Genomic DNA, 57050 nt, shown 5'->3' on the forward strand with positions numbered 1-57050 from the left:
TGTCTATGGGGGAGCTCGTTACGTTACTGAAAACGGAAACCTATGTCCGCAAGTCCCAGCTTCGTTTGAAACGAATTCGGGAAGCTGATCTCGTCATCATGGATGACTTAATGTATATGGCGATGGACCATCACGAAGCGAATCTCTTTTTCCATCTCATCAATCATCTATATGAACGAAGTTCCATTATTCTAACTTCCAACAAGGGGCCGGAGAATTGGGGAGAGCTTTTGGGAGATCAAGGGATTGCGACGGCGATCCTGGATCGCCTTCTTCATCGATCAGAGGTTATTCATTTAGACGGCGGCAGCCATCGTATCAAATACCGTGAAACGTTGTTCGATGAAAAAAGTGTTCAAAATAAATGAGCAAAAACTGTTCAAATTAACTTGACGGTTACACTACATAAATAGTAAGGTTCTCAATCATCTTTTGGAAAATCCATTTCATCAACTGCATTTTTTAAATCTTCATTTCTTATATGAGTGTAGATCATTGTAGTCTGAATTGAGGAGTGCCCTAGCTGCCTTCTTAATTTTGGTACATCATTAATTTGATTATGGTACCTGGATGCAAAAGAATGACGAAGCTTGTGCACTGTTAAAGACGGTTTTCCATAGGCTTTAGCATATTTTTCAATCATTTTCTCGACAGCTCTTGCTGTCATACGCCTCGTTGTTCCTTTAGGTCCCATTGGAGCTGATATAAATAAAGCTTTAGTGTTTTGATTCACTTTATATTTAGTTTCTCTGATCTTCAGGTATTGGTCTAAATCAACCATTGCTTGCTTACTGAAGTAAACAAACTGTTCTTTATTCCCTTTTCTCATAACACGTACTAAGCACTTATTGAAATCTATGTCACTAATATTTAGATTTATTATTTCTGATAAACGTAAACCTGAGCCTAAAATAAAAGATACTATCGCAGTGTCTCTTTCCCTATTGAACAGATAAAAATTGTGGATTTTTTTGTTATCTTTATTATTCTGACCGTAATCGTAGGCAATAAAAAGCCTGAATTTTTCATAATCAACTCCAGTTAGAATATTGCCTTCCATTTTATTTGCAACCGTTTCTGGAGTATCATTAATTTCATTAAACTCTACCTTGGCCATGACATTCCTTTGAAGATAAGGAGTTAAGTTATCATTTTCTGCAATGTTTTGAAGGTAGTGAAACAGTGACTTTAGAGCAGATAGCTTTCGATTTACAGTAATCTCCTTATTACCTAATTGATAACAAAGAAAACTCAAAAACCCTTCGATTTGTTGTACAGTTAACTTTTCTAAAGATTCTAAAGGTACGTCTTTGATATTACCTTCATAAATACCTTCAGTAATAAGCCAGTTAAAAAAAATTTGTGATCATGACAATAATTCAGTAAGGAAGACGCAGATAATCTTCTTCTTTTGTAATCGATGAATTCTTCTATGTACCAGGGTAACTCTTTTAGAATTCGTTCAAGTTTCACATATTCTTGTTGTTGTTTTGAGTAGTCAGCCACGATATCACCTCTGAATTAGATTGTTCATTAAATTTTATAATTTTTAATATTATTACGTCAAATCTATATTTTACGTAATAAATATGTTTTATTTCTACTCGATATAAAAGTTAAATTACGGCCTTTTGTACAAATAAACGATTCCATCGTGTAAAAAGAGAGCTATCCAAAAAGTTAGCTCTCTTGCACACTGACATTAACTTATTAACTGTTATTCCACAGGGCTGATTTCCTCTTCAATAACCCATTTATGATTTTTAACTTTTTCACCACTCGAGATTGTGGTGAATCAACCATGTAAACCGTCGTTTCTTAGCTGAATCAATTTCAGCCGTTGCCCCTTCCATGCCTTTCATATGAGAGGCATCCAATGAACCGGTTTTAAAAGAACAAATGAAAATTAAAAAGGGTTATTCATATGGAGCTGAATGGAATTAGAAAGAAAAGCTATTTGTTATGAATTATTTTGACTTTTTCCTTCTTCAACCGTTTTTTCCCATGATTCCCCATTATCTTCTGTATAAAAAATATCTTTCTCGAACGTGGTAACCATAAGGGTCTCGGCTGATTGAGGATTTTGAGCAATGTAACTAATGGCATCTTCTGCTTTTATTTCGGGGACTGGCATTTGTTGTGTCCCTCCAGATGAATCAATCACTTGTAAGGTTGTCTCTTCTCCGGTGCCTACAGCAGCAATCATTTCATCATCATGCGTAAATGTTAAGGCTGAAACCGTATTTCCACTTAATACTTGTTCAAATGTATTTCCCGCATCTTGAGACAGGAAGACCCCCTCTTCTGTATTTACAGCTACTATTCCTTGTTGCTCAGGATGAGCTGCAATAGCTCTGACATTTCCAGACACCCCATCCATGTCTCCTTTTTCCCAATCCTGAGCTTCGTTAGTGGTAACATATAGGCCTATATCCTCCATGCTGGAGTTTGGTTGCGGGTTGAGCACGTAGATTGCACCGGAGTTATATCCTGCTGACATGAGATGAAAATCTACTTCTCCTTCTAATCCCAACACTTCAATGGACTTTCCTTCATCCGTACTTTTGATTATGCCGAGTGGATTCTCATAGTCCGTCTGCATAGAGGGGTGTCCGCTGCTATAGAAACCATCTGCCGTCATCGAGAATCCCATATAATCATGTCGAGGTCCTTCTACTCTCTTCCATATCCCATCTTCAAATACCCTTAAACCATCGTGAGCCGGAGTGTATGCTTTTTCTCCATTCTCTGTAAAAGCAAGTCCATGCATGTGAGGAAATTCGACTTCTTCTATATCCCCTTTGGATTCTGTTTGCTCTGCTTCTGGCTCTGTTTGTTCTGTTGGAGCTTCTGGTTCAGCAGATTCTGTTCCACATCCCGTAATAATTGCTACAGTGAATAAACTTATAATAGAGGTAATTAAAGGTTTCATAATACCTTTCCTTTCCGTTTTTTTATTGTCATGATGATCATGTATATAGCAAAGCCTCCGAAGATAGGGATTCCCATCCAAAAACAAACCCGAAGTAAGAGAGAAAAATAAGTGGAATCTTCCGCTGCTCCTGGCAGGAGAGTACCAGCCATGACGAGACAATGAAGGCCCAAAACAATAAAAATCGAGGCAATAATCCATTCTACTTTTCTCATTCGTCACCCTCCCTTGCTTCCGGAAAACACAACGTAAAGGTTGTTCCTTTCCCATGGCGGCTTTCTACATCGATCGTTCCATATTGAAGTTCCGTCAATTGTTTCACAATGGCAAGTCCCAAGCCTGTTCCTCCGAAGTCACGCGCCCTTGACTTTTCAACTCGATAGAAACGTTCAAAAATATATGGAAGTTCCTTAGAAGCGATTCCAGACCCCGTGTCGGAGACCATTCCCTTTACTTTACCATTTTCCTCCAGTACCTTGACTCGAACGCTGCCATGCTCTGTGTACCGGACGGCATTTTGTAGTAAATTCATAAAAATCTGTTCCAAACGAAAGCTGTCTCCCACAATGTCGGGGATATCTTCCTCTATTTCCGTGACAAGGGTTATTGCTTTCTCTCCAGCACTCGGTCTCACTTTCCTTACTGCTTTTTGTGCAATGTACCCAAGATGTACAAGCTCCAGCTCCAAAGGAAATCGTTCTTCCTCCATCCGCGATAATTCAAATAAATCATCAATCAATCGATTCATTCGGTTTGCTTCGTCATGAATGACATGGATAAATTGTTGTCTTTGATCCTCATTTTGGTGAAGACCATTCTTTAATGCATGACTGTATCCTTGTATATAGGATAGCGGGGTTCGAAATTCATGAGAAACATTAGAGAAAAATTCACGCCTGCTGTCTTGATACCTTTTTAATTCCCTTGCAAGATCATTCATGGAACGAGCGAGAAACCCCAGTTCATCTTTCGTTGTAACGGGAACTTTCGCTTCTAAATCTCCACGTGCTAACTTCTTCGCTGCTTTCTCCATCAAGTGAAGAGGGTTTGTAAGTTTTCTGGAGAATATGAATGTAAACCCTATAGCCAAAAGAAGTGCTCCAAGCCCTGATAACAATAAAGCATTTTGTACTCGAGTAGCTGAGGAACTCATTAAATTGGATGGAGAAAAAACATACACGGATCCGATAGATTCATCCGAAACGGGTTTGCCCACATAAAAGTAGCGTTCATTATTTTCTGGATTGACATAGCTTCCTATTTCTTCAGTTCCTGACATATTTTTATTGGGCGTAAAGCTTTCAATTCCAGACGTTTCTATTACTTTTTTTGTCTGATCAAACACAATAATCTCTCGCACGGTTTCTGCAGCCATTGCATCAACAAGCAAATCTATGTCCAGCCGATTTGAAGCAGCAAGCATGATCGCATATTGAGAAGCCATTTCTTCTGTCTCTTCCTTGAGATGAGTATGATTATAATTATGGAAGATCTCTAACATCACAAAACCAAGCGGTAGCAGGACGACAAGAAATAAGATTGTGATAGCGCCGCCAAGCTTATAAAAGATAGTATTCATTGTTTCGCACCATCTGGAAAGTTGAATTTATACCCGACTCCCCACACGGTTTTAATCGGGTTAAACGACAGTTGATTATTCTTTAGCTTAGTTCGGATATTTTTTATATGTGTATCAATTGTACGGGGGTCTTGCCATTCATTTATGGGCCAAACTTGCTCCATCACGTGTTCTCGAGTAAACACTCGTTTTGGACGGTTTGCCATCAACAGTAAGATGTCAAACTCTTTGGATGTAAGCTCAACGGGGATGTTTGCTACTTTCACCTCATGGCGCTCTATGTTTATGCATAATTCTTCAATTATTAAGTCCTGAGGTTTGTCATCACCAACATGAGTGCTTCTTCTAAGTAAAGCTTTTACACGGGCAACAAGTTCTTCGGGAGCAAATGGTTTTATTAAATAGTCGTCTGCTCCAAGATTAAGTCCTTTCACACGATCTGTTACTTCCGTTTTTGCGGTAAGTATCAAAATTCCTGTCTCAGTATTTCCTTTCCGTACTTGCCTACACACTTCCCATCCATCTATTCCAGGCATCATAATATCCAAAATAAGAACATTATATGATTGACTTTGCATTTTTTGAATAGCTTCTTCACCAGAACTTGCTTCATCCAAGGTATACCCTTCGTTTTGGAGATAAACGTGTACTAGTTGGCGCATCTGTTGTTCATCGTCTACTATCAGTATACGTACCACCCTTGTTCCTCCCATTCATTTCTACGTGTATAGTGTAGCGAATAATTATGGAATTTGTGTGAAGCAAATTATATTCTTTTTGAATAAGCTTCACCTATGAAAAAAGAACCCTTGAGACACAGAAGTAATCACCCCCGTCCAAGAGTCCTGATAGACACACTATGCCTTTACACAGCTCTGTCCATACATGTAATTAAACGGACCTCAATATCCTGGGCAAAGTCTTTAATAGAGGGATCGTTCACCATTTCAATCAAAGCCGTTGGTCTTGGCAGTCCAATTTTCGTTGTCCCTCCATCATCATAAACAACGATTTTACATGGCAGAAAGTAACCCACCATTTGATTCTCCGATAATACGCGTTGAGCTTCCTGCGGGTTACAAACTTCCATTACATGATAAGGTTGGTTAAATGCAAAACCCTTATTTTGCAATGTCTCTTTGATATCAAAATGCCAAAGCACCCCGAACTTTTCTTCTTTTAAGCTTTCCTCTAAGGATGACATCGCTTCTTCGATGGCTTGGTTTGTTTCTACGGTATAATGAAACATAGACTCATCTCCTTTTTTCACTATTTACTTCTGCTAGTAAGTCTACTACAGCCAATTTATTTTCCCTTTTATTCCGGCTGATTTTCTCCTCCAATTTCAAAAGGTGAGTATACTCCCTTATAATCAACGATAGTTATCATTCCAAGGTCGGCGTGATTATTATCATGACAATGAAATAGCCACTCCCCTTTATTATCGGCTTCAAAGTAAACAACATACTCTTCACCAGGTTTCACATGGATCATATCTTTTACAATCGGATTATCATACGAGGTACCGTTTTTCGAAGCCACTTGAAAGCGATGACCGTGTAGATGCATCGGATGATTCATTCGTCCTTCGTTTTTTATATTAACTTTGACAATATCCCCTTCTTCTACTTTGATAGGAGGCGTCTCTGGAAAGGATTGACCATTGATTTGAAAAGACATTCCTTCTCCCATATTCATGCCCATACTTAAATCCATGTCATAGGTGACGTCTGGATCAGGCGTTTCCTTAAATAGCAGCTCTTCACTTCCATAAGATGTTCCGTCGGCCATAGCTGAACTTACGGGGACCGTGACATCATCCTGAACGACGGCGTTTTCATTGGAAACGACCGGGATTTGCATATCCCCTGCGTTTTCCACGTTGGGATTTTCAGCAATGACTGCTGGTTCATCACTTTGTTTTATATAAGCTACATCGATTCTCTCCCCTGGTGCAATCTCAACAACTTGTGCGGAACCTTTCTCCCCTGAGACTTCTTCTGAGTCGTTGGCAATCACTTTTATCGAATCTTCTGGGAACATAAGCTGATGTTGCTGGTAGCCTGCATTCACAAACCGCAATCTGGCTGTTTCTCCTTCTTTCATCACTAAGGGTTCAATGGCATCTCCAGATTTTCCGTTTACCGTAAACGTATCGTACAGTTGCTTCGTGTCCATTTCTCCGTCCCCGGACATGTGACCTTGCATCATTCCTCCCATGTTGAAAGATCCTTGATCACCTGATCCCGTTGTCCATTCGTCGAGGATGAAAAATTCATCTTGTTCATATTCTGGTTCTTTTTCTTCAATAACAAGCGACCCATATAAGCCTCGGTCTACTTGATCCGCACTATGTTGATGCGAGTGATACCAATAAGTACCGGGGTCATTGGCAATAAATTCATACGTGAACGACTCTCCAGGTTCTACCGCATCTTGAGTGAGGCCCGGTACTCCGTCCATCTTGTTAGGCAGTATGACCCCGTGCCAGTGAATCGTCACGGGAACATCTAATTCATTTTTTAAATGGACGCGCACAAAGTCACCTTTTGTAACGCGCAACGCTTCTCCAGGTACCGTACCGTTATACGTCCACGCATTTACCTGCTTTCCATCCCCCAACTCCCACTCTGTTTCTTGTGCTGTTAATTCATACGTTTTTACCGGACGATCCCTTACTTCCTGAGCACCAACCTCTAAAATGCTAATACCACCCTGTGAGCCTGTATTATATCCCTCGTTATTATAAAACGGAGAGATAAAGTACCCTATTGCCAAAAGTATGACAATCAATATAGAACCAATCACTTTCCTGTTCATTAAACCCATCACCTTATTCTATATTTATACTCCGTGCTGTATAATAAAAAATAATAGAAGACTGAGCGAGACATAAAAGTCCCCCAGTCTTTCTTCTTTACGCTTTTAACAGCTGCGCATTAATAGCTACAATCACCGTACTTAAACTCATTAACACGGCCCCGACCGCCGGGCTTAATACTAAACCAATCGGTGCGAGGACACCGGCAGCGAGCGGGATTGCTACGATATTATATCCCGTCGCCCACCAGAGGTTCTGAACCATTTTTCGGTAGGTCTTCTTTGATAAATCCATAAGGCTGACCACGTCATTCGGATTACTCTTTACCAAGACAACATCTGCCGTTTCCATGGCGACGTCTGTTCCTGCTCCAATCGCAACCCCTAAGTCAGCTGTTGCAAGAGCCGGAGCGTCATTGACACCATCACCTGTCATCGCTACCTTCCAGCCTTTTTCTTGTATTTTCTTCACTTGATTGGCTTTGTCATCCGGTAACACTTCCGCGTACACTTCATCGATACCTAATTGTTTCGCTACCCAATTGGCTACTTTCTCATTATCACCTGTCAGCATAATAGAGTGTATCTCTTCTTTCTCCTTTAGTATCGCAACAGCTTCCTTCGCTGTTTCCCGGATCATGTCTGCCAGAGCAATCATTCCGATTAAAGTGTCATTCATTAAGACAAAAATAACGGTTTTTCCTTCTTCTGACATCTTATTAAAGAGGTCTTGGTCATAGGTTAGTTTCTGGCTTTTTACGTAACCAGGGCTAACTGCATTAATTTTATGTCCATCAACTTTCCCCTCAATGCCTTTTCCGGTGATGGACTGAAATTCCTCTATTTTTCCTAACGTTACCCCTTTTTCTTTCGCATCATTGACAATGCCAGCTGCAAGCGGATGTTCGGACTGTTGTTCGAGACTGGCGGCATAATATAAGATATCCTCTTTCGAGCAGCCTTCGCTAGGCATGATGTCGGTTACCCCAAATTCCCCTTTGGTCAAGGTCCCCGTTTTATCAAATACGACTGCATTTAACCTTCTAGCCTCTTCAAAATTTGCTCGGTTGCGGATTAAGAGACCGTGTTTTGCTGAAATCGCCGTGGAAACCGCGACAACAAGTGGGGCTGCTAATCCAAGCGCATGCGGACAGGTAATAACCATCACTGTTACCATACGCTGCAAGGCCACATCAAAAGAATAACCTAACAGTAGCCAAATAAATAAGGTGAGGAACCCGGCTGCTAATGCAAGATAAAATAACCACTTGGCTGCCCGATTGGTTAAATCCTGTGTTTTTGATTTCGACTCCTGAGCTTCTTTTACCATCGTAATAACCTTGAATAAGTACCGATTCTCCTGTAAGCATCGCTTCATCAATCGCAGAATTGCCACTTACTGCCGGTAGAAAAATCTGTTGGCGATGAGGTGATTGGCGGATCCATTAAACGATGAAGCAGAGGACGTTCCCGTATCAGATCTGCAAAATAAAGATAATAAAGAAGGATCCTTAACCGTTGAGGTGGAAAAAAAGGGAGGATCGCGTTCTGATTAAGCCCGGAGAGAAGATACCGATCGATGGAAGGTTCATTTAATCGATGGGCTTCATTTGGCATTAGTTTTACTAGCCGCTCTAAAGCGTTCGACGCCCCCATAATAGATTTCATTTCAATCCAATGCCCAAGCAACATAATGTCAACGAGGGTGGCGAGTTCCTAGAAAAGCTGGTCCCCTTCCCATCCAAATACCACCATCATACTGTAGCCGTAAGCAATGGTGATAGCTAGTCCAATCAGCGTCATCATTCCTGGATTCTTGTTTTTTAACTCACTGACGGCTCCAGTAATAAACGGCCAACCTCCATAGAAAAAGATAACCGTAGATAAAGCAAATAGGATATATAGATCACCTGAAAAGCTCCAGTCCACTCCCATAAACATTTGAATCATGGGTGACAAGGCTAAAATTGGAATAGTCAGGATAAGAGAAATATAAAAACGTTTTTTAAAGTCAGCAATCATTTCCCCATGGTCATGATGTCCGCCATGTCCATGATCATGGTGGTCCTTCCCCCCATGGTCGTGATGATTGGGGGAATGATGATGTTCCATATGACGATCATGCTTTTCATGGGTATCATTGTGACCATGATAGTTACTTTGGTTGTCGTTGTGACGGTGGTGTTCGTGGTGATGCTCTTGATGATGATTGTGATCCATATTTTGTTCGTTATTCTTTGTCATGCTGCACCCTCCTTTCTGATCCCCTTTTGTCATAGCTTTCATGTCTCCTTGCATGAAGCCCATGATTGTATATTTCCTTTTTTTTCCACCAATACTATTCCAACTTTCTTTTCAAACGATCATACTCTCCCTCAGATATTTCTCCTTTTGCCAAACGTTCCTTTAATATTTCTAAAGAACGGTTGCTGGAAGACTGCGGTGAGTTACCATCACTCCCCTTCACCATCCACACAATGATCGCAATGATAGCTAAAATAATGAGGATTCCGAAAAAACCAAAACCAAAAAATCCACCATCCATTCCAGTTCCGTTCATCATTCCATTCATCATATTTCTTTCCTCCCTTTTTGTATCCGTGCTAGAAGTTTAAAAAATACCATTCCATGCTTTATTCTTTGCTGATGATATAAAGTGAAAAGCATAACAGATATCAGAACTTTCCCCTATTCATTAGCCGTTCGATATCCTTTATTCTATAAAATAATTATCTAGAAAGCATGGAGAAAAAATGTTGAACGTATGGTCTATCAAACAATGTACCCCTTATTTATGAAGTTTTTATGGAGAAAATAAGGCTAGTCCCAACCAATGCAAGGAATCAGTTCCGATTATTCGTTACGCTATGACATCATACCCTTGCTCTTCTACTGCTTCACGCATATCATCAAGAGTAACTTTTTCCTCGTCACAGGTAACGTCTACTTTCCCATTACTTAAGTTAACGTCAACGACAGTGACACCGTCCAATTCGTCTAATGCACCTTTTACAGATTGTTCACAATGACCGCAAGTCATCCCTTTTACATCTAATGTTTTTTGTATGAGTTATTTCCCCTTTCTTTATTTCATTTATATTTTGACACGTTTCAATCGAAGAGTTTGTCACTACACTTATAGAGCTGAAGGCCATTGCAGCTCCTGCAACTTACGGTGCCAAAAATCCCGACGCAGCAATGTGTATGCCTGCGTTATTGTAAGCAAAAGCCCAGAACAAGTTTTGGCGGATATTGTTGTTAGTTTCTTAGTTGGATTGCTTTTGGAATAAGCAATAACTCCCCGCCAAGGATGGTAACATCACCTGCTTCAATCGCCACTTCTGTTCCTGTTCTAATGGCCATTCCAATATCGGCTGTCGCAAGAGCTGGTGCGTCATTGACTCCATCACCGACAATGGCTACTTTCTTCCCTTATCGCTGAACTCCTTTCACTTTTTCTGCTTTTTCTTCTGGGAGCACTTGGGCAATGACTTGGTCGATGCCTGCTCCGAATGGCTTTAGCTGTTCGTTCATTGTCACCCATCAGCATAATCACTTCAAGTTCTTGCTTCTTTAACTGCTGAATGGCGTCCTTTGGCTGTTTCTTTTAATGTATCTGCTGTGATTTTATCTTTCTGGGTCTAACGAAAGAAATAGCTTAATGAATAACAATCAAAAAACTATATGAGATATTTTCATGACATAACAAAACGGTATATCTCAGCATAACAATTAAATGTGGAGATTTTATAGAGTTCCTAAAGAAATCGATGTCCGGCTAAAATGATATGAAATGATTTTAGACACCGAGAATGGCGGTGATATGTTCCTCCTCTTGTTTACTTCCGTTCTCCTTTCATTAAATGTTTAAAAAAATCAAAAACCAGGTATGTTTTCTGATGAAAATAAATTTAAAGGAGGAATACCCAATGAGCAAGAAAATCATAAAATTAGCAGCTCTAAGTTTAGTAGCAACCGGGCTTGCCTTTTCAGCAGGACAAGTTTTTGGAGAAACAGACGACTCTAAGACGCATCCACCAAACGAAGATATACACGAGAGTTCAAAAATTGAGAAACGGTTAGAAAAAGTAGAGAAAAAAACGGAGTCCGTTCAATCTGTGTTAGAAGAGATTAAAGCTTCTCTGGAAAATTCAGACGACTTAACAGAGGAGGAGATACAAACATATCATAATGATGTTGATTCCTTCCAAAATCGCTTAGATGCTGCAGAAAATCACTTGGATGCTGTAACCAAGAAACTTGGAGAGTCCAGTCCTTCTGTTGAAGAGACAAAAGCTCTGATTGACGATGTTCGTGCTAATGTCTCACAGGTCGATGAAACACTTGAATCAAATTTAGAAGAAGAGAATAATGAGGAAAATGAAGATGCAAGAATGCATGAGCATTTGACCAGCTCAGGTGAAGTTCCTGATAACCTGAAGGAAGCAGAGAATCCAGCCTATGAAGTAGGCAGCGAAGCCATAATTGAAGCAGAGCACAGCGATGAAGGTTATTTGATGCGTGGTGCTGAAGCGACCATTGTAGGTGCTTATGATACTACAGCTTATTCTGTTTCCTTTACACCGAAAACTGGTGGAGAACCAGTAGAAAATCACAAATGGGTCATTCATGAAGAATTAGAAGAGCCAGATGAAGCACCATTACAACCAGAATCCGAAGTGACTTTGAAAGCCTCCCATATGGTAGGGATGTACAATACTAAGGCCACAATTGATTCAGCGGAAGAAACAACTGTTTATATGATTAATTTCACCTCTCCTTCCGGGGAAGAGAAAGTAGAAAATCATAAATGGGTCATTGAAAAGGAACTAGCACTTGTTGAATAAACATTCCTGTTTGAATGAAAGTATCCACAAAGAGAGCTTATTCAATATATAAATAGCTCTTTTCTTTTAGCTTGTAATGGGATAATCTTGTAAGGTGTCTTACATGATTATTCTGTTTTTTTAAATCACATATCATTTTCAATCTTTCAGCTATATCTTGGGGAATTTTGATCATAATCCTGTTCATGGTTACCCATTGGAAAAGAAGTATGAACAGGTGGTTAAGGGTGTATAGAAATTTTTCGCCTGCTGCTGTTCAACCAAGCATTTGGGTGGGTCATCCACCCCATTTGTTCAGCCAATATCCCATACTGTTTGGCAATTTGCGATTGTTGCATAGCCATGTCTGAATGGAGCTTTTTCCTTTGTAGAATAGGCGGTTATGTGATTTGGTTATATCGAGAGCAGCATTAGAAATTGACGAGCAGAGTCACTAACACGTCTGCCACTAACTTTGTATAAAATTTCAGTGTAATAGGAAAAGCAGGTAAACAGCTACCTGCTTTTCTACATTATCCTGCCATTTTGCGGCATTCTTCCGCACACTGACGGCAAAACTTTGCACACTCTTGACAATGTGCATCCTGGAATTTTTCACATTCGGTTGCGCAATCATCACATATGGTAGCACAAAGTTGACAAAACTGTTTTGCATACATACTCCCACGTGACATCCACTGGGATGCCATTGCACAAATGTCTGCACAGTCTCTCAACGTGTTTATACAATGGACCCGCGCCTGGACATCGGTTTCCTTCAAACAAGAAGTTAAGCACTCTTCACAAGCCTGCATGCATTTATTGCAAGCATCAATACACGTTTGGAATTGTTGAACAGAGGAATCAACTACATTCGCCATACCATTATTTCCTCCCTTTTATTATCGTTCGTTTGTATTGTTATCTAATTATGGAGCCATATACTTGGGGATACATGGAATAAAACAAAACTCATCTTATTTTAAACAAGAAGAAAAGACACACCTAAAAACAGTAGCGAAGATACCGCTGCAGCTGTGAAATTATATGGAGCCATAGCCTGGACGTACTTCATGTGGTCCGCCTCGGCAATGCCAGCAGACATCGCCGTCATTCCAGATACAGGAGAGGTAACATCCCCAAATGTTCCCCCAGAAAACACGGCGGCGGCAGCTAATGGGATGGAACTACCCGTCGTCACAGCTAAGGGAATGGCCACCGGCATCATTAATGCCCACGCTCCCCAAGAAGAACCAATAAAATAGGTGACGGCTGCTGTAACGATACACACAAGGAAAGGCACCCAAATCGGTGATATATTCCCTTCTAACGTTGTTTCAATCAACTGAGTTAATCCCAAATCCTGCGATACATCCGAAATAGGCCAAGCTAAAAGTAAAATAATAATAGTGGCCATGAGCTTATTTCCGCCCTTAATAAAACGATCCGTCATCTTTTTTAAAGACAAGCCCTGAACAAGATAGAGAAGAATGGACACCACGAACGTAATGATCAGCGCTTGCAGCATCATTCTAGATGGTTCCTCACTGCCAATCATAAGAAGAAAACTTAAGGCGATTAAAGTAATAATCGGGCCTAAGATATTGAGAAGGCGAGGAGGAAGTTCCGGTTCTTGGTTATCCATCCCCATTTTCATTCCCATTTCTTTCTTTTTACCTTTCATGGCATTCCCTGTTTGATCTTTGGCACTGTCTGCTTTTTCCGTATTTTCACTTTCCCCTTCTTCGAATTCTTTAGAAAACTCCGTGGCAAATGTTTTATCGCTTCTTACCCCGGCTCTTTTTGTCGTTTCCTTTTGCTTTCCTTTTATCAATTGTTTCATCGTCCCAACATTCACGGCTGGAATAATCGATAAAAGAGCAATAAGAATGGAGATATAACTAAAAAAGTGGAATGGCAGCGATTGGATAAAAAGAGCCAGTGGATCACCACTTATCCCGGCGGCCTGCATTTAACACACCAATAATATATCCAATAAACGTCGTGGCAAGGGGGATTAAAACAATAACAGGGCTGGATGAGTTATTTAACATGTATGCCAAGCGTTCTTTGGCTACATCATATCGTTTTGCCAACGGTTTAATAATCGCGCCACCTGCTACAACACGGAATCCACAATCCATAAATGTAATCGGCAATAAGCCCCATGAAGCGAGAAGGGTTTGGTTAGGGCCTTTAATAAACTTAGAGATCCACTGAGCAAAAGCTTGTACTCCTCCTGACGCCTGTATCAAAGCAACCAAACCACTAAAAATATATAAAAAAAGAAGTACATCCAGGTTGCCTATGTCTGTTAATACCCCTGTAATATATACCACGGTTTGGTTCAATGATTCGATAAAAGAACCTGTATAAAGCCAACTTCCCACCCACAAACCAATAAGCAGAGATGAAATAACTTGTTTGGTCCACATCGCAAAAATAACGGCTACAAGTGGCGGAGCGATTGATAACCATAATTCCATTTGGATAATCATGTCCTCCGTTCCATTGATAGAGAATATAATCTTATCTTGTACGTTCTTCAACAATATATGTAACACTACATATGTTCAGGTGTAGAAGTCCTGCCTTATTAGCAAAGCAAGAACTCTACACTTTAAGAATGACCTGGCTTATTTCATCATTTTTTCTTCCATTAGATGCAAATAGATGCAAACGTTCATCTATACTATGCACTTTCCGTTTGATCTCCTGTGTTAATCGCATGTGTTCCCTCGTCATACTCATCATGGAGTTCATGTTTCCATTCGACATTCCATTTGGCATCGTCATATATTGGAAGGCATGTTCTCCATCCTCATTCTTGAATCATAAGTAAAGACAACGTGAAAATGATGGCTAAATGTATTCGATTGGATCGGGAATGTGCAGACATCTGTGCTTTTGCTGCGAAAGCGATGCAAAGCAATAGTCCGTTTGCCAAACAAATCTGCGACTTATGTGTCGATATCTGCCAGGCTTGTGTAGATGAATGCGCCAAGCTCGTATTTTTCTTAGTCGTCGTTGGATCGGTGAAATGATCATAAGCCTTCAATATTTTTAAAAAAATTTCACTTTTCCCTACAGATTAATTTTCATTTCTTGCTTCCACTACAAGTAAAATATCTTTATAATGTTTTTCGATTCGTTCCACTCGAAAACCATTTTGCTTTATCAGGTCAAGCGTATGGCGGTTTAAATGACAGCCATCGCTCAGTCTTTTCCAAATTGGGGTCAGCCAGTCCTGTATACGACCTGGAAATGGGCGGTCCACTCTTACATGTTCTATAAATAAAATAGGAACTCCAGGTTTACATACACGTCGGATTTCCTGCAGGGCGCGACTCGGATTGGGAATGGTGCAGAGAACTAACGTTCCAATAGCAGTATCAAAGATATTATCATCAAAGGGTAAATGTTCACCAGAAGCATCCACCAGTTCTACAGGAACATCAGCACTTTTCACTTGGGGAAGCGATTGGTTTCTCATCGATGAGTTTGGTTCTATTGCTACGACTTTTTCTGCGTTTTTATAGTAAGAAAAATTGGCTCCTGTTCCCGATCCAACCTCCAATATAATACCTTCTTGATGGGAAACTAAACGTTCGCGAAGGTTTCCCAACCGCTTTTTTTCAAATGGTTTCATAATCGGATCGTATATTTTAGAGAACAATGTGCTCATTTGTCAGCTCTCCCCAGTGATGCTTATTTTGTAATGATAAAACCTAATACGAAAGGTTTACGTTCAAAAAGGAAGATCGTACAAGATCTCCCTTTTCATCTTATTGCTTTGCTACCTTCTGATCCTTTATTCAAATGCTAAAGGGGACAAATTGAGCGAGATAACTGGAAAGCATCTGAAAATAACCGAAAAAAAGCATCACGCCCATGATTATCATTACAACGCCGCCAGCTTTCTGAATACGAGGCATCAGTTTGTGAAAGCGTCTTAACTTATGTAGAGATTTTGAATAAAATACAGCAACTAATAAAAATGGAATCCCCATCCCAACAGAGTAAATAAAGAGCATCGCCATACCAGAGATCATCGTTTCGTTTTGACTTGCGAGCGTTAAAATAGAACCAAGTACTAACCCTACACAAGGAGACCAGCCCGCTGCAAATAGCAAACCAAACATCACGGAACCACCGAAACTATTTGTTTTCTTTGGTTTGGAAGAGATCTTTTTCTCTGACATTAAACTGCGAATAGACAATACTCCGGCCATCTGCAGGCCAAATAACACGATAATAATACCACCGATTTGTGCTACTAGATTGTTATATCGGCTGAACAATTGACCAACATAAGTAGATGAGGCTCCAAGGAGCATAAATATAATGGTAAATCCCATAATAAATCCAAGGCTTCTTAAAAGAATCAAACGTTGATCCGCCTTAATTTCATTTTGGGATACTTCGGTACCGGTTAACTGAGCCAGGTAAGCCGGAACTAATGGGAAAACGCATGGAGATAAAAAAGAAATTACTCCTGCTCCTAATGCCAGCCAAATCGTTACCTCATTCATTTCTATTCCTCCAAATATATTTTTAGGAAGGCTGGATTCGCTCCATATACCCTTGTATATCTTTTTCTGTCATTCCACCCGTTAGAATATCAATAACTTTTCCGTCTTTGTTTATGAGAAAGGTTGTTGGCAATGGACCAATCCCATAACTATCTAAAACGGCCTTGTTCTCATCCATAGGAATCGGAAAAGACAATTGATGGCGGTCCACAAAACGTTCTACTGCTAATTCTGATTCCCCCACGTTCACCGCAAGAATCTCTACCCCTGTGTCTTTATACCTGATATTGATTATCCATGTAAGGCATTTCTTCTTCACAAGGAGGGCAATATGTTCCCCAAAAATTTAGAAAAACACCCTGGCCTCGGTAATCATTTAATTCAACGGTTTCTCCTTCAAGTGTTTCCAATTGAAAGTTAGGCGCAATATCCCCCTCCGCCACTAATGTGTTTTCGTTTTGAAAAAAATTGGAGTAAAAAATATAACCAAGCAAAACGCCAATGATACTTAGAAATGACGTCCGAAAATATAGTCGTTTCCTTTTTTTAGACATATTCCTTTTCGTTCACCTCCTTGTTATGGAAATATATTAAAAAATCTAATACATACTAATGTACGAGTTGACCAAAAAACAATACTTCTATTATTTTATAAAAATAATATGAAAAAACGATGAAGTAACGAGAAAAAGAAGTGAATAATTTAAGGAAAGCATATATATAAATGAAAGGTTGTATAACATCAATTATTTCCATTTGCGTTGTAAAAGAATGGTTTTTATCCTTAAATGCAAAGAATATATTTAGAATCCAAATGCTTGTGCCAAGATACAAGAACGAGAACATACGTTTATTTTGACTGGAGAACAACCTTATATCTGCAATATTATGGATGCCGCGATTTTTTCTTGTACGTTTATGCGAAAGAACTAATGTTAAGATCATAGAATAAAAGAGGGATAAGAAAGAAAGTCATCCTTCAAATCCCTCTTTTTTTATATCATAATGGCATTCACAGCGTAATTCTCCTCATTATTTAATGAAATATATTCGACATCAAACCCATTATCCTGCATCATTTTTATTAAATCCTCGGAAGAAATACGATGGGAAAGGGGCGGCCCTGCTGCAGTTTCCTTAGCCTCCCACTCCACCACTATACATTGTCCCTGAGATTTTAAAATCCGTTTTATTTCATTCAGCGCCTTTGATACACTATTGACCTCATGTATAACAAAAGCAGCCAGTACTTTATCAACTGAATCATTATCCATCTGAATATTTTCCAGATCACTGACAACATATTGAATGTTATGAATTTGAGCGGTGTCCACCCTGTCTTTTAACATATCCAGCATGTTAGGTTCAAGGTCGACGGCGTATACCGGTTGTTCCGTTTGTTCTGCCATTAGAAGTGTAAATAAACCGTTCCCCGCGCCCAGATCGGCAATATGATCTTCAGGTGTAATAGACAAATGTTTCAAAAGCTGCTGCGGCTGTAATGAAGCGATTCGTTCTTCATCTAAAAGCTTTTCTGCATTTTTGGGGTCAAACTTCTTCTCAGACATTTCCATTCTCCTTCCAAGATGCATCGATTATATAAACAGGTTAAGGTTCGAATGTTCAGCCTCAGACAAGTAGGAAGCGACACCGGCATATTCGAGTCCGTCGATGAGCTCTTCTTCTTTTAGGCCCATTACATCCATCGACATCGTACAGGCAACCATCTTAATATCCAGTTCCTGCGCCATCTCGATCATTTCTTGAAGCGAGGACACGTTATGATTTTTCATCATTTTTTTCATCATCTTCGGTCCCATGCCGCCGAAGTTCATTTTGGAGAGGCTCAGCTTTTCTGGCCCCCGCGGCATTATTTTTTCAAACATTTTCTCCATGAACTTCTTATCACTACCGCCCTGCACATTTTCCTTCCGGAGAACGTTCAGGCCCCAGAACGTGAAAAACATCGTTACCTGTTTTCCCATCGCTGCGGCACCGGTCGCAATGATAAAACTCGCCATCGCTTTATCGAGATCGCCGTCAAAGACGATCATTGTGGTACCGTTCTTTTCTTCTTCTGCCATGACAAAGACCTCCTTATGCTTTTTTTATCCAGAATTTCAGAATATCGTTCTCTTCGTCCTGCTGTACAAGTTCGTGGCCCGAGGACTTCGTCCAGGCTGGGATGTCGGATGCGGCCCCTTTATCGGTGGCGTGGATTTCAAGAATGTCCCCGGCATTCAGGTTATCGATTTCTTTTTTCGCTTTGACCACCGGCATCGGACAAGCAAGTCCTTCCGCGTTTAATACTTTATTACTTTCCATGAAAAATCTCTCCTTCTTAAAATCATTATTTTTTCAAATGTTCATCTTTGTGCTGCTAGGATACAGCGCAGCGGTTCGGTCCGATTTCCATTTCTGTTTTCTCTTCTTCTGTCGGTGCTGCCTGCCCCATGTTTGTCTGACGGATTGTCGCGTAAGAGTTCGGCTGCGGCGGCAGGTTTTCGGTTACCGTCCGGCGGAACGTGTCTTTATCTTCAATATTTAACCCGTGATTGCGGGCGTACAGATCATCCAGCTTTGCCATAACACGGCCGCTATCATCCAGTTCTTCTTTTTTGGAGAAGTGAGCCGGCAGCACAATTAGATTCCTATCAAGATTGGCATAACGACTGTACAGGGTTTCGCGCAGATCCCCGACCCAGTCTTCGGCTTTACCGGCGAGATCCGGACGGCCGATGGAGTCCACGAACAGAATGTCACCGGTAAGCAGGTACTGATTGTCTACAACCAGCGAAGTACTGCCAATCGTATGCCCCGGGGAGTACAGGGCCTGAATGTCAATCTCCGTGCTCCCCACCGTTAATGTCTTCCCGTCTTCGAGCGGTTCATAGGAAAAAGTGACCCCGCCGGCATCAGCTTCCGGAAGCAGGTACGACGCGTCGAAGCGCTCGGCAAGCTCACGGCCTCCGGAAATATGATCGGCGTGCAGGTGCGTATCCACCGCATATTTCAGTACGGCCTGTTTCTCCTCTAGAAAAGAGGCAAACGCATCGGTAAATCGCACCGGATCCACAATGGCTGCTTCTCCGTTCGAAAGAACAGCATAGGAAAGGCATCCTTTTCCGATCCGGACAAATTGATAGAGTTCCCCTCCATCGGTCAGATCCGCTGCTTTGACCGACTCGATATGCTCACTCCATGTCTTCATGCCGCCCTGGAGGTATAAATAATCCCCTCCGTCCGCTTCTGCCAGCATATCTGCGACAAACTGCGATGATCCTTCTTTTGCACAGACGATCAGGACTTCTTTATCCGATGGAATCCGATCAAGAATCTCATCGATCCCGTCCAGCAGTTCAAAATACGGCTTATTGATGATCTCCACGTTTTTTCCTTCCACTTTCCAGTCCTGAAATTCGTCTTCATTTCGTACGTCCAGGATAAATAAAGGCTCCTGGTTCATGACTTTCTTTGCCAGTTCCGCGGCTGTTAAGGCTTGAATTCCCATTTCTTTTCCCCTTTCTTATTCCTTTTCTTCCGTTAGAGCGCCATCCCATTCCGACATGCCCGGATTCACATTCACGACATGGTCAAAACCATTCCTCTGCAGCATATGGGCTGCCATGCTGCTGCGGCGGCCGGTTCGGCACACGACGTGAATCGTATGGGAAGCGTCCAGCTCTTTCATTCTGTCTTCCAGTTCTCCAAGCGGAATCGACATCGCTTCCGGGATGTGGGCAAACCCGTATTCCGCCGGCTCCCGGACATCAAGCACCGTGACATTGTCCCGGCTGCGGGCCTCGTTTAATGCTTCGTTGGTGACTTCATGAGGAAACGGCGTTTCTTCTTTCGTTTCCTCCGGATCAGCCTTACGCACGTAATGGTACAGTACATCACCCGCTTCTCTCGTGCCGACGTATTCATGCCCGGTTGTTTTCGCCCAGCCCTTGAGATCGGCAAGTGACCCGCGGTCTGTCGCCTGGACTTCCAGCACCTCACCGGCATTCATGGTTTCTACCGCTTTTTTCGTTTTAACAATCGGCATCGGACAGGCCAGTCCTTTGGCATCCACCCGTTCATTGACTTTCATGCTCATTGTGCTCCCTCCTATATATACGGCATGGGGTATATAAAAACTAAAAAAATATATACATAAGACAGAAAAATAATTCTGTCAACCTTGTTTTATTATCCCACAATATCAATCCACATTTTAACCGCCGTGGCGAGTATCAATAAAGCCAGAATGCCCTGCAGTATTTTTGTATTTACTTTTTTCCCGAATGCTGCGCCAATCGAAGCTGCCAGAAGGCTCGCAACTACCATCACCGCGGCCGGAAGCAGCAGTACCTGCCCGGTTATCAGTTTCCCGGCCGTTGCGCCGATCGAAGAAATAAAAGTTACCGCAAGAGAGGTCGCAATGGCCATCCGTGTTGGAATCTTTAATACAACGAGTAAAATCGGAACGAGAATAAACGCTCCGGCCGCTCCTACAATACCGGCACCTATACCTACAACAAAGGCCGATCCGGCGGCAGTGGCGCGGTTAAAAGACACTTCTTCATTCGGAATGTCTTCTCTTCCCTTTTTCGGAATAAACATCATGATCACAGCAATCGTGGCAAGGATCGCATACACCATGTTCACGCCGTCATCTGTCATCAGATTGGAACCCAGGGCCCCGATTAAACTGCCGAGCAGAATACTGATGCCCATGTATAAAATAAGGGATTTATTTAAATACCCGCCTTTACGGTATGCCCATACTCCGCCTATCGTGGCAAAAAACACCTGCACGGCGCTGATACCCGCTACTTCGTGGGACGTAAATGCAGAAAAGCCGAGAAGCGGCGGAATATAAAGCAGCATCGGGTATTTAATAATGGAGCCGCCGATACCGACCATCCCGGAAACAAAAGATCCCCCGAATCCAATGAGAAATAAAACAATGATAAACAGTATACTGTATTCCATCATGTTCTGCCCCTTCCTTACGCTTCTATATCCCCCTGCCATTTCATCATACCGCCGGTCATATTCTTTACATTATATCCGTTTTTCTGCAGATGTTTTGCCGCTTTTGCGCTTCGGTGCCCGGAACGGCAGACCATCACATACTGCCCGTTCGTATCCAGGTCTTTCATTCTTTCGGCGAGTTCATCCAAGGGAATATTTACCGCCTGCGGTATCTTTCCCTGCCGGACTTCCTCCCGGGAACGCACATCAATGACCTTCACCGTTTCACGCTGTATCTGCTGTTCCGCCTCTTGCGGTGATAGTTTTGAAATAGACGAAAACATAAACTCACATATACTATTACCCCTATGGGTATTATAATGAGTTAAAAAAATTTATTTTTTTATCTGCTTTTGCCGAGCAGTTCTATCGCTTCCTGAACATATTCAGAGGTGTCGCCGCCCTGTTCGATCTGTTCGCGGATACACTCCTCCAGATTCTCCGCCACGATATAGGCCATCGCGCGGTCGAGCGCGGTTCTTGCGGCGGATATCTGATAGACGACGTCTTTGCAGTCCTTGCTTTCTTCCATCATTTTCTGAACACCGCGGACCTGTCCTTCGACACGTTTTAATCTATTTTTCATTTCTGCTGTATATTCCATATTTTCACCCCTTATCATACCATGTGGGGTATAGTATACACCGGCATGAAGGATTCGTCAATATTCCCTTGTAAACATATCGGGGAAGGCCCTTATGAAAGATAAGAGCCGGTTCCCCTGCTTTTATTCTGTCTCCAGATTCTCGTTTTTCCACCTCATCATGCCGCCCAGCATATTCTTCACATCGTACCCTTTATTCAGAAGAATGCTGGCAGCTATAGCAGAACGTTTGCCGGAACCGCAGTGCACTGCTACCGGTTTATCTTTCGGCGGGAGATCCTCATCTGTTCCGGCAGGCAGATGGCCGAGCATGATGTGCTCCGCTCCCGGAATACGCTCCCGCTCCCGTTCATCCTGAAACCGGACGTCCAGCACCCGTATATTTCCAGATTCTTTTTTTTCTTTTACTTCCTGCGGCGTGATGTTTTCATACGTGCGCAGACGGCTGGCACGTTCCGTGACGTCCGCCGGCATGAAGCCTTCGATACGATCCATTCCGATACCGTACAGGGCATCCCGTATCGCTTCGTGATCGGTTTCGGCGCCGATCAGATAAATATTCGATTCATAATCCGTCAGCCACCCCATCCATTCGGTAAATGCTTCCGGATAGGAAATATTGATCGTGCCGGGGATATGACCGCGGGCATACGCAGCCGGATTTCTCGTATCAACAACCATGTTATTTTCATTCTCAGCCAGCCTCTCCACTTCTTCAGCATCAATGGCCAATAGTACCGGCGGATGAACCTCGGATAAATATTCTGCCCCGTACTTATTGATTTCTTTCATGTTAGCAAAGTAAGCCGGCGGTTCCGGCTGGCCATCCAGCAGAAAGTCGACAAATTCCTGTTCCTGCTCCGGCTGGAACGCCGGATTAAACATCTTTTCATAGCCAACAGTCGTGGTCGGCACAGCGCCAAGCGCTTTACCGCACGAGCTTCCCGCACCGTGCCCGGGCCAGATCTGCAGGTAGTCTTCAAACTGTTTGAACGACTGAATAGAGGCAAACATCTGTCTTGCGCCGGCATCTGCCGAATCTTTTACTCCCACGGATTTTTCCAGAAGATCCGGGCGCCCGACGTCTCCAACAAAGACAAAGTCACCGGTGAATACCCCGATCGGTTTTTCCGGATGGGCGCCATCCGTGAGCAGATAAGAAACATGTTCCGGTGTATGCCCCGGGGTGTGAAGAACATCCATCCACACATTTCCGACGTGAATTCTGTCTTTGTCGCGCACCCCTTTTGTATTCAGGCTGGAATCAAAGGCATAGCCTCCGTTTTCCTCTCCTTCTGCCGAGTGATAGATCACCGCACCTGTCCGGCCGGAAAGTTCCACCGCCCCGGATACAAAATCCGCATGAACGTGTGTTTCCATCGCGCCCGTAATGGTGAATCCCTGTTCTTCTGCAATCTGAAGATATGGATTAACATGCCGGGACGGATCGATCACCACCGCTTCCCCGGTCTTTTGACAGCCGACCATGTAGGACGCCTGTGCCAGTTCATTGTCATAAAGATATTTTAAATACATGATAAGGCAACTCCCTTTCTTGTATTTTTCACAAAATTACAATACCCCGTACCGTATTTTTTAATTTATTATATTTTTTTCTATTATGTCAAACTATATGATGGTGTACTATTTAATCAAATTTTTTATTAAAGTGATTCACTTATTAATTTTTTCCATTTGGATAATTATGCAAAATATACAAGGTGAAAAAGGGACCACTAAATGGTCCCCTTTTTGTATTCAGGTGAATTTTTGAATTTTCTTTTTCATTACGGGTTGGGATGATGCCCGGCAATCGTGGCGTCTTCTTTAGTAGGATGAACCGTCCCAAATGGATGTTCAGGGGGCGCATAAATCGTATACAATTTCAGTGGTTTAGATCCTGTATTAACTAAGTTATGCCATTTACCAGCTGGCACCATAATAGCATCATCATCAAATACTTTGCGCTGGAAATACAAATGGTCTTCTGTATCACCAATCTGAACAAGCCCATGACCGTCTTCTATACGTAAAAATTGATCCACATCCGGATGTATTTCCAAGCCGATATCTGTTCCCGGCGGAATACTCATTACCGTGACTTGTAGATGATCCCCCGTCCATATTGCCGTTCGAAAGGTTTCATTCTGTTTCGAAGCTTCATTGATGTTTACAACATAGGGATTCGATCCATAATCCTTCCATTCTTTTGTATCCTGAAAAAGTTGAGGCCTATATCCTCTTTCCGGCGAAAACGTTTCTTGTACTGGCTGAATTCCATAGTGGAATGTAGGAATATTTACGAAATATGGGTAAGGGTACATACAATAGTACATTTTAGCTCACTCCCCTTTATCAATTTTTATAATTTATGCTTCGAGCCCAGAAAATGTACCTTGGTTAATGGTGGTTATTTAACAACCGGTAATTAAAAGAGTGAAGCTTCGTTCTTCTGATAAAAATTGCGGTTCTATGAAGGGGCTAGTTTACTAGACAAAACTTATTCAGTCGGACTGCTTCACACTAAGTACGGTAATCGTAACCAGGATGAGCACCATTCCAAGAAGTTGAATGATGGTCAAATAATCTCCGATAAGTAGAACGCCAAATAATGAAGCTGGCACGGGCTCTACCATGGCGATCATCGAAGCAGTTGTGGTGGCAGTCCGTCGAATACCAATCACATAAAATATAAATGAAATTATTTGCTTATATACACTTAAATCAGATCGAATTGGAATATGAAAGGCCGATTAAGGGATAGAGGGAAAAACATAGAAGATTGATATCAGATATATCAATTTAAAGTTTGTAACAAATGGGGTTTAGTTCAAGAACAATTTTATGGTTGATTATCCATATTTCAAGTCTTCTGTTTAAGGGCGCTTATCCGGAACAAGGAAAGCATCTTTTTCATGCTTCTCTAAGATAACGTGCTGTTAGTGATTTTTCATTTTGAGTGAGCTGCATGGGTGTGCCTTCAAACATGATGTGCCCCCCCTTTCGTCCTCCATCAGGCCCTAGGTCAATAATCCAATCTGCTTGTTTAATGACATCCATGTTATGCTCAATAACAATCACAGAACTACCGTTTTCAACTAAACGATTTAACAGGTTAAGCAGGTTTGTGATATCCGACATATGAAGGCCTGTCGTAGGTTCATCCAAAATGTAGACGCCGCCCTCCTTGTGTAACTCATCGGCAAGTTTAATCCGCTGGCATTCTCCTCCCGAAAGGGTGCTTAGCGGTTGGCCCAATGTTACATAGCCTAAGCCGACATCTTGCAGTGCCTTTAATGTATGACAAATGTCTTTTCTGTCGAAAAATTGTAATGCCTGAAATACTGTCATATCTAAAACATCCGAAATGGACTTTCCATCTAACTTATACTGAAGAACCTCTTCTTTAAACCGTTTACCATGACAGGTTTCACACGTGGTTCTAATTTCCTCCAGAAATGCAAGGTCCGTATAAGTAAATCCATTCCCCTGGCATTCCGGGCAGGCCCCTTTTGAATTAAAACTAAAAAGTGATTTATTTACTTTATTGCCGCGGGAAAAGGACTTTCTAATCGCGTTCATTATGCCCGTATAGGTTGCCGGATTTGAACGAATGGAAGTGCCTGCAGGCTTTTGGTCGATAACAATGGCATCCGGATGCTGTGCCGCAAACTCTTCAAAAATTAATGTACTTTTCCCCGATCCTGCCACGCCGGTAACTGCCGTAAGCACACCGCTTGGAATATGTACAGTCACCTCCTTCAGGTTGTGTTTTGAGGCTTCTGCGATGGAAAGATATCCGTTAGGTTTGCGTGTCTTCTTTTTTATTGGCGGTACAGCCTTCATGTATCTTCCAGTCAGGGAATCAGCATCGTATAACCCGGGGACACTTCCTTGATAAACAATTTCGCCTCCCTCTTTCCCTGCCCTCGGTCCAACATCTATAATATTATCGGCGATTTCTATAACATCACGATCTTGTTCTACCACGAGGACGGTGTTCCCTTTATCCCGGAGTTTCTGCAGCATCCGATTGAGTCTGTGCACATCACGGGGGTGCAGTCCAATACTCGGTTCATCAAAAATGTAAATCATGTCCGTCAAGCTGCTATTAAGATGTCGTACCATTTTAACGCGCTGTGATTCGCCGCCTGATAAAGTCGAAGTTTCTCGGTTCAGCGTAAGATAATGAAGCCCCATCTCCAGCAGATGCTCCAATCGACTTATAATGTTGGAAATGATGGGTTTGGCGATTGGATTCGTTATCGTCTTGATTACCTTTAGAAGTTCTTCTACTTCCATCGCAGCAAACTGAGCGATGTTATAACCATAAATTTTACATTTTAATACGGCTTGATTTAACCGGGTGCCGTTGCATGTCGGGCAATGAGCCAACGTAATGAATTTCTTGACATGCTCCGGCAGTTGACTACTGTCTTTTTTCAAGTACATGCGTTTAAACCTGTCTATCACGCCTTCAAAATATTTTTCAGGCTCATTTTTTAAGGGCAGTATGATTTTCTTGTCTTTTCCATATAGTAATGTCTGCCACTCTGTCTCTGTGAAATCCATCACCTTTTTATCGGCATGGAATAGGCCTGAGATTAAATGTTTCTCCCAATACCAGGTCCCCGCCGAGAAGGTGGAAAACAAAACCGCTCCCTCATTAAGCGACTTCGTTTTATCGAATAACTTCTCTATATTTGGCTCGATTCTTCGTCCAATTCCTTGACACGTCGGGCACATCCCGTTCGGATTGTTGAAAGAGAAAACATCGGATTCCCCAATGAAAGGTTTTCCAATGCGGGAAAATAACAATCGCAGCAGCGAATAAATATCTGTGACTGTACCAAGGGTGGAACGTGCATTCCCCCCTAAACGTTTTTGGTTAATTACCATAGCCGGGGCAAGATTCTCAATAGATAAAGCGTCTGGTTGACTATAGGTTGGTAATCGATGTTGAATATACGTAGTAAACGTCTGGTTCAACTGGCGCTGGGCTTCTTTACTGATCGTATCAAAGACAATGGAGGACTTCCCTGATCCGGATACACCTGTAAATATGGTGATTTTCTTCTTCGGTATAGCAAGAGAGATAGCTTTTAAATTATTTTCGTTTACATTGCGTAGAATGATGTGCTCGTGTTCATGCATCATCTGCTGCCCACCCCCTGGATATTTCTTAATTGTTCGTATTTAAGAATACTTTTACTATACATGCCTATTCTTGACAGCCTGTGTCATATTTTATTAAATAAAGATAATAAATATATCAATAAGGAGAATATGATGAGAGGGGATCGACTACTATCTATACTTTTATTGTTACAGGCGCAGGGACAAATGACAGCTAAACAATTGTCAGAGAAGCTGGAGGTTTCCGAGCGTACCATTTATCGAGATATGGAGGCTTTAAGTGGAACAGGGATTCCGGTTTTAGCAGAACGGGGGAAAAATGGCGGGTGGTCATTACTCGAGGATTACCGGACTAATTTAACAGGTTTAAAGGAATCGGAAATTCGTGCGTTATTTGTTCCGCCTTCTACCCAATTACTTGATGACTTAGGACTGGCCCGTATCTCCGAAGAAGCAAGGAATAAACTGATCGCTTCGCTTCCTTCCATTTACCGTGAAAATGCGAAGGAGGTTTGGAATCGTATTCATGTTGACACGAGTGCATGGCGGGAGCAAAAGGAAAGAATAGTATCTTTTGAGACTCTTAAAAAGAGCATTTGGGAAGAAAACAAATTAAACATTGCCTATCAGCGAGCGGACGGGAGAACAAATGAACGTGTCGTGAAACCACTTGGGCTTGTGGCCAAAGGAAGCCGCTGGTACTTTATTGCTTCCAAAGAAAATGATGAGATTCGCAATTACCGGGCTTCCCGTATTTTATCCGCCACCCGTGTAGAAGAAACATTTGAAAGACCGAAGGATTTTAACCTTGCTCAGTATTGGGAATCCTCCACAAAAGAATTTATAGAAAATTCACCTCGTTACGAAGTGTTGGCGGAAGTAGCGCCGTCTGCCATGGCATGGCTGCCATTCTCAGATCGATTTGTGCAAATTGTTGAAGGTGGAAGCGAAAATCAAGACGGCTGGATACCTGTCAAACTATTGTTTGATGCCGAGGACGAAGCTATGGGATATGTATTGGGTTCTGCAGATCAAATGAAGGTCATCGAACCGAAAGAGTTACACGACAAGATTCTGGAGATGGCAGAAGCTGTGGTGGCAAATGATAAGCATGAAAAGTAAGGTGTAAACTTCTTCATTACATAATACTGCTATGCAAATTTTCCCGCCATATTGCACAGGATGCAAAATCCGGCCACCTTCCTCAAACGCAGTAAATTGGTCCGCCGGCTGATTTACTGTATGCTGGAATTCTACAACCTATTCTGCCACTCTTCGGAGCACTGGATATACATATGGTTCGGAGGGTTCTTCGATAACTTTTCCACGTTTCCCTTTAATAACTGGTACTTCTACTCCATCATATGTTGTGACATCCAGGATTCCTTCGATTTCCATCCATTGGTCTTCTTCAATAGTATGAGCTTGTTCAAATTCTGTTATCAATCCGATGACTATGGCGTCGGCAATACAATGGGTAATAAGAAATCGTGATATAATCAGCTGGTTAGAACGGAGCCCCTCTTCTCTATAAACGAAACCTTTTAATTTTATTTCTTTTCCAGCGAATTCTCTTGGATGTAAGCTAATATCGTCATAATAAGGAGAAAAGAGATCTTTCTGCATGTTAATGTATTCTCCTTCATGGAAGCGTTCCATTTCTTTTTGGTAGTCCTCTTCTTCGATATAGTTGTTATTAGGAAGAGGATCTGTCTTATGCAGCTCGCTATTATTAGTATGGATGGAGGATGGGTCAGAATCTGTATCTGTATTGGAAGCATCCCCTTTAGTCAGTATCATCCCCTTGTTTTCTGCCATGGTAGAATTTAATGTCTCAGGGGACAAAGAAAATCCAATAATTAAAGGAAGGATAAGGATACCATAGCTAATCCCCTTCTTAGCAAGGGAAGCATCCTCCCCATGATGATGGCCGCACCCTGCAGAGCAATGGTCACGGGCACTCTGTGAAGTTCTCCATACTCGAGTCATTTGAACAAAGAATAGAAAGACAAAAATCCCCGCAGCCATTTGGCTCATGACATCATATTTTGGATTTACATACTTTGTTATATCGCCAGTTACATGAAGTTTTATAAAAAATATGGCAAAAGCTGCCAGGATTACTGTTCGTGAAAATTGCTGGATATCAAAACGCATAGACTTCTCCTGCCTTTACAATAAGGTTACTGCCATAACACTTACAAATACTATCAACGTAATGCAGCCTACCAATGTGATGACAAACTTAGGTTTAAATGCACCAAGCAGCATCATCGTATTTTTAAGATCGATCATGGGACCATAAATCAAAAATGCTAATATAGAAGTGGAGGGAAATATGTATCGAAACGATGCGCCAATAAAGGCATCCGCCTCGGAACATAATGATAAAACATAGGCTAGTCCCATCATTACAACCGTAGAACCTGCGAGGCTGTCTCCTAATAGAAAGAGAGAATTCATCGATACGTACGTTTGCAGAAAAGCAGCTATAAAAGCTCCCATAATGAGGAACTTTCCCATATCAAAAAACTCATCGATCGAATGTTTAACCATCTCTTCGATTCTGCGGATAAAACTCTCTTTTTTTATCGGCTGCGAAACGATATTTGCGTGTTTTAATTGACTGGATTGGAAGAATAGACTGATAACAAGCGCTATTATCATTGCGGCGATAAAGCCGATCCCCATCCGCAAGGCTGCCATCTGTGCCTCATTTCCAAATGCCATGTATGTGGATAAAACTACAATGGGATTTATTAACGGCCCGGTTAACAGGAAACCTACGGCAGCATAGATGGGAACTCCTTTAGCAGCCAGTCTCCTCGTAATCGGGACAATTCCACATTCGCAGGCTGGAAAAAAGCCGCCGAGTATACAACTCATTGTTACAGCTGACATTTTATTTTTTGGAATGAAACGTTGTATATGATCTTCCGTGATAAATATTTGTATAAAACCTGCGATAAAAACTCCAATCAAGACAAAAGGAATCGCTTCTATTACTATACTTAGAAAGATAGTGTTTAATTGATGAAACGAATCGGGGAGGTAAATAAACCATTTTTCCCCCACCCATTGATTCAGACTAATAAAAACGATAACGCCACCGATAACCAAAAGACTGGTAAAATCCATTTTAGATATGAGCAGTCCCCGAAACATACCTTGTCCTCTCCTAACTCTCTCAAATCGTAACGATTCTTCTTTCACAATAGATATGGTTCCTTTTGAAAAATATGCATTCGGAGGAGAAAAGCATGAAGCCGTATGCTTTCAAGTTTTATCCTTTTTAAAGAAAAAAGCGCAGTCCCTGCTCCAGGAATGCGCCCGTTTGCTTCATATCAGAGTCTTTTTAGGGAAATCCTCTGAAATTAACTTTTTATTTCCTGTTACTGCCATCTATTTAAGTCAATCGTTACCATTCATTAACCGTTAGGATCTTAAATGCAGCCTTTTTTGATTTTGGGTCTGTTAATTCAAATTCTTTTCATATAACTTATTGGCTCTATAACTAAAGAACAGGAACAAAAATAAAGCAACTGGAATAAACAGCCACATGAACCCTCTGAAAAGCGCAAAAGGAGTTTCAAATAAAAAGGCTTTCCAAAACGATACCCCATGCATATCCCATAATCCCTCTGTATAATACAACGATTTTGGGTCAACGAATGCTTCTATATCCATAACCCCTGTCGTTTGTATCGCCACGAAAATCGGCAGATAGCATATCGCCACCTCCATAAACATGTTAGACAATCTTTTATATTTTCCAGCTTTTGATTTTTGGTCTGAGAAAATGTCGTTGTCACTGTTGTTGTCCTTTTTTTTAAAATATTGCGTGCCTGAATGTTTCGTTCCCAGCATATGCTCCCAGCCGCTGTCTTCAAATAACGTACGATATTCCATAAAATCGTCCTGCTTTTTAAAGGTTCGATAATCAATCTTAATAACGGTATCTTCCGGTGTTGTCTCTCGAAATTTATACCCGAAAGATGTATTTTCTAATTGCCAGCCTTTATTCGCCATCTCTCTTAGCCACTTTTCCTCTTTATCATAATCAATGAAGCATTTAAACTTTCTCATGGAAACTCCCCTCCAAATTTATTGGTTTAATAAGCTTTGTGTGATGCGAATTAAATGCTGCATTCTTTCACAGTCTAAGCGCAATACCTCTCTCCCTTTATCCGTGATGACATAAATTTTTCTGCGCTTATCCTCACTATTCACGGATTGAATCAATTCCTGTTTTAACAAATTTTCAATCGCTCCATACAGGGTGCCGGCAGCTATCTTTACCTGCTGGTCACTTAATTCCTCAACCTTCTGCATGATCACGTACCCATGCGCAGGTTCTAATAATGATAAAAGAACGTAGTACGTGGTTTCTGTTAATGGTAAATGGTTATCTCGATTCATTATTTCCTCCAAAATTTATAAAGTTAAAATATATAGTTTGAATGTATAGTTATAGTATATAAAGTTGGACTGTATACGTCAATGAAAATATTTTAAATACCGTTATCACGGTCACTACTACCTTATTAGCCGGCAGAAAAAATAAAGACGTAATTCACTTATTTGAATTACGTCTAAAAAGGTTTTTTGTATATCTGGTTTCTGTTCAGCAGTCTCTTCAAAATCAAGAAGAAAGAATGACTGTCCGCTTGAAGTAATAGCCATTTCCTATCATTTAAGGTTTGCTGTTACACGTGAACTGCCACTTTATTTCAATTCATTATAATACAAGCTCTTCATGGATAGATTTATTCATAGCGGCCGTTTCTTAAGTCACTTAGAATGGCGGTCCAGATTTACTGATTTCATGCTTCTGCATCTCAACATTTAGGATTGGAGCAATCTGTTTTGGGGGATTTGCTACAGCACGAAACGATTCTAAATCCTCTTCTGACTGCCAATATTCAAAATTGTTGACCCGAGATGGATCGACCGGGTCAGCCGTTATTGCCAGGTCAAGACATCCAGAAGCTTGCCGTGCACGTTTCACAAGGTCCTCGTGTGCTTTTACAACTTCATCACGCTTATTTGGGTCAACTGTAAACCATCCTGCTATAATTACCTTATGTGTATTCATTGCATTCCCTCCTTTCATAAATTTTAGCATCAATATGGAATTGGAATTACTTTTAGATTGCTATTTTAGTATGGAACTCACAATACTCTGTTGACTATTCTGCCCTGGTAGTTCAGCAAGAAAAATCTGTACGCCAAAGTTTGATAAACAAAAATAACCCACCGCCAGCCAGGCGAAGTGGGTTATCTTCTACTCAACATTAATTTGGGAAGGGATACCCACCCAAGTGTTGTACGGGAGACGGACCGCCATCCGTCTCTTATTTCTATTCTTATGATATCACGGCTGAATTGTACACGCATTTTAACTAAACGATTGAAAGCTCAGTTATTGAGCCGTGAGGGTTCCGGCGTTCAAGAGCACCATAGAGGTATTCTGGCAGCTATACGGACAGATAAATATGTCCATCTTAAAAACAAGTAAAAAATGTTTGTATTTTCATATAATCGAGTAACAAACGGGCATGGCGTCCTTCGGGAGTATAGGGATGTTGAAGAGCCCTGAGTTGTTCCATGAACGACTGGTCACAAGCACAATAGTTTCCGGTCCTTTGATAACATTCATCATGAGCTTTGCATGCTGCATCTACGGAATTGATGGGAGCACCTGGTCCACTGCATCCCGGGCCGCACCAGTTATATCCAGGAAAAACACAAAATCGTGGCGATCTGGCTTCCCCCCTGTAGCTGGGCATCACGTTCTTCCCCCTTAGGCATTCGTACCAAGTGCCGTTGATTTTTTTGATAACTCTCTCCATGTGACATGTTCACTCTTTCCTAAGAATAAGTTGGAAAAAGCAGCTTTTCTTTCGTTTTTTCTCCCTGCAATATAAATATGATTCATATTATTTTTTGACTGGGTTTTCTTTCGCCGATTTAAGAGAGACATGTCGTGTATTTTTATCTCACTGATTCTAACTTGAGGGAATGAACATAATGAAAAAGGCTTTGATCTATCTTTGGACCGTTTTGGATCCTTTATATTTCCGATTTACCCGCTTAGATTACATTTATCATCCTTCTCATCAAAACACCCGCAGTATTTTCAGAATCAGGCTCACTTCTTATAAAGGTACCCCTCTCACATTCTCTGATCAAACAACCATCGATAAGCAGGATCTTGTGTTAAAAATTCATTTGTACAATATTCAATTCATTCATGACACGGGTGGTTTGAAAAATGATATTCATAAAGCCCGTTATATATACAAGGAGGTGCAGCAATCGCTTCCGCTTCTTGCCGACTATATACAAAACCATGACAAAAGAGAACAGATTAAAGGAATAATTGGGATTACGACGATGAACAAAGGGAGCGGCCGTCTTGGGTTTGAGACCTTTGATATACACCATTCATTTTATAAATGGATAAAAATGGTTCCTTTTATGTTGATTCATCTGTTATCAGCACAGGCTCCCTCGATTTCCGCTTTATTAAAAAACCAGCCAAAATATATCGCTATGTCAAAAGATAAGCTGCTCTCTACTTACAAAACAAATGTATGACGAACCCAATTAAAGGGATCGTATCGTTCCTTTTCCATCATCCACCACCAAGGAATGATTGGTATCTTTAACAAAAGCATAAAAAACATCGCGCACATTGGAAAATCCAGTTTCTTTCACTGCGTGTTCCAGCCATGTTTTGTCTTTATGGATCAATCTTAAGTTTTCATACTGGATGTCGCCCTCTATGATAACAGCCATCGGAAACCCCTGATAATCTGGTTTGAGATCCATCATCTTTGAGGTAACAGGCATGGCTTCTTCTTTTGGCAGGACGCTGATGGCTCCGTTTGGTTCAAGAATCGCGTATTGGATATTGCTTATGTCCGCGTATCCCTGGCTTCTTACACTCGATAACAACTCCGCCAAAGAAAATCTGCTTTTTTTCAGATTCGCCCGGTCCAGCTTCCCATGCTTAATTAGTATCGTAGGTTCCCCGATAATCAAACGATTCAGGCTGTTGTACAAACTTAACCTTGAAAAGGAAAGGTGCAGCAGAATGATTAAGACAATTCCTGTTAATGCTTTCCAGATACTGTCGACTTCGATCGGGTTCATGGCAATGGCAATAATAAAAAAGATCGCTGTAAAATCATGCGGGGTAAATTGAGCCAATGCTGTTTTTCCCATAAATCGAACAACGACAATGGCTACGAAAAATAAAAAAAGTAAGGATCCAATAAATGAAAACATACAACCACCTTTTATATCAGCTTCGGAACAGAAGAAACAAGCAGCTCTCCCACTAGATTAAGCCCAATTTTAAATATTTATGTATGAAAAAAGGTGAAAAGCGTTTCTTCTCTTATCTTAAACGAAATCGAATAAAGGATGACAAAACATGAACACTAATACCAAATGGGCGGATAAGGGGGAAACTTGTAAATGAAGCACGGGAATCAAACCGAAAACAGCAGCCTGACGTGGTGGCAGCTGTCCCTGCTTGGAGTGGGCTGTACCATTGGGACAGGTTTTTTCCTTGGTGCAAGTCTGGCTATATCGATGGCAGGACAGGCTGTACTTGTCAGCTTTTTGCTGGCTAGTTTTGGGACGTATTCGGTATATCATTTTTTGGCAGCATTTATGAGTAAGGATCCACAAAAAGGGGCTTTTCATACATATGCTAGAAAAGCTTACGGGCGCTGGGCGGGATTCAGCTCGGGATGGGTATATTGGGGAGCAGAAATGCTGATCATGGGAAGCCAGATGACGGCTCTTTCTATCTTTTCAAGGTACTGGTTCCCCACTGTTCCATTATGGATGTTCGCCGCCGGATACGCCCTGCTTGGCATCCTAGTCGTCCTTACGGGAGCCAAAGGGTTTGATCGGATTGAAAATATCTTTGGCGTGGTAAAAATTGCAGCTATTCTCATGTTTATTATTGTGGCTGCGATTGTTATGTTCGGCTCGTTTCACAGCAGCCAGGACCCGCTTTTCTTTCCTCATACCGTACAGCAATTTATTCCGCATGGCGGAAAAGGTCTCTGGGCCTCTCTGGTTTATTCCTTTTACGCCTTTGGAGGAATTGAAATTATGAGTATGATGGCGGTTCGGCTGAAAGATAAAAAAGAAGCTTCTAAATCTGGAAAAATCATGCTGACTGTCATTACCTCGATTTACATCATCTCCCTCGGAATGGCTCTTCTACTGACGTCATCCGATGCGTTTCATGCCGATGAAAGTCCATTCGTTACCGCACTGGATCACTATAATGTCCCGTATTTTACAGATGTGTTCAACGGCGCGTTAATCATAGCCGGCTTTTCCACCATGGCTGCTTCCTTATTTGCAGTAACGAGCATGCTTGTCACCCTGGCAGAGGATGGCGATGCCCCTCCTCTCTTTCAAAAAAAGGGGCAGAATATCATCGACCTGCATCTTCCAGCTCTTGGATTGACTGTGGCTGGTATGCTTGTTTCTATTGTTTTTTCCCTGCTTCTACCTGAAAAAATTTATGAATACATGACAACAGCAGCAGGATTGATGCTTTTATATAATTGGTTTTTCATTCTGCTGTATGCAAACCGTTTGATTGCCATAAAAGGGTTCAGCCATGTCCAGCGATTTGGCGGTCTTGCTCTCATCCTTTGCGCCGTGAGCGGGACGCTGTTGGATAAATCAAGCCGGCCTGGTTTTTTTGTCAGTGTAGGGTTCCTTCTCATTCTTGCCGTCGTGGTGATGATCATGAAAAGGGTTTGGTCCCGCGGGCATTCCTCCCCTTTTTAATGGCTGCGAAATTCAATCAGGGCCTTCATTCCTTCCCATCCAAAATAAATGCCGAACAAAATTAAGCATATACCGGAAGCGGTCGAAATGAAAACCAGCATGCGTTCTGATAAATAGTGTCGAAACCCGCTGGCCATTCCTGCCATCGTGACATCCCATAAAGATACACCAATAAAAATAGCAGCACTGTACAGCCAGAGTTGTTCTATGCTTTGATGAGCCGAGGTTTTTGCTACAATGGATCCGTAAATCCCCAGCCAAAAAACAATCGATAATGGGTTGCACAAACACATAAAGAAACCGGAGCCAAAGGAATGGATAAGGGGTGGACTGCTGCGCCGGGCCGTGACCGTCAGCGCCCCGCTCCTCCCTTTTAAGCTTTCCACCCCGATATAGACCAAAATAAAAAATCCAAATAGCCAGAGAAATGTTCTAACCAGAGGTACTTCTAAAAAATGAACAACACCCAGATAAACGAGAAGCATGTACAATCCGTCTGCGACCATAGCCCCCACTCCGACGAGCCAGGCATGCCAGAAGCCATTTTTAATCCCTTTGTCTAATTGAGCTGCATTCACCGGACCAATAGGGGCGGCCAGCGTTATTCCTAATAAAATGTAACTAAAGAATACACTCATTGGAGCATCTCCTACTTATCACATGTGTTTATTTTAGAGTGTATTCATGAATAGAAGCTTGTACGACTACTTTCTTTTCCTTTTACATTGTACATAGCTGCGCTGTTTTTTTCACATACTACGAGTAAAGATAAAGGAGGGAAAAACAAATGGCTGAATCAGAACGTTCTGCCGGAAGAAAAGAAACAGTGGAAACAAACATAAACGAGACAGAAGAGAATCTGCACGCGACAGAAGAATTTGCGAAAGAACACGGAGATGCGTTGAATGAAGAGGAAAAACAAAATATTAGTGAAAAAAATGAGCACCGCAGAGAAAATATCGAAAACATGAAGCAATCTTTGAACGAAGACGAATGATTGCTTACTGAAGAACGACTCTTATTATGGAGAAGCTGCTTTCATTTGAAAGCAGCTTCTTTTCGTAAAGAACAATGCAGTTTCCAGCCAAAAGACACGATCTACTTTTTTTTAAATGAATCCATCTTTGCATGGCGCCGTTATTCGGGATTGGTCTATTTGTACCTTTATTTTAATATTTTAAATATGCCGGTTTTGTCTCATCCACCAAATCAGTGCATTTAATATGTAAAAAAATAATTCGAAGATGTATGTAATACACCATACATAACTGATGACGTTGAAAATCGAGTTGTTGAACAGCCCTAGATGTGGATGTTGAAGCCATATACTAATAGCAAATAAGGGGTGGGAATCGATGGCATACCAAAACAAAAGTATGCCAAAAAAAGCGATAGAATGGATACCAAATATTAGGTTTTCTTGTTTAAAGTCAATAGCAGGAATAACTGGAATCCGATCGCTTTTATCTGATTTGAGATAGTTATTAATCCATTGTTGTATATATATATCCAAACGCTCAAAGTTTGAACTCCCAAGTGTACCGGCATAGATAATAAAAAGAATAATGACCACTTGAAAAAAAGAAACTTTTCCTGTGATGTAATAGTTGACACCAGCTAAAAAAGCCTGGAACACAGTGAATAAAATGATAAGAAATAAGAACCACTGACTAAGACGGTCTAAATGAAAGAAGTAGCGGCTGACTATAAATAATAGAACAATTCCCCACGTTAAGCCCTCTGAAAGAATAAACAAACTCCATCCAAACTCATATAGGAAAGACACTTATCTGCCTCCTCTTCGGTCGAAAATAAAACTTGTCCTAAATGTATTTAATATATGATAGGAAGTTTGATGATATGATGGAATTGAAATGACAGAGATGGCTCTTGCTGCACCCTCCTCCGTAATAAAGGTTTATGGATTTTTCTAGTTTTTTACTATTTTTCCCATACATCTGTTTTGTATCTTCTGCATCTGTGGCAAGTGAATAGTTCTAAATCGGCTTGACTTTTTTTCATACTGGCGAGGCGAGGACCAAAGGTTTTTCTACAGGTGCTGCAACTATTTGTTTGTCATCGAAGAGATAATTGAGAAACATATTATAGAGTGTCGACATCTAACACTAACTCGCTGGTTTTTTACAGAAAAGTCAGACTAATGTTATTGGTTAGTTCCTGAATCTCGGGGATTTCTTCCACTTCTATCCCCTTATGTTGTTTTAATTGTTTTATTATTTAAAGGTTAAAAATATGGCTGTTCAATAATGCGGTTTGAATAGGATGGCGTTTATACCATAATCGAAATGAAGGAAGAACTCCTCTTTATAAGATTCAGCTTTCCTAACTTCTTAACAGAGGAGTTATGTTTTTTATAGCTTTTTCCAGTTTTTCGCTATTTTTGCTATACATCTGTTTTGCTTCATCTATCTCTGTTGCGAGGGCAAAAAGTTCTAAATCTGCCTGGCATTTTTTCATGGTTGCAAGTATTAATGGTTTTTCTACAGGTTCTGCAACTTTCAGTTTATCATCGAAAAGATCAACGGTTAATTGACCAAAAGAATCGACCTGACCAAGAAAGACGTTTTCGATCGTTACGCCTAATTTTTCTAATTCCGTTTTTAACCAGTTCCGATTTTGGCCAATCGTCGATAATGGTTCATCTAAAATCTCACCATCCATGATTACGGTTTGGGGTTCCTTGTAGGAGGGAACCTTAACACCTAAATCTTTTGCTGTTAACGGTTGATTTTCTTTCTTTAATAAAACATTTAATTCACCATTTGGTTCTAAAATGGCAAATTCCACATCAGAAATCTGAAAGATATCTTTTGATCGAAGCAATTCCATCAATTCATCGGTGCTATATTTTTCACTCTTTAAATTTTCTTCCATCACTTTTCCGTTTTTTATGAAAACGGTCCCTTTCCCTTCGACGACATCTCGGACTTTTTTGCTTTTCATTGAAATAAAACCCGCTAAAAACGGGGTTATTCCAAAAATAAAAATACCTAAAATCCCGTGATGAATGCTGAGATCAAGATTCATTATCACCTCTGATGCTACACTACCAATTGTAAAGCCACTAACGTATTCAAAAAAGGAGAGTTGGTAAAGTTGTTTTTTTCCTGCTAACTTTGTAATTATAAAAAGGACCACTAAAAATATTAACGACCGGAAGACAATATCTAACCAATCTGGCACTGTTTAACCCCCTTCTTTTGATAGGTGTTTGAGACTGCCTAAAATCCTTTGTATTGATCTTCTTCAAGCTCCAGCTTACCAACCCTTTCTTTCAGATCTTGAATGATTTCCTCCATGGTATTTATTGTATCTCGTATGGTTTGTTTATCTTCCTCATCCTCTGTGCGCTGTTCTAAACTAGATAAACTTCCCTCGACATTTTTTATACTAGAAAGACATTGCTTCACATCAGACGCGACCGTCATTAAGCATTCCCCTTTATCCTTTAGGTTTAAAAATTAACGCCCCTATCATTCCAAAAATAATAGCAGCAGATATCCCTGAGCTTGTCACTTCGAACATTCCAGTTACTACGCCCACTAAGCCGTGCTTCTCGCCTTCAACCATAGCACCATGAACTAGAGAGTTCCCAAAACTTGAGATGGGGATGGAAGCCCCGGCCCCTGCAAATGAAATAAGGGGTTCATACAAACCAAATCCATCAAGAATGGCACCAGCAACCACAAAGCTGCTTAATGTATGAGCGGGTGACAGCTTAAACACATCGAACATAATTTGACCTATCACACAAAAGAGTCCTCCAACGACAAAAGCCCAAAAGAATGTAATCATGATTGATCACCTCCAAATTCAATCGAAACCGCATGGGCAATGCAGGGGATCGTTTCATTTTGTTGAACAGTAAGAGGCGAATGAAGGGAACCAGTAGCAACAACAAGAATCCTTTTTAATTCACCTGCTTTTATCCGATTTAACAAATGGCCGTACGTAACAACGGCCGAACAGGCCGTTCCACTGGCTCCAGCCAATACTGGTTGTCCTTCCCGGTAAATCATGAGCCCACAATCCTGGTAGATTTCTTCAGGGATGGAAATATCATGTTTCGTAAATAAATCAAGGGATACTTCTCGCCCAATATGGCCAAGATCGCCTGTTACAATTAAATCATAATAGGAAGAATCGATGTCTCTCTCCTTTAAATGGGTTTCAATCGTATCTACAGCAGCGGGTGCCATTGCTCCCCCCATATTGTATGGATCGGTCATGCCCATATTTACAATGCGGCCAATCGTCGCAGAAGTGACTGCAGGTCCCTCCCCCTTGTCACTTATTAGTCCGACCCCGGCACCTGTTACGGTCCACTGGGATGTCGGCGGTTTTTGTTCTCCATATTCCGTAGGAAATCTAAACTGTTTTTCCACGGCAGTATTGTGGCTTGAAGCTCCCGTTAATATATAATTGGCCCCTTTTGTATTTACAATGTATGCGGAAAGTGCCAGTCCTTCCATCGATGTGGAACATGCGCCGAATAATCCGAAATAGGGGGCGCCAAGGGTTTCGGCAGCAAAGCTCGTTGGTGTGATTTGATTGATAAGGTCACCTGCCAAAAAAAATTGAATGTGCCCCTTTTGAAGACCAGCTTTTTCTATCGCTCTTTCACACGCTTCTTCTAATAAGACCTTATGAGCTTTTTCATAAGAATCTTCTTTCAACCATAAATCAGAATGCAGGAAGTCAAAATCTTCTGCTAACATTCCCTTTGCTTCAAAAGGACCCCCTGTTGTACCAGATGAGATAATTTTAGGTTTATTGTCAAAAATCCAAGTTCGGTGTCCTGTTAACGACATTAAAGTCCCCCCCATTGTATAAGTATCGTTTTTATTGTCGCTATAACGAATGCGGAAAATGTTCCAAATAAGATAACCGAACCTGCTAACTTAAACATGTTTGGGCCTACGCCTAAAACAAATCCTTCCGAGCGATGCTCAATGGCAGCTGAAATGACAGCATTTCCAAATCCCGTAACTGGAACCGCAGAACCAGCTCCACCAAATTGAGAAATACGATCATACACACCGAATCCTGTCAGCAGTAAAGAAATAAATATCATCGTTGCAATTGTCGGATTGCCTGCGGTTTCTTCTGTGAAATTGAAGTTATAAATATAAAGGGTTTGAATGCCCTGGCCAATAAAACAAATGATGCCTCCGGTAAGGAAAGCTCTGATGCAATTTTTGATTAGAGGTCTTTGCGTCTCCCGATTCTTTTCAAATGTTTGATATTCTTGCTGGACAGGTGTTAAATTCTTTTTTTTCTTGTTAGCCATGGCCCGACCCCCCTTTCGTTATGTTTTTTCTTTCATGAGATTTTTAATCTTCTGGAGCTCTTTTTTTAATTTTTTTGGATTGGTATCATTTTCCTGTAATTTATCCTCTAATTCTCCTAATTCTAAAAAAATCTTTAGATCGGTAGATGCTTCAATTTTCTCGTTAGGAAACCATTTCTTTAGATTTGTTTTGACTTTTTTTTCAATACTTTTTATCTGAAATCGTCTAAGCTGTTTAATTTTTACGGCAAGTACAAGTTCTTTATCGGCATTAACAGCTTTCGCCTCTGTAATATCTTCCATTTCTGTGACTTTTTCCTTCGCTTTATTAGATAGAGATTGATCCATCGATACATTTTGTACCTTTGTTATCCCGTTATCCTTCATAGCATTATTCGGATTTTCAGCACATCCTGATCCTAGTCCAATGAAAAGGAAAATGATAAGTAAAATGTTTATTGTTTTCATTCCTAACACTCTTTTCATTTTTGTCATTCTTATTAGAAAAAAGGTTGGAAAACCAACCTTTTTTACGTTTTACCTGCGATTTTCCTTCTCACTCTTTATACTGCGGTTCTTCCGCTTCAATTTCTTGAATGCGTGGAGATACACTGTCTACCAGTTGTTGAGTCTGTTGAGAAGCATTTTGGTATAGTTGTTTCGCTTGTTCATTTTCTGTTGCTAAGGCAAACGATTCAAAGCTGGCTTGAGCACTCTTTAAATTGGCTACTGTTGTTTTCAGGTCACTTGCTACTGTCATGATTATCCCTCCATAAAATTTTGACTGCATTTTCTATATTGAACTAAAGTTTCATAATTATGTATTTATACACACATTTAGGACATTTGTCCGGTCATTAGCTCTTTCTTTCTTATGTGTTTACGGCGGACTAGAACAACAACAAAGAGCAGGGTTTTCTCCTGCTCTTTTATAATTTGAAAAAAATAATAATGTCTTCTGCAATAACATCTTCACTAGGATTAATGAACAGAATTTCGTGGCAGTAACATCTCTTCTTCTTTGCTTAAACCTTTTAATTCATTAAACAAACTCAATAGCTGTTTGCTTGGTGCAGACCAACCAAAAGCTCGTGAGGTTTCGCGTGCTTGATTTCCCATATTTTTCCTCATTGAGGCATCAAGAAGTTTTAATACGGTATTTTTTAAGTCACCTTCTATGTTTGGATCATACAACAAACCGGTTTCCCCGTTAGACACTTGTTCTGCCGTGGGGCCTGAATTAGCTGTGATGATTGGAAGGCCTGAAGCCATTGCTTCCAGTATGACAAGACCGAGTGTTTCGGTTCTTGAGGGAAATACAAAAACATCAGAAGAAGCATAAGCCTTTGCAAGCTCTTCCCCATGCAAAAACCCGGTGAAAACAGTGGGTGTGTTTTTAAAATAGGATTCAAGCTTTGCCCGATTCGGCCCATCACCAACAACAGCCAACCGGAAATGATTGGAGTTCTCTAGAACGTCACGGATTTTTTCAATTTCTTTCTCTGCCGCCAGGCGCCCAACATATAATAAGAGCGTTTTATCTGTTTCTCCTCCGGATAGACGGTGACGCAGATTGTCATCTCTATATTCCAAGCCGAATTTATTTAAATCTACCCCTCTTTTCCATAAATGTACATTTCGAAAGCCGCGATCTGTTAATTCATCCTGAACGGACTTTGATGTACATAAGTTTACATCCGCCCTGTTATGAAGCGTTTTTAAAATCCACCACAACACCGGCTTCAAGTAAGGTACTTTGTAATAATCTGCGTATTGCGGGATGTTAGTGTGCCAGGACGCCACAAGCGGCCACCTTCTGCCGTAATAAATACCCGCCATGCCGAGAAGTGCCGGATTCACAACATGGACGATATCCGGTTGAAATTCATTCAGCAGCCGTTTGACTTTTGGGTTGGGCAACGCTACCTTTCTGTTCTTATAAAGAAAAAATGAGCGTGCAGGAATTCCTTTTACTTGAATTCCCTCAAATTCATTTACTCCCTCCGGAGCTATAATCAACAATTCATGGCCCTGCTCATGAAGCCATCTAACAGTAGCGGTAACTCGAGTAACGACTCCGTCTACTTGTGGTAAAAATGTTTCAGTGACAACGGCTATTCTCATGCATCCCAACTCCATATTTATATTCGAATAAGAATTATTATTTTTCAATAACTTACAGGATATGTATAAAGATCACTTTAAAAAATACAGGCGTAAAGATAAAAAAAGTGGTTAATCTATAAAAAGACTTGTGGAGGTGTGTGTAAGATGTATATCGACGGTCATTTCAGCGGGACCGATGGTGTGAATCTGTTTTATCGTGGATGGGTGCCTCAAAAACCGCGAGCCCTTTTGATTTTAGTTCATGGTGCAGGAGAACATTCGGGTCGTTATTCCAATATCGGTGAGGCATGTATGGACCATGAAATTGCTTTAGTTGCCCCTGATTTGCGTGGTTTCGGCCAATCTAAAGGGCCGCGTGGGCATGTGAATAACTTTAAAGATTATTTAGATGACTTGGATACAATAATTGAATTGTTTCATGCCCAATATGAGCCTGTCCCCTTATTTTTATTTGGACACAGTTTTGGCGGATTGATTGTCATTCGATATGGGCAGATATACCCCCATAAAGCGGAAGGATTTATTTTATCTTCTCCTGCCTTAGGGATCCGCTTTCATATACCATTTTTATTTAAAAAAATGCTGGATTTTATTTCCTGGATGTCGCCAGGGTTATCCATTCAACCTTTAAAATGGACGGGTATGCTGAGAAAAGTTCGTCAGCTGAAGCCCTATTTCCCGGAGAATCCTGCATTAGTACAAGATCCTTTTTTCACATTCGAATATACCCCCCGCTGGTTAGCAGAGCTACTTCACAATGGAACACATGCGTTGTCGGAAGCATCAAAATTCCGCTTTCCTACTTTGTGTCTTTACGACCAGCTGGACCCCATCATTCATCCAGGCTCCGTTCAACGTTTTTTGAATTCCATTATAGTTCAAGATAAAAAGCATGTAATGTTTACAGAGGGGCTTCACAGACCCTGGCATGCCCACCATAAACATCAAGCCATGGAGAATGTCATAACATGGTTAAACACCCGTTTATAAACGGAAATAGGCTTTTAACGGTAAGTGGTCCGATGCTTTAGGTATATTTGTTACGACTTCTGCTTCCATCATATCCAAACCGGAAGTGGCAAAGATGAAGTCTAATCTGATCCTTGGTCGAAGTGATGGATAGGTGTATCCTTTTCCACTGCCTGCCATGTGCCAAACGTCTTGACACTCACTAGTTACATTCCTCCATCCTTTTGACCCTGGCTTCATATTAAAATCCCCCATTATTATTAAGGGATGAGAACATTTTTTAAGCTGATTAACAATAAATTTTGTTTGCATGCGGTGAAGAAACGGGTTAAGGCTAAGATGAGTTACATTCACTTGAACAACCTTTTTGTTCATTTGAATGGTTGTATCTAGTAGTGACCTGCCCTCGATGAGGCCGGATATAAAATCAAATCGGTGAATTTTTTCTGTTAAAATCGGATAGCGGGACAAGAGAGCATTTCCGTATTGCCGTACAGTCGTTGAATCCTTGGATGTTAAAGAGACAGACGGTCCAAACGCCTGATGCATGTTTAATTTTTTTGCAAGAACATTGATTTGATCTTTATAATGACTTCGTTTTGAAAAATGTTTATCTACTTCGTTAAGGCCAATAATATCTGCATTACTTTTTTCAATCACTTTAGCTATTCTGTTAAGATCTATTTGTTTATCCGTTCCTCTGCCGTGGTGAATGTTAAAGGTCATAACCTTCATTTTGTATAATATCTTCCCTTCTTATCTTACAAAAGCTGTAGAAACTTTAATGAATGAATATTTCATCTATCCCTATAAACGTTCCACCATCAGGTAGTTATATACAGTCAGATAAGCGCACAGCGATTTTAATGTATTCCCCTGTATTTTTGTCCGCACCTGTTAGATGCATAAATTTAAACATTTATTAAATCGTAGATAACCGGTCATGTTTGTTATAAGATATCACACCAACCAGCGTCATCGAATTTGTTCACAAAGCATATGATGGTGATTGTGAGAATGTACCAAACTAAAAAAGGAGGATATTGGTGTATGAACACTCAATCACCAGAACTCGAGTGGCTGGATCGAATGATTAACTGGAGTCGTCATTGTGAAGAGAATATTACTTCTTTGCATACAGGACCTGAGATCACCCTGGATGAAGCAAAGCCGTTAAAAGAATGGTCCGATCAATTCAATCAATTACGTCTTACAGCGGAGAAATCTTATGAACGTCTGATTCAAAATGAAAGGTTCGATAATAACGCAGAAGATATTTCCTCTATTCATTCAAAAGCCCTTCAACTTCAGGATCAATTTTCTCATTTTTTGGAAGGGAAATCATTTGATACAGCACCCCAACTTAATGACCGAAAGGAAAATCAAACGGTCCCGATTGGTGAACATACTCTCCCCCCGCTTCCCTATGATTACGACGCCTTAGAGCCATATATTAGTGAACAAATTATGCGTCTGCACCACGATGAGCATCATAAAGGTTATGTAGAGGGACTAAACAAAGCGGAAAAAGAAATGCAAAAAGCAAGACAAACAGGAGATTTTTCCTTAATCCGGTATTGGGAAGGCGAAGCTGCATTTAATGGAGCCGGGCATTATCTTCACACCATTTTTTGGGATAATATGAGTCCTTATGGAGGCACAAAACCAGACGGACAGATCGAAAAAGAAATCAATCGTACGTTTGGCAGCTTTGAAAAATTTAAGAAGCATTTTGCCAATGCAGCGGAAAAGGTTCAAAGTGTCGGGTGGGCTATAATGGTATGGTCACCTCGTTCCTGGCGGACAGAAATTCTGCAAGCAGAAAAACACCAAAATCTCTCCCAGCAGGACGTGATTCCTTTATTAGTTTTAGACGTATGGGAACACGCCTATTATTTACAGTATACCAATAATCGCGGTGACTACATTGACGCGTGGTGGAATGTTGTGGATTGGAATAACGTGAACATGCGTTATCAAGAAGCCCAAAATATCCGGTGGCATCCGTTTTAAATCAACATTAACTAAGTCCTTTTGAAGGGTGTCACAGGCAGCATCCCATTGATCTGCTGTTCTTTTTATATAGAGAGAGGAAGTTTCTTCCTACTCTTTTTTTATATTAGAGCTTAAGTATCTGTTCCACAATTTCACTTGCTGCGTTTGGTTTTTTTAACATTTGTGCTTGGTATTGCAGCTTTGTATAAAACGCTTTCCGATACAAGACTTTTTCTAGTACACCAGACAATTTAGCATATTGATTTACTTTTAATGCGGCTCCTGCTTTTGTTAGATACTCTGCATTTTTTTCCTCATGGCCTGGAACAGGACGGAAAATAATGATAGGTGTTTCACAAGCAAGAGCTTCCGCCATCGTTAGTCCCCCAGCTTTAGAGACAATACCATCGCTGGCTTTTAAATATAATAAAAATTGATCTGTGAACCCGATCACCTTCACTGTGTGTTTGCTTTTCTGTTGAACTATTCTATGTTTGGCGCTTTGATTATGTCCTACCATACATAAAATCTGGATATCTTCCTGTAAATGCTCTAATGCCTGTATGACATGTACGTAATTTGTTAAACCAATCCCTCCTCCTGCTATTAATAATATCTTCTTTCCCTGATCAAGTCCTAAATTATAACGAGCTCTCCATTTTGATATTTGTAAACAATCATTGTTCGAGATTGGAATCCCCGTTGAATAAAAAAGCTGGGAAGGAATGTTATACAAACTAGCAAATTCATCAACCTGAGGTGAAGCTGTAAAATAGCCGTCAATTTCCTGTCTTATATAAGCAGGATGTAAAACGAAGTCCGTAATAACCGTATATAAAGGGATATCTAATTGCTTTACCTGTTTTACTCTGGATAAAAAAGCAGTGACAAATGGATGGGTTGAAATCATAAACGGACAATCCTGCTTATTGATTATGGAGTATAAGCGTTCAACAAAAAAGGAACCAAAACGATCGAATAATAAAAACAATCGGTGTTCCTCAGCGTAAAAATAAAATTTTCTCCAGAGAAAAGGGCTTAGTTTCAGCAATAGGATATAGCTGCTAAGCATAAATTGATGAAGATTTGGGCTAATTACGTGAAAAGTATCAACCATTTCAGGATAAAAGCCTTGATTATTAAATTCATGCTGCAGGGCTTTCGCAGCCTGATTGTGTCCATGTCCAATGGATGCAGAAAATATCAATGGCTGATTGTTCATCTTCTTTCCTCTCTTTCAAGATACTTCGTCACTTACCCTCTTTACTATCACCTAAAATCGCAGTATTTATAAAATCAACTCTTCAGCCATTTTTATTACATAATCTCCTTTTATTTCTCCATACTAACAAGATATACGCTCAAAAAAGGATGATAAACGTGACTTCAAACTCCGCCAAAAAGAGTGTCATTATGGTAATGCTTGATACATGGATGGATAAACCTTTCCAACATGCTTTAAAAGAAGAAACCTTACCTGCTTTTACCTATTTTATGGAACATGGAAATTATTATCCAAACGTTGTTTCTCCTTTTCCCACGATGTCCGTCAATGTAGAAAGTACATTATTGACCGGACACTATTCCGATCAACATGGGGTTCCTGCCCTTGTTTGGTATAACCAAAAAGAAAACAGAGTTATTAATTATGGAACTCATATTATGGATTTGATGAAACTGGGCTTATCTAAGAGTACGTATGACGCACTTTATCGTTTAAATAATGAACATTTAAATACAAAGGTAAAAACCATCCATGAGAACTTACACGAACAAGGGAAGGAATCGGCTTCCATAAACCCACTTGTTCACAGGGGCAGTGTTCCCCACCATTTAACGATTCCTGGTTTCATACGTTTCTTCGTCTCCATGGATAAACAGATTGAAACGTATACATCTCTGACGTTTGCATATGGACGATTATCAAAAATAAGTCCTTTGCAAAAATATAGTCACGTTTGGAATAAATACGGGTTCAATAATAACTTTTCCGTGCAAGAATTTACCCATTTGGTCAAGAACAAAGAATTCCCTGCCTTTTCTTTTCTCTATCTCCCCGACCATGATAAAAATGTCCATAAGCACGGTCCTATGGATATCAAAGGAATCAAAGATATGGATCGACAATTACAAACCATATTAGATTCTTTTCCGACATGGGAAGATGCACTAAAAAATAATATCTGGATTTTAATTGGTGATAATGGGCAATCCGACGTGAAAAATAACCGTCAGGAAGCATTGGTTGATTTACGGAAGCTGCTGCAGCCGCTTAAAATCACAAAGCTAAGAAAAGGTGTTCAAAAAGAGGATCAAATCGTTATAGCTAACAACTTGAGGTCAAGCTTGATTTATTCTTTAAATACGAATGATGTTCCACTAGGGGATATCGTTGAAAAATTAAAAGAAGATGCCCGGGTGGAAATAATTGCTTGGAAAATGAACGAATGGATTCATGTTGCATCGGGAGACCATAATGGAAGCTTTCAATTTAAAGAAAACGGAGAAATGACGGATGAATACAGCCAAACATGGATGATTGACGGAGATCATTCGATACTTGACCTGCACATAAAAGACAATACCATTACATTCGGTGAATTTCCTGATGCTCTGAAAAGGCTTCACAGCACCCTTCATTCGCATGAAGGCTGTTTTGTTGTCACCTCTGTAAAACCAGGTTATGAATTTACTGGAGAAATAACCCCTACTCACGCAGGAGGAGCGAGTCATGGAGGCTTTCATAAAAATGATTCTCTTATTCCGATGTTAGTTACAAATACAGCATCCACACCTGATTTTTTTCGTATCGTTGATTTAAAGAAATGGATTCTTAACCTGACAGATGGTTACCATCCGAACTCAAAATCAAAGGAACGCTCTAAAGAAGAGGAGAAAGATATATGAAGAAAAATATGACAAAGCTGAAAGAATTTCTGACGGATGTCCTTTATTCATTTTTCATTTTCGAATATGAGAATCTATTTGAAGATGAAAAGGAAAAAATGCACCAACATCGAAAATAAAATACGTCGTTTTCCTCATGAAAAAGATGCTCTTACACCACACGAAGAGCATCTTTTTCAATCTTTATGTGAATAGGTCTTTCCTTCATCTGTTCTCCGTCACTGTGTACAAGCACAGGCGTCCCAGACGACACATACACTTCCTTTCCTTGTAAGAAGGTGACATTTTCGTCTGTGGTATGTTTTCCTTTATAGGCTTTCGGAAACAATCGTAACAGTTCCCACTTTTTCATTCCGTGTACAATACAAAGATTCAAGAGACCATCGTTATAAGAAGCATTTGGACAAATCGTAATCCCGCCTCCATAGTTTGGTGCATTTGCCACAGCGACAAGCCAAACGTCGAAAAACATCATTTCTTTTCCATCCATGGTGATCCGAACATTCGTTGGCTGGTATTTTCTCAATGTCTCCAGCATGCTTACCACATAGGACAGCCCGCCCAACCGAATATGGTTAAGATACTTTTTATATGCTGCTTCACTCACATTTTTGGCTATCTGCCCATCAAAACCAATTCCTGTCACCGTTAGACAATACCGCTCACCAAGATGCAGTAAATCCACTTGTTCTGTCTCATTTGTAAGAATTCGCTCTAAGGCCTTCAAATAATTCATCGGAACACCTATACAGCGAGCGAAGTCATTTCCTGATCCTGCAGGAATAATTCCCAGAGAGATATCCTGATATACAAGCTTATTTGCAACTTCATGGATAGTCCCATCTCCCCCTACTACAATAATTGTTTTTACATTTTCCTTTATAAAGTCTTCCACTATCTTTGTTGCATGTTGAGGCCCCTCTGTAAAACGAGCAGTGAAAGGTTGGCGCCGTTGTTGTAAAATTTTCTCAACACGCTTCCATACTTGATTTCCTTTTCCGTTTCCAGAGGTTTTATTTATAATAAATCCATGCATTTTCTTTATACTCCTCTATACATTTATTTCTAGCGGTCCTTTAACTGTGCTGCGTTGACTCTTTCCTGAAACCAAATTCATCCTCGGGTTGTTGTATGATAAGATCCCTTGATTGTTGCATGATATCATGTGCCAATTCCTTATAATCATTTGTTTCAAAAGATGATACCTCAATAGGAGATCCAATATTAATGACAGCCTTTCGTCTAAACCAATATTTATCCTCACAGAGAGTAATGGCTACTGGTAAAACAGGAACTTCACTCTTGACTGCAAAAAAGGCCACCCCTTTTTTCGGCATTACTTTTTCACCATTCGGTACTCTTGTTCCTTCTGGGAAAACCCCTACGATTTCTCCTTCTTTTAATAACCTTAACGTTTTTCTCACGGGGCGAATGACAATACCACTTTGCCGGTCTACCGGTATAACAGGTAATTTCTTAAATAAGCCGTTTGTTAACCAATGATCGCACAACTCCATTTTGGCTAAAAAGTACATTTTTCTTTCTAATAGTAAACTAAGTAATATTGGGTCATAGCAGCTGATATGGTTGGAAGAAATAATGAATGGTCCTTCATCTTCTGCTATATTTTCTCGTCCAATAAATTTTACATTCAATAGTATTGGAATAATGATCTTAGCAACGAATGTAAGTACTTTGTACAACACTGCCTGCCTCTCCTCCCACTACCTTAAATGAAATGTACATGCATAATTTTCGTTTTTTCAGATGATATTATTCCTAGACATGAAAAACATCTCATATTCTAATCATTTTTTAATGTAAGTAAGAATGGAGGCATTGCGAAAATGAATACATTTACATTTACAGGACAATCCGTAACAAACCAACCTTTAAAATGGCTGTTGGAAGGAGTGCGGGAAACATTTACAGAACAAGGATATACATACTTGTCCACTCCGAGAGATGAATCAAAACTGGTGTTTCATCTCTTAGATCCCAATTCCCCCCGTCCTTTCCGCAGAAAAGCTCAAGGGACATTTGTCGTTTCCATTGTAGAGACGAACACACCACCTCAAGATATCCATAAAGAAGCTTATCCTTATTTAATACGAAGTCTGGCAAATCACCTTATGTATATTGTCCATGGAAAAGAGGAAATCAAACTATATTTTTTAACTCCGGAACAAGGAAACTACAGTCTTACGTTTGATCCTGTAAAAAAAGACAAACAGATTTTTCAACAAATTTTTGAACGATTAGAACCTCTTGCTTCCTCTCAGCTTGTTATTGATAATGATTTTTTTGAGGATTTACCCGAAACCTTATGGAGCGGAGATGATATTACGCAGTCATTAGGAGCATCAGGGAAAAAATTAGATGGAATGAATCTGCTGCCGGCTCCTTTTCCACTTGATGAGGTTTTATCACAACGGGATATTCGTCATTTGAAAAAATTATATGGTATCGGCGGATTAAGTTATGGAAACTTAAGTGCACGTAAAAATGAAAATAATTTTTGGATGAGTGCAAGTGGGATAGATAAATCAAAGATGAGAAAAGTAGGAAAAGATTTCCTCTACATTTCAGGATACGATGAAGAGAAGAATGCCATGAATGTTAGTATTCCGCCTAGCGTTACGCCAAAGCGTGCTTCTGTTGATGCGATTGAGCATTGGATGATCTACCGGGAGCATCCAGAAGTAGGAGCTATCGTACACATCCACGCGTGGATGGATGGAATTGAAGCAACAGAATGTAATTATCCATGCGGAACGGTTGAACTGGCAGAATCTGTTGCTCGGTTAGTAAGCGAATCGGAAAATCCTTCTCGTACCGTTATTGGATTGAAAAATCACGGACTCACCATCACAGGAACAGATCTTGACGATATTTTTGAGCGAATTGATGGAAAAATTATTCCTCAAGTACCTATGCAGGCATAGCATTATTTGAATGGAACTTTCTTTGAATAGGTGGTCATATGAAAGCTATACAATTTGACTTAAATATTCCTAAATACACCTTTAGTAAAGCGATGGGAAAATTGAATCCATCGCTTTACGTTAATGGGCCCTTTAATTGCCTTCAACTAAGAGATGTAAAAACACCAGAACTTCCTACGGATGAGTGGATAGAACTTAAAGTGAAATATGGAGGTATTTGTGGTAGTGATTTAAACTTAATCTCTTTAAAAGATAGTCCCGCCACCTCTCCGTTTATCTCCTTTCCCTTCACGATTGGACATGAAATGGCAGGAACCATCTCAAAGACAGGAAAAGAAGTGGAACATGTCTCCGTTGGTGAGCGGGTAGTCATTGATCCTATCCTGTCTTGTGAAGCAAGGGGCATCACTCCCCCATGCAGGGAATGTAGTCAAGGCAACTACAACCTTTGCAACCACATGAATAGTGGATCTATTTCACCAGGATTGCTTACTGGCACGTGTAAGAACACAGGCGGAAGCTGGGGAAATTATGTTGTTGCGCACCAAAGTCAAGTCATCAAACTTCCGGAAAATGTAGATGACGCAAATGGCGTGCTTGTTGAACCGTTCAGCTGTGCTTTACATACCGTCTTACAAAATCCGCCGCAGCCATCCGATACGGTTTTTGTCATAGGTTCTGGTGTGATTGGTATTTGTGTTATTGCAGCCATTAGAGCTTTAGATATTTCCTGCAAAATAGTCGTCTTAGTTAAATATTCATTCCAAGCGAAGTTAGCAAAAGAGTTTGGAGCTGATCAAGTATTCTTTCTTTCAAGGCGACAGGATTATGTTTCTGAAGTAGCTGAATCTTTTCAGGCTAATGTATTACACCCTGTTTTCGGTGAACCGATTGTTCATGGTGGAGCGGATATTGTCTATGAATGTGTCGGGAATAAAAAAAGTTTAGACGATGCTCTTCGCTTTGCTGGAAAAGGTGGAAAAGTTGTTTTATTAGGGTTAGCCAGTGTCGTCGACAATCTCGATATGACGATGATCTGGCTGAATGAATTAGAGATCAAAGGAAGCTTCGCTTATGGCATGGATGTATATAAAGGCAAGAAAAAGAGAACGTTACAGATTGCTGTGGATTTAATGGAACAAAACAAAGTCAACCTTGCACCACTAATCACCCATTACTTCCCATTGGAACATTATCGGGAAGCTATTGCTGCCGCATCAAATAAGAAAAAACAAAACACAATGAAAGTTGTTTTTGAACTGTAGCGTATTTGTCACAAATTAATATTTCTTCCATGTGCCAGCACAAACCATACAGTAAATACATTCCTAATCTTCAACGATCATTACTCCTATTCCCACCAAAAAATTTCCTTCTTTGTTTTATATTAAAGAACGGTGCAGCCCCACAGAAAGATTGATCCCTTACTTAGCATCCGTAAGCCTTCGCGTCAAGCTCCGTAAGCGGAGGTTGTTACGGACGGCTGACATCTCGATTCGTTCGAGAATATAACGCAAAGGCGTTGCAACAAGACTTCCTCCCCGAACTGCATCTCTGCAGTTTTGCACCGAGTAACCGCAGGTGAAGGATGTTGCGAATTTAGCCTTTGATCGGGCCTACACGACGTAGGTCACAAAGGCGTTGCAACAAGACTTCCTCCTGAACTGCATCTCTGCAGTTTTGCACCGAGTAACCGCAGGTGAAGGATGTTGCGAATTTAGCCTTTGATCCCCTATACGTGAGGAAAAAACTCCCGCTAATAGAAGTTTCACTTTATATCCCCTCATATTCCCATTAATATTTATAAATGAATTTTACACACTATATATTGCTGACACTAAATGAAGGAATGGAAAATGCTATGAGAAATTATTTCGTTTATGCTTGGACAATGTTAGACCCGTTTTATTATCGAATCACCCGTTTAACCTACATTCCTCATTATAATGAACAATTCAAAAATATTTTCAGGGTTAGGCTGACGTCTTATAAGGGGGCGCCTTTTACCCTTTCCGATGAAACGAAAATAAACAAACATGATACGCTTGTGAAAATTCATTTGCATAATATCCGTTTGCTTAATGAAATGAATTCTTTCCAAACGGACATTCAAAAAGCGCGTTATGTCTATAAGATAGTTCAACAATCGCTTCCAGGCCTTGCCAATTATATACAATCACACAGTAAAAAAGAACAAATTAAAGGAATTGTAGGGATCACCACTCTCAATAAAGGGTGTGATCGTCTTGGTTTTGAATCATTTGATATCACGAATTCATTTTACAAATGGTGGAAGATGATCCCTTTTTTCTCGATTAATCTGTTGTCGACGCCAAATGCATCGTTTTCCTCCGTAAAAAAGAAAAAACCTAAATATATTTTTATGTCAAAGGATAGTCTGCTCCATTCCTACAAGGAAAAATTCGCAAAGTTAAGTTTGTAGATATGGATACACAAAAATTAAAAAGCCAATTCCCCTGCTTTCAGGGTTTTGGCTTTTAACTGACTTTTTCTTTTTGCTTTTCTTTTACAACAGGCAAGGAGTGTATCGTGATTTCCGGCCGGCATCCAATCCGAATATTAAGTCCTGTCTGCCCTAACCCTTCACTGATATAAAAAGGTTTTCCATGATACCGGTGAAATCCTTTAATCATCTTCATTTTTGCTAATTTACCCATTTTAACAAGGTGGTACGCTTTTGGATACAGAAGCTGCCCGCCGTGAAAATGACCGGAAAGAAGATAATCAAAAGGGTAGTCCTTCATTTCAAGAACGACATTGGGATCATGTGTAAGCACCAGGTTATATCCCTTTTTTATTTTGTTATACGAGGAATTGATGTCGCTTCTATTTGTGCTGTAATCATCAATACCAATAATATTAACAGGATGTCCTTTTATATTCACGATGCAGTTCTCATTTTGCAGCGTCGTACAATGATAGTCCTCTAATATTTTCTTTAGAGCAGTAAAGTTTTCGCCTTTAAGGACATAATCATGATTTCCAAACACAGCATATATCCCGTAGCGTGGCTGCAGTTGGTTCAGTACCTTCAAGTAACGAATCAACTTTGGGATCGTGCGTTTTCGATCAATGAAATCTCCGGTAATGGCAATAAGATCGATCTGTTCCCCTTTTAATTTCTCATATAACTGTGCTGGAGTTATAGATATATTTTCAAGATGCATATCAGAAAGATGCAGAACATGAAGAGATTGCTCAGGCGAGCCGCTCCGCTTTAATTCAATGTTTTTTATATTTACTTTTTTTGTATTAGCATAGGCTTTGTACCCGATTATAGCAAGGACAGTGCCAACAATAAACCATATCATGTCAGTAACACCTCCGCCATTCATTATACAGGACATGACTCTAATTTCACTTAGTAATACTTGGAGGAGTTACCAATAATGTTTCCATTCATATAACCGAGGAGATTACGATGAAAAAGTTGTTATTTTTACCCTTTTTACAAATACCATCTGGTCATCATCAGGTAGCAGATGCTCTAATCGACGGAATAAAAGATATAAATCCTTCCATTCAATGTAAAAAAATAGATATCCTTCAATATAGTATTGGTCAAATGGAGACTGTCGTTTCTAGTACGTACCTTAAATGGATTCACTTTTCCCCTCAAACCTATAGCTGGATTTATCATAATGCGGTGTGTGAAAGCACAAAAAAAGAAAATAAGCGGTATATGCTTTTCGAATGGCTCTTTCTTCATGCCATAAAAAAGATGCTTAAAGAGGAGCAGCCCGATTTTATTATATGTACGCATGGTTTACCTTCTTATATATTAAGCCGTTATAAGAAAATAATGGATAGGCCGGTTCCTGTTATTAACGTATATACTGATTTTTTTGTCCACAATCTTTGGGGTCGGTCAGAAATTGATTATCATTTTGCAGCTTCTCCACTTATGAAAGAAAAATTAATAGCAAACGGAATAAACGAGCAGAACATTTTTACGACAGGAATTCCGACTCACCCAGAAATTAAAGCGAAAGCAGAAGGAAAAATGGAGAACAACCTCCCCCTTTCGATCCTTATTACCGGAGGAAGTCTAGGTGCAGGTATTATAGAAGAACTGGTAAAGGCTTTAAGCAGCCAGCATATTCATTATTATGTGTTGTGTGGCAAAAACGAACGATTGTTTAACCGTCTTCACCAATTAGATTCTGGAGTCACCCCTCTCCCTTATGTTCAATCAAGGGAAAAAATGAATGCTTTATACAATCAGGCAGATGCGATTATTACCAAACCTGGAGGCGTTACCATTAGTGAATCGATTCGAAAACAATTACCGATTTTTGTCTATCATTCCCTTCCAGGACAAGAAGAAATCAATCTTCATCAATTAAAGCAAATGGAAGTTGTCTTGGATTCAAAGGATTGGCAAACGAGCAATGATATGGAAGAGCAACTGCTTGACTTTTTTCAAAATAAACAAAAGAAATATAAACTATATAGCAAATTGCGGGCCTTGCACAGACATATTGAATATCAAAATCCTTCT

The 57050-nt window shown here is 40.5% G+C and carries 61 protein-coding genes and 6 pseudogenes (1 of these 67 running past the window's edge); 15 read left to right on the plus strand and 52 right to left on the minus strand.

The genetic code is table 11. From position 1 onward, the window contains the following. The coding region (locus G475_RS0107535; protein ID WP_026700754.1) for an ATP-binding protein at positions 1–368 on the plus strand (368 nt) is incomplete at its 5' end. A gap of 53 nt (positions 369–421) precedes the next feature. On the opposite strand, the pseudogene xerS reads toward G475_RS0107535, so the two are convergent. The 12 genes and pseudogenes from xerS to G475_RS26725 all read right to left on the minus strand — a co-directional run. Continuing rightward, positions 422–1506, minus strand: a pseudogene (gene xerS / locus G475_RS24480) (tyrosine recombinase XerS). A gap of 211 nt (positions 1507–1717) precedes the next feature. Beyond that, positions 1718–1877, minus strand: a pseudogene (locus tag G475_RS27145) (DUF1541 domain-containing protein); the annotation flags it as partial. Positions 1878–1960: 83 nt separating this feature from the next. Next, positions 1961–2932: a F510_1955 family glycosylhydrolase gene (locus G475_RS24485; RefSeq protein WP_051302296.1), complete on the minus strand. Its 972-nt coding sequence runs from the start codon at positions 2930–2932 to the stop codon at positions 1961–1963. Further along, positions 2929–3147, minus strand: coding sequence for a hypothetical protein (locus tag G475_RS0107550; protein WP_026700755.1), 219 nt, complete (start codon positions 3145–3147; stop codon positions 2929–2931). Before G475_RS0107550 ends, G475_RS24485 begins: the two co-directional genes overlap by 4 nt. Next, positions 3144–4511, minus strand: coding sequence for a HAMP domain-containing sensor histidine kinase (locus G475_RS0107555; protein ID WP_035710531.1), 1368 nt, complete (start codon positions 4509–4511; stop codon positions 3144–3146). Before G475_RS0107555 ends, G475_RS0107550 begins: the two co-directional genes overlap by 4 nt. Beyond that, the gene (locus G475_RS0107560; protein ID WP_233275747.1) at positions 4508–5209 is read right to left on the minus strand and encodes a response regulator transcription factor; all 702 of its coding nucleotides are present in this window, start codon (positions 5207–5209) and stop codon (positions 4508–4510) included. The genes G475_RS0107555 and G475_RS0107560 overlap by 4 nt, the downstream gene beginning before the upstream one ends. Positions 5210–5376: 167 nt before the next feature. Further along, positions 5377–5760, minus strand: a complete 384-nt coding sequence (locus G475_RS0107565) for a DUF302 domain-containing protein (protein WP_026700758.1) — start codon at positions 5758–5760, stop codon at positions 5377–5379. Positions 5761–5828: 68 nt separating this feature from the next. Further along, the gene (locus G475_RS0107570; RefSeq protein ID WP_026700759.1) at positions 5829–7331 is read right to left on the minus strand and encodes a multicopper oxidase family protein; all 1503 of its coding nucleotides are present in this window, start codon (positions 7329–7331) and stop codon (positions 5829–5831) included. 97 nt (positions 7332–7428) lie between these two features. Continuing rightward, positions 7429–9443, minus strand: a pseudogene (locus G475_RS28000) (copper-translocating P-type ATPase). Between the two features lie 226 nt (positions 9444–9669). Further along, positions 9670–9906 (minus strand): SHOCT domain-containing protein, encoded by a 237-nt coding sequence (locus tag G475_RS0107580; RefSeq protein ID WP_051302298.1) that lies wholly within the window; start codon positions 9904–9906, stop codon positions 9670–9672. Between the two features lie 285 nt (positions 9907–10191). After that, the gene (copZ, locus tag G475_RS0107585) at positions 10192–10398 is read right to left on the minus strand and encodes a copper chaperone CopZ (RefSeq protein ID WP_026700761.1); all 207 of its coding nucleotides are present in this window, start codon (positions 10396–10398) and stop codon (positions 10192–10194) included. 27 nt (positions 10399–10425) lie between these two features. Then, a pseudogene (locus G475_RS26725) lies at positions 10426–10951 on the minus strand (HAD-IC family P-type ATPase); the annotation flags it as partial. Between the two features lie 678 nt (positions 10952–11629). Between G475_RS26725 and G475_RS28165 the strand changes: the two are divergent. After that, positions 11630–12178: a YdhK family protein gene (locus G475_RS28165; protein WP_051302355.1), complete on the plus strand. Its 549-nt coding sequence runs from the start codon at positions 11630–11632 to the stop codon at positions 12176–12178. Positions 12179–12690: 512 nt separating this feature from the next. Here G475_RS28165 and G475_RS26735 read toward each other — a convergent pair. The 3 genes from G475_RS26735 to G475_RS0107610 all read right to left on the minus strand — a co-directional run bounded on the left by G475_RS26735 (position 12691) and on the right by G475_RS0107610 (position 14655). Then, positions 12691–13038 carry a four-helix bundle copper-binding protein gene (locus G475_RS26735; protein ID WP_084414043.1) on the minus strand — a complete coding sequence of 116 codons (348 nt, stop codon included), beginning with the start codon at positions 13036–13038 and terminating at the stop codon, positions 12691–12693. 101 nt (positions 13039–13139) lie between these two features. Then, positions 13140–14129: a Na+/H+ antiporter NhaC family protein gene (locus G475_RS0107605; RefSeq protein WP_026700763.1), complete on the minus strand. Its 990-nt coding sequence runs from the start codon at positions 14127–14129 to the stop codon at positions 13140–13142. Beyond that, the gene (locus G475_RS0107610) at positions 14104–14655 is read right to left on the minus strand and encodes a hypothetical protein (protein ID WP_026700764.1); all 552 of its coding nucleotides are present in this window, start codon (positions 14653–14655) and stop codon (positions 14104–14106) included. Before G475_RS0107610 ends, G475_RS0107605 begins: the two co-directional genes overlap by 26 nt. 348 nt (positions 14656–15003) lie before the next feature. Here G475_RS0107610 and G475_RS26740 point away from each other — a divergent pair. Beyond that, a pseudogene (locus tag G475_RS26740) lies at positions 15004–15162 on the plus strand (four-helix bundle copper-binding protein); the annotation flags it as partial. Positions 15163–15248: 86 nt separating this feature from the next. On the opposite strand, the gene G475_RS0107620 reads toward G475_RS26740, so the two are convergent. From G475_RS0107620 to G475_RS0107690, 15 genes and pseudogenes are all read right to left on the minus strand, one after another. Then, entirely contained in the window at positions 15249–15842 is a 594-nt protein-coding gene (locus G475_RS0107620) for a class I SAM-dependent methyltransferase (RefSeq protein ID WP_026700766.1), read from the minus strand. A gap of 130 nt (positions 15843–15972) precedes the next feature. Continuing rightward, complete coding sequence (locus G475_RS0107625; protein WP_026700767.1) at positions 15973–16689, minus strand: cytochrome c biogenesis CcdA family protein; 717 nt, start codon at positions 16687–16689, stop codon at positions 15973–15975. A gap of 22 nt (positions 16690–16711) precedes the next feature. Next, positions 16712–17243, minus strand: a pseudogene (gene resA, locus G475_RS24505) (thiol-disulfide oxidoreductase ResA). A gap of 441 nt (positions 17244–17684) precedes the next feature. Beyond that, positions 17685–18257: a class I SAM-dependent methyltransferase gene (locus G475_RS0107640; RefSeq protein WP_026700769.1), complete on the minus strand. Its 573-nt coding sequence runs from the start codon at positions 18255–18257 to the stop codon at positions 17685–17687. A gap of 27 nt (positions 18258–18284) precedes the next feature. After that, positions 18285–18773: a DsrE/DsrF/DrsH-like family protein gene (locus G475_RS0107645; protein WP_026700770.1), complete on the minus strand. Its 489-nt coding sequence runs from the start codon at positions 18771–18773 to the stop codon at positions 18285–18287. Between the two features lie 13 nt (positions 18774–18786). Next, positions 18787–19014: a sulfurtransferase TusA family protein gene (locus G475_RS0107650; protein ID WP_026700771.1), complete on the minus strand. Its 228-nt coding sequence runs from the start codon at positions 19012–19014 to the stop codon at positions 18787–18789. Positions 19015–19069: 55 nt separating this feature from the next. Next, on the minus strand, positions 19070–20200 hold the full coding sequence (locus G475_RS0107655) for an MBL fold metallo-hydrolase (RefSeq protein ID WP_026700772.1): 1131 nt from the start codon (positions 20198–20200) through the stop codon (positions 19070–19072). A gap of 15 nt (positions 20201–20215) precedes the next feature. Then, complete coding sequence (locus G475_RS0107660) at positions 20216–20788, minus strand: sulfurtransferase TusA family protein (protein ID WP_026700773.1); 573 nt, start codon at positions 20786–20788, stop codon at positions 20216–20218. A gap of 92 nt (positions 20789–20880) precedes the next feature. Next, positions 20881–21666 (minus strand): sulfite exporter TauE/SafE family protein, encoded by a 786-nt coding sequence (locus tag G475_RS0107665; RefSeq protein WP_026700774.1) that lies wholly within the window; start codon positions 21664–21666, stop codon positions 20881–20883. A gap of 17 nt (positions 21667–21683) precedes the next feature. Continuing rightward, positions 21684–21992 carry a rhodanese-like domain-containing protein gene (locus G475_RS0107670; protein ID WP_035710542.1) on the minus strand — a complete coding sequence of 103 codons (309 nt, stop codon included), beginning with the start codon at positions 21990–21992 and terminating at the stop codon, positions 21684–21686. A 59-nt stretch (positions 21993–22051) separates the two neighbouring features. Beyond that, positions 22052–22312: a metal-sensitive transcriptional regulator gene (locus G475_RS0107675; RefSeq protein WP_026700776.1), complete on the minus strand. Its 261-nt coding sequence runs from the start codon at positions 22310–22312 to the stop codon at positions 22052–22054. 123 nt (positions 22313–22435) lie between these two features. Beyond that, entirely contained in the window at positions 22436–23848 is a 1413-nt protein-coding gene (locus G475_RS0107680; protein WP_026700777.1) for an MBL fold metallo-hydrolase, read from the minus strand. A 251-nt stretch (positions 23849–24099) separates the two neighbouring features. Then, positions 24100–24648 (minus strand): cupin domain-containing protein, encoded by a 549-nt coding sequence (locus G475_RS0107685; RefSeq protein ID WP_026700778.1) that lies wholly within the window; start codon positions 24646–24648, stop codon positions 24100–24102. Positions 24649–24816: 168 nt separating this feature from the next. After that, complete coding sequence (locus G475_RS26745) at positions 24817–25053, minus strand: EamA family transporter (protein ID WP_324603209.1); 237 nt, start codon at positions 25051–25053, stop codon at positions 24817–24819. A 172-nt stretch (positions 25054–25225) separates the two neighbouring features. After that, positions 25226–27466, minus strand: coding sequence for an ATP-binding cassette domain-containing protein (locus G475_RS0107690; protein WP_026700779.1), 2241 nt, complete (start codon positions 27464–27466; stop codon positions 25226–25228). Between the two features lie 135 nt (positions 27467–27601). Between G475_RS0107690 and G475_RS0107695 the strand changes: the two genes are divergently transcribed. Next, positions 27602–28570 (plus strand): helix-turn-helix transcriptional regulator, encoded by a 969-nt coding sequence (locus tag G475_RS0107695; RefSeq protein WP_026700780.1) that lies wholly within the window; start codon positions 27602–27604, stop codon positions 28568–28570. Between the two features lie 138 nt (positions 28571–28708). On the opposite strand, the gene G475_RS0107700 is transcribed toward G475_RS0107695, so the two are convergent. From G475_RS0107700 to G475_RS26750, 6 genes are all read right to left on the minus strand, one after another. Next, on the minus strand, positions 28709–29605 hold the full coding sequence (locus G475_RS0107700) for a TIGR03943 family putative permease subunit (protein ID WP_026700781.1): 897 nt from the start codon (positions 29603–29605) through the stop codon (positions 28709–28711). 15 nt (positions 29606–29620) lie between these two features. Then, on the minus strand, positions 29621–30613 hold the full coding sequence (locus G475_RS0107705; RefSeq protein WP_026700782.1) for a permease: 993 nt from the start codon (positions 30611–30613) through the stop codon (positions 29621–29623). Between the two features lie 309 nt (positions 30614–30922). Continuing rightward, on the minus strand, positions 30923–31534 hold the full coding sequence (locus tag G475_RS0107715; protein WP_026700784.1) for a DUF2812 domain-containing protein: 612 nt from the start codon (positions 31532–31534) through the stop codon (positions 30923–30925). Between the two features lie 18 nt (positions 31535–31552). Continuing rightward, positions 31553–31867: a PadR family transcriptional regulator gene (locus G475_RS0107720; RefSeq protein WP_026700785.1), complete on the minus strand. Its 315-nt coding sequence runs from the start codon at positions 31865–31867 to the stop codon at positions 31553–31555. A 376-nt stretch (positions 31868–32243) separates the two neighbouring features. Continuing rightward, positions 32244–32543, minus strand: coding sequence for a putative quinol monooxygenase (locus tag G475_RS0107725; RefSeq protein WP_035710546.1), 300 nt, complete (start codon positions 32541–32543; stop codon positions 32244–32246). Positions 32544–32952: 409 nt separating this feature from the next. Beyond that, positions 32953–33300, minus strand: a complete 348-nt coding sequence (locus tag G475_RS26750) for a phospholipase (protein WP_324603208.1) — start codon at positions 33298–33300, stop codon at positions 32953–32955. 178 nt (positions 33301–33478) lie between these two features. Here G475_RS26750 and G475_RS0107730 point away from each other — a divergent pair, with 178 nt between their 5' ends. Continuing rightward, positions 33479–34048 carry a YkoP family protein gene (locus tag G475_RS0107730; RefSeq protein WP_026700787.1) on the plus strand — a complete coding sequence of 190 codons (570 nt, stop codon included), beginning with the start codon at positions 33479–33481 and terminating at the stop codon, positions 34046–34048. A 9-nt stretch (positions 34049–34057) separates the two neighbouring features. Here the strand turns inward: G475_RS0107730 and G475_RS0107735 are convergent, their stop codons facing one another. Beyond that, the gene (locus G475_RS0107735; RefSeq protein WP_026700788.1) at positions 34058–34741 is read right to left on the minus strand and encodes a DUF421 domain-containing protein; all 684 of its coding nucleotides are present in this window, start codon (positions 34739–34741) and stop codon (positions 34058–34060) included. A gap of 192 nt (positions 34742–34933) precedes the next feature. On the opposite strand from G475_RS0107735, the gene G475_RS0107740 reads away from it, so the two are divergent. Beyond that, positions 34934–36274, plus strand: a complete 1341-nt coding sequence (locus G475_RS0107740; RefSeq protein ID WP_026700789.1) for an amino acid permease — start codon at positions 34934–34936, stop codon at positions 36272–36274. Here the strand turns inward: G475_RS0107740 and G475_RS0107745 are convergent. Next, complete coding sequence (locus G475_RS0107745) at positions 36271–36912, minus strand: LysE family transporter (RefSeq protein ID WP_026700790.1); 642 nt, start codon at positions 36910–36912, stop codon at positions 36271–36273. The genes G475_RS0107740 and G475_RS0107745 overlap by 4 nt on opposite strands. A 149-nt stretch (positions 36913–37061) precedes the next feature. Between G475_RS0107745 and G475_RS0107750 the strand changes: the two genes are divergently transcribed. Next, positions 37062–37271, plus strand: a complete 210-nt coding sequence (locus G475_RS0107750) for a hypothetical protein (RefSeq protein ID WP_026700791.1) — start codon at positions 37062–37064, stop codon at positions 37269–37271. Positions 37272–37451: 180 nt separating this feature from the next. Here the strand turns inward: G475_RS0107750 and G475_RS0107755 are convergent, their stop codons facing one another. The 9 genes from G475_RS0107755 to G475_RS0107795 all read right to left on the minus strand — a co-directional run bounded on the left by G475_RS0107755 (position 37452) and on the right by G475_RS0107795 (position 43757). Next, positions 37452–38060: a hypothetical protein gene (locus G475_RS0107755; RefSeq protein WP_026700792.1), complete on the minus strand. Its 609-nt coding sequence runs from the start codon at positions 38058–38060 to the stop codon at positions 37452–37454. 557 nt (positions 38061–38617) lie between these two features. After that, positions 38618–39478 carry a DUF421 domain-containing protein gene (locus tag G475_RS0107760; RefSeq protein ID WP_026700793.1) on the minus strand — a complete coding sequence of 287 codons (861 nt, stop codon included), beginning with the start codon at positions 39476–39478 and terminating at the stop codon, positions 38618–38620. Between the two features lie 38 nt (positions 39479–39516). Next, positions 39517–39723, minus strand: a complete 207-nt coding sequence (locus G475_RS0107765; RefSeq protein ID WP_026700794.1) for a DUF1657 domain-containing protein — start codon at positions 39721–39723, stop codon at positions 39517–39519. A gap of 13 nt (positions 39724–39736) precedes the next feature. Next, the gene (gene spoVAE, locus G475_RS0107770; RefSeq protein ID WP_026700795.1) at positions 39737–40087 is read right to left on the minus strand and encodes a stage V sporulation protein AE; all 351 of its coding nucleotides are present in this window, start codon (positions 40085–40087) and stop codon (positions 39737–39739) included. Then, entirely contained in the window at positions 40087–41106 is a 1020-nt protein-coding gene (spoVAD, locus tag G475_RS0107775) for a stage V sporulation protein AD (protein WP_035710551.1), read from the minus strand. Before spoVAD ends, spoVAE begins: the two co-directional genes overlap by 1 nt. Continuing rightward, complete coding sequence (gene spoVAC, locus G475_RS0107780; protein ID WP_026700797.1) at positions 41106–41585, minus strand: stage V sporulation protein AC; 480 nt, start codon at positions 41583–41585, stop codon at positions 41106–41108. Before spoVAC ends, spoVAD begins: the two co-directional genes overlap by 1 nt. 18 nt (positions 41586–41603) lie before the next feature. After that, positions 41604–42053 carry a YhcN/YlaJ family sporulation lipoprotein gene (locus tag G475_RS0107785; protein ID WP_026700798.1) on the minus strand — a complete coding sequence of 150 codons (450 nt, stop codon included), beginning with the start codon at positions 42051–42053 and terminating at the stop codon, positions 41604–41606. 88 nt (positions 42054–42141) lie between these two features. Further along, complete coding sequence (locus G475_RS0107790; RefSeq protein ID WP_026700799.1) at positions 42142–42345, minus strand: DUF1657 domain-containing protein; 204 nt, start codon at positions 42343–42345, stop codon at positions 42142–42144. A gap of 221 nt (positions 42346–42566) precedes the next feature. Next, positions 42567–43757, minus strand: a complete 1191-nt coding sequence (locus G475_RS0107795) for a glycosyltransferase family 4 protein (protein ID WP_233275748.1) — start codon at positions 43755–43757, stop codon at positions 42567–42569. Between the two features lie 99 nt (positions 43758–43856). Between G475_RS0107795 and G475_RS26300 the strand changes: the two genes are divergently transcribed. Further along, positions 43857–44702, plus strand: a complete 846-nt coding sequence (locus G475_RS26300; protein ID WP_051302300.1) for an alpha/beta hydrolase — start codon at positions 43857–43859, stop codon at positions 44700–44702. Here G475_RS26300 and G475_RS0107805 read toward each other — a convergent pair. After that, the gene (locus tag G475_RS0107805) at positions 44697–45416 is read right to left on the minus strand and encodes an endonuclease/exonuclease/phosphatase family protein (RefSeq protein ID WP_051302302.1); all 720 of its coding nucleotides are present in this window, start codon (positions 45414–45416) and stop codon (positions 44697–44699) included. The two genes, G475_RS26300 and G475_RS0107805, sit on opposite strands and share 6 nt — an antisense overlap. Positions 45417–45731: 315 nt before the next feature. Here G475_RS0107805 and G475_RS0107810 point away from each other — a divergent pair, with 315 nt between their 5' ends. Beyond that, the gene (locus G475_RS0107810) at positions 45732–46694 is read left to right on the plus strand and encodes a superoxide dismutase (protein ID WP_026700802.1); all 963 of its coding nucleotides are present in this window, start codon (positions 45732–45734) and stop codon (positions 46692–46694) included. 106 nt (positions 46695–46800) lie between these two features. Here the strand turns inward: G475_RS0107810 and G475_RS0107815 are convergent, their stop codons facing one another. Beyond that, complete coding sequence (locus G475_RS0107815; RefSeq protein WP_026700803.1) at positions 46801–47898, minus strand: MGDG synthase family glycosyltransferase; 1098 nt, start codon at positions 47896–47898, stop codon at positions 46801–46803. Between G475_RS0107815 and G475_RS24515 the strand changes: the two genes are divergently transcribed. Both G475_RS24515 and G475_RS27900 read left to right on the plus strand, forming a co-directional pair. Beyond that, a complete protein-coding gene (locus G475_RS24515) occupies positions 47883–49583 on the plus strand; it encodes an alkaline phosphatase family protein (RefSeq protein ID WP_233275749.1) in 1701 nt (566 codons plus the stop codon). The genes G475_RS0107815 and G475_RS24515 overlap by 16 nt on opposite strands. After that, positions 49580–49702: a hypothetical protein gene (locus G475_RS27900; RefSeq protein ID WP_267880102.1), complete on the plus strand. Its 123-nt coding sequence runs from the start codon at positions 49580–49582 to the stop codon at positions 49700–49702. The genes G475_RS24515 and G475_RS27900 overlap by 4 nt, the downstream gene beginning before the upstream one ends. A 32-nt stretch (positions 49703–49734) precedes the next feature. On the opposite strand, the gene G475_RS0107830 is transcribed toward G475_RS27900, so the two are convergent. Beyond that, entirely contained in the window at positions 49735–50619 is an 885-nt protein-coding gene (locus tag G475_RS0107830; protein ID WP_026700804.1) for a diacylglycerol/lipid kinase family protein, read from the minus strand. Between the two features lie 40 nt (positions 50620–50659). Further along, positions 50660–51289, minus strand: a complete 630-nt coding sequence (locus G475_RS24520; protein ID WP_051302306.1) for a lysophospholipid acyltransferase family protein — start codon at positions 51287–51289, stop codon at positions 50660–50662. Between the two features lie 141 nt (positions 51290–51430). On the opposite strand from G475_RS24520, the gene G475_RS0107840 reads away from it, so the two are divergent. The 3 genes from G475_RS0107840 to G475_RS0107850 all read left to right on the plus strand — a co-directional run bounded on the left by G475_RS0107840 (position 51431) and on the right by G475_RS0107850 (position 54971). Further along, positions 51431–52528 carry a class II aldolase/adducin family protein gene (locus G475_RS0107840; protein WP_026700805.1) on the plus strand — a complete coding sequence of 366 codons (1098 nt, stop codon included), beginning with the start codon at positions 51431–51433 and terminating at the stop codon, positions 52526–52528. Between the two features lie 38 nt (positions 52529–52566). After that, positions 52567–53793, plus strand: coding sequence for a zinc-dependent alcohol dehydrogenase (locus G475_RS0107845; RefSeq protein WP_026700806.1), 1227 nt, complete (start codon positions 52567–52569; stop codon positions 53791–53793). Between the two features lie 596 nt (positions 53794–54389). Continuing rightward, positions 54390–54971 (plus strand): YkoP family protein, encoded by a 582-nt coding sequence (locus G475_RS0107850; protein WP_026700807.1) that lies wholly within the window; start codon positions 54390–54392, stop codon positions 54969–54971. 55 nt (positions 54972–55026) lie between these two features. Here G475_RS0107850 and G475_RS0107855 read toward each other — a convergent pair whose 3' ends face one another. Beyond that, positions 55027–55860 (minus strand): metallophosphoesterase, encoded by an 834-nt coding sequence (locus tag G475_RS0107855; RefSeq protein WP_026700808.1) that lies wholly within the window; start codon positions 55858–55860, stop codon positions 55027–55029. Positions 55861–55970: 110 nt separating this feature from the next. On the opposite strand from G475_RS0107855, the gene G475_RS0107860 reads away from it, so the two are divergent. Then, positions 55971–57050, plus strand: the 5' portion of a protein-coding gene (locus G475_RS0107860) for an MGDG synthase family glycosyltransferase (RefSeq protein ID WP_035710556.1). The gene runs 30 nt beyond the window's last position; only the first 1080 of its 1110 coding nucleotides appear in the window; its start codon is at positions 55971–55973; its stop codon lies beyond the right edge, outside the window.

The organism is Salibacterium aidingense DSM 18341 (assembly GCF_000429685.1).
Taxonomy (GTDB): domain Bacteria; phylum Bacillota; class Bacilli; order Bacillales; family Marinococcaceae; genus Salibacterium; species Salibacterium aidingense.

What these genes read in the sequence shown, in the direction of transcription:
- G475_RS0107555 (WP_035710531.1), bottom strand. Translation starts at nt 4,511, where the DNA reads ATGAATACTATCTTTTATAAGCTTGGCGGCGCTATCACAATCTTATTT.
- G475_RS0107645 (WP_026700770.1), bottom strand. Translation starts at nt 18,773, where the DNA reads ATGGCAGAAGAAGAAAAGAACGGTACCACAATGATCGTCTTTGACGGC.
- G475_RS0107580 (WP_051302298.1), bottom strand. Translation starts at nt 9,906, where the DNA reads ATGATGAATGGAATGATGAACGGAACTGGAATGGATGGTGGATTTTTT.
- G475_RS0107730 (WP_026700787.1), top strand. Translation starts at nt 33,479, where the DNA reads ATGAAAAAGGCTTTGATCTATCTTTGGACCGTTTTGGATCCTTTATAT.
- G475_RS0107845 (WP_026700806.1), top strand. Translation starts at nt 52,567, where the DNA reads ATGAAAGCTATACAATTTGACTTAAATATTCCTAAATACACCTTTAGT.
- G475_RS0107855 (WP_026700808.1), bottom strand. Translation starts at nt 55,860, where the DNA reads ATGATATGGTTTATTGTTGGCACTGTCCTTGCTATAATCGGGTACAAA.
- G475_RS0107550 (WP_026700755.1), bottom strand. Translation starts at nt 3,147, where the DNA reads ATGAGAAAAGTAGAATGGATTATTGCCTCGATTTTTATTGTTTTGGGC.
- G475_RS0107765 (WP_026700794.1), bottom strand. Translation starts at nt 39,723, where the DNA reads ATGACGGTCGCGTCTGATGTGAAGCAATGTCTTTCTAGTATAAAAAAT.
- G475_RS0107735 (WP_026700788.1), bottom strand. Translation starts at nt 34,741, where the DNA reads ATGTTTTCATTTATTGGATCCTTACTTTTTTTATTTTTCGTAGCCATT.
- G475_RS24485 (WP_051302296.1), bottom strand. Translation starts at nt 2,932, where the DNA reads ATGAAACCTTTAATTACCTCTATTATAAGTTTATTCACTGTAGCAATT.
- G475_RS0107670 (WP_035710542.1), bottom strand. Translation starts at nt 21,992, where the DNA reads ATGTTTTCGTCTATTTCAAAACTATCACCGCAAGAGGCGGAACAGCAG.
- G475_RS0107785 (WP_026700798.1), bottom strand. Translation starts at nt 42,053, where the DNA reads ATGAAAACAATAAACATTTTACTTATCATTTTCCTTTTCATTGGACTA.
- G475_RS0107740 (WP_026700789.1), top strand. Translation starts at nt 34,934, where the DNA reads ATGAAGCACGGGAATCAAACCGAAAACAGCAGCCTGACGTGGTGGCAG.
- G475_RS0107715 (WP_026700784.1), bottom strand. Translation starts at nt 31,534, where the DNA reads ATGAGAAAGTTTAAATGCTTCATTGATTATGATAAAGAGGAAAAGTGG.
- G475_RS0107655 (WP_026700772.1), bottom strand. Translation starts at nt 20,200, where the DNA reads ATGGGAATTCAAGCCTTAACAGCCGCGGAACTGGCAAAGAAAGTCATG.
- G475_RS0107685 (WP_026700778.1), bottom strand. Translation starts at nt 24,648, where the DNA reads ATGTACTATTGTATGTACCCTTACCCATATTTCGTAAATATTCCTACA.
- G475_RS0107690 (WP_026700779.1), bottom strand. Translation starts at nt 27,466, where the DNA reads ATGCATGAACACGAGCACATCATTCTACGCAATGTAAACGAAAATAAT.
- G475_RS0107675 (WP_026700776.1), bottom strand. Translation starts at nt 22,312, where the DNA reads ATGGAATATACAGCAGAAATGAAAAATAGATTAAAACGTGTCGAAGGA.
- G475_RS0107605 (WP_026700763.1), bottom strand. Translation starts at nt 14,129, where the DNA reads ATGCAGGCCGCCGGGATAAGTGGTGATCCACTGGCTCTTTTTATCCAA.
- G475_RS0107805 (WP_051302302.1), bottom strand. Translation starts at nt 45,416, where the DNA reads ATGAAGGTTATGACCTTTAACATTCACCACGGCAGAGGAACGGATAAA.
- G475_RS0107840 (WP_026700805.1), top strand. Translation starts at nt 51,431, where the DNA reads ATGAATACATTTACATTTACAGGACAATCCGTAACAAACCAACCTTTA.
- G475_RS0107610 (WP_026700764.1), bottom strand. Translation starts at nt 14,655, where the DNA reads ATGATTATCCAAATGGAATTATGGTTATCAATCGCTCCGCCACTTGTA.
- G475_RS0107650 (WP_026700771.1), bottom strand. Translation starts at nt 19,014, where the DNA reads ATGGAAAGTAATAAAGTATTAAACGCGGAAGGACTTGCTTGTCCGATG.
- G475_RS0107570 (WP_026700759.1), bottom strand. Translation starts at nt 7,331, where the DNA reads ATGAACAGGAAAGTGATTGGTTCTATATTGATTGTCATACTTTTGGCA.
- spoVAD (WP_035710551.1), bottom strand. Translation starts at nt 41,106, where the DNA reads ATGTCGTTAACAGGACACCGAACTTGGATTTTTGACAATAAACCTAAA.
- G475_RS26750 (WP_324603208.1), bottom strand. Translation starts at nt 33,300, where the DNA reads ATGGAGAGAGTTATCAAAAAAATCAACGGCACTTGGTACGAATGCCTA.
- G475_RS0107705 (WP_026700782.1), bottom strand. Translation starts at nt 30,613, where the DNA reads ATGTTTCGGGGACTGCTCATATCTAAAATGGATTTTACCAGTCTTTTG.
- G475_RS0107640 (WP_026700769.1), bottom strand. Translation starts at nt 18,257, where the DNA reads ATGTCTGAGAAGAAGTTTGACCCCAAAAATGCAGAAAAGCTTTTAGAT.
- spoVAC (WP_026700797.1), bottom strand. Translation starts at nt 41,585, where the DNA reads ATGGCTAACAAGAAAAAAAAGAATTTAACACCTGTCCAGCAAGAATAT.
- G475_RS0107815 (WP_026700803.1), bottom strand. Translation starts at nt 47,898, where the DNA reads ATGAACAATCAGCCATTGATATTTTCTGCATCCATTGGACATGGACAC.
- G475_RS0107745 (WP_026700790.1), bottom strand. Translation starts at nt 36,912, where the DNA reads ATGAGTGTATTCTTTAGTTACATTTTATTAGGAATAACGCTGGCCGCC.
- G475_RS0107750 (WP_026700791.1), top strand. Translation starts at nt 37,062, where the DNA reads ATGGCTGAATCAGAACGTTCTGCCGGAAGAAAAGAAACAGTGGAAACA.
- G475_RS0107700 (WP_026700781.1), bottom strand. Translation starts at nt 29,605, where the DNA reads ATGCGTTTTGATATCCAGCAATTTTCACGAACAGTAATCCTGGCAGCT.
- G475_RS26735 (WP_084414043.1), bottom strand. Translation starts at nt 13,038, where the DNA reads ATGGCGAATGTAGTTGATTCCTCTGTTCAACAATTCCAAACGTGTATT.
- G475_RS0107790 (WP_026700799.1), bottom strand. Translation starts at nt 42,345, where the DNA reads ATGACAGTAGCAAGTGACCTGAAAACAACAGTAGCCAATTTAAAGAGT.
- G475_RS0107810 (WP_026700802.1), top strand. Translation starts at nt 45,732, where the DNA reads ATGAACACTCAATCACCAGAACTCGAGTGGCTGGATCGAATGATTAAC.
- G475_RS0107660 (WP_026700773.1), bottom strand. Translation starts at nt 20,788, where the DNA reads ATGAGCATGAAAGTCAATGAACGGGTGGATGCCAAAGGACTGGCCTGT.
- G475_RS0107725 (WP_035710546.1), bottom strand. Translation starts at nt 32,543, where the DNA reads ATGAATACACATAAGGTAATTATAGCAGGATGGTTTACAGTTGACCCA.
- G475_RS0107665 (WP_026700774.1), bottom strand. Translation starts at nt 21,666, where the DNA reads ATGGAATACAGTATACTGTTTATCATTGTTTTATTTCTCATTGGATTC.
- G475_RS0107620 (WP_026700766.1), bottom strand. Translation starts at nt 15,842, where the DNA reads ATGAGCACATTGTTCTCTAAAATATACGATCCGATTATGAAACCATTT.
- G475_RS0107565 (WP_026700758.1), bottom strand. Translation starts at nt 5,760, where the DNA reads ATGTTTCATTATACCGTAGAAACAAACCAAGCCATCGAAGAAGCGATG.
- G475_RS24515 (WP_233275749.1), top strand. Translation starts at nt 47,883, where the DNA reads ATGGCTGATTGTTCATCTTCTTTCCTCTCTTTCAAGATACTTCGTCAC.
- G475_RS0107625 (WP_026700767.1), bottom strand. Translation starts at nt 16,689, where the DNA reads ATGAATGAGGTAACGATTTGGCTGGCATTAGGAGCAGGAGTAATTTCT.
- G475_RS26300 (WP_051302300.1), top strand. Translation starts at nt 43,857, where the DNA reads ATGTATATCGACGGTCATTTCAGCGGGACCGATGGTGTGAATCTGTTT.
- G475_RS0107695 (WP_026700780.1), top strand. Translation starts at nt 27,602, where the DNA reads ATGAGAGGGGATCGACTACTATCTATACTTTTATTGTTACAGGCGCAG.
- G475_RS0107830 (WP_026700804.1), bottom strand. Translation starts at nt 50,619, where the DNA reads ATGCATGGATTTATTATAAATAAAACCTCTGGAAACGGAAAAGGAAAT.
- G475_RS0107850 (WP_026700807.1), top strand. Translation starts at nt 54,390, where the DNA reads ATGAGAAATTATTTCGTTTATGCTTGGACAATGTTAGACCCGTTTTAT.
- G475_RS27900 (WP_267880102.1), top strand. Translation starts at nt 49,580, where the DNA reads ATGAAGAAAAATATGACAAAGCTGAAAGAATTTCTGACGGATGTCCTT.
- G475_RS0107680 (WP_026700777.1), bottom strand. Translation starts at nt 23,848, where the DNA reads ATGTATTTAAAATATCTTTATGACAATGAACTGGCACAGGCGTCCTAC.
- G475_RS0107720 (WP_026700785.1), bottom strand. Translation starts at nt 31,867, where the DNA reads ATGAATCGAGATAACCATTTACCATTAACAGAAACCACGTACTACGTT.